The following is a 55889-nucleotide window of genomic DNA, read 5'->3' as shown; positions in this document are numbered from 1 at the left end:
GGATGTTTCTAATGTCATGGCGAATCCTCCTGTATTGATTCAGATGAATTTAGTAGCGATCCAGTGGATGATATAACTCGATAATATCCCCGTGGTATTCCCCGATGGGCCGGATTACAGTTACTTCGTGTTTTCATTGTCTGACCAGCGTGATCCTAGTGATGACGTACCCCCCGGCGGTATCCTTTGCGAAGACGAAATTCACCACTTCACCGGTCTTGTGGCCGTTGAGCATAGCCGTGTTCTGGAGCAGGAAATTCATTGACATACTGGGCCAACCAAGAGCCTTGACGGGGCCCATGGCAATGTTGACCGTGTTCGCATCAGGACTGATGCTGTTGATTTTGCCCTGCCCCATGAAGGTTTGGGCCTTGGTCGCTTGGCCCGATACGGTGCGCATATTGTCCATACCTGGCATGTTGCCTGTGGCCGCATATGCCGGAAGCGTGGCCGCCGCCGAACACGCCAAGATGAGGGTGAGATAAAAACGTTTCATGTTCGTCTCCTTGCTGTTGTTGAACTGTTCGTTTATCAAAGTTTAAGCACTTAGTTATGGCAATAATTTCCGGTGTCCCTCCTTTCCGCCCACGGCGAAATTGCGCGTCCGTTCTGCTCGCTTATCCATCACTCATGCCTGGTTTTCGTGTCATCTCCTTTATTTGAAGTAATATCGTCCAGCCCTTCGGTCCCGCCGCTCGGGTCCGCCTGGACACTGAGCGCAGCGTCCCAATCGGCATGAAGGGCTTGGTGTTCCGACTCGGTGAACCCCTTGTGGCCGTGGATCATGGCCGATATCAAACCGTGGCGACCCGCGATCTCATGCGCTATCACGAGCGCCACATGGACAATGACGAAGGCAAGCAGCAGAAAGAAACCCCATTCATGCATCACCATCAACGGGGAGTTCATCGCTTCACTATCCGGCATAAGCGAGAGGCTGATTCCCAAGGCGATCTGCGCCACGGCAATCAGGAAAAAGGCGAGATAGGCGGGGCCAGCGAAAGCGTTATGCCCCCGATAGGGGGAAATCGGGCGGCGGAAGCCGCTCAGATAGCAGGCGAGGGTTTCCCGCCAGATCCGGCGCTGGGCTGGCGTCAGGGGCAGGAGGTCGCGCCAGCGCGCCGACGGCGGCCCGACAAAGAGCCAGAGGATGCGCAGCGCCAGCCCGGCGGCGAAGGCATAGCCGCCGACATAATGGATAATGTCGATCTTCCCCATCAGGGTGTCAGACATGTCGTTACCCAAGGCCAGGAGGGTAGCGCCTGAGCTGAATTGCGCCATCATGGCAAGCGCCATCCACCAATGCAGTGCCCGCAGCAGCGGGTCCCAGACAGGGTGCAGGATATAACGGTTGTCCGTTGTCGATTTCATACTTCCTCCAGGATCTGCGTATCATTGACCAGGCCACAAATATCCGTGGAACAGCCCTCACCATCACGCAGGGCCGACTCCGCCGCTTTGCATCCAGATGGTCCCGGGACCCTGTGCGCGGCATATGCCCCAGTTCGCTCCTGCGGCCATATCCGTAGAAAGCGATCCCAGTCCGATGGGTTCCCATTGGATCGAGGGATCACGAGCGATCCATGCCTTCGGATCCAGGTCCAAAGACTCCCCTTTTGCCAGCGTGAGCTCCCAGACATCACCGTGACCGTGCAACCAAACCAACCCCTTCGCGTCGCCCGCCACGGAAAAGCGATCAACGCTTGGCGTAGCGTCCCCTGTGACCCAAGGTCCGTCGCTTCCGCCGGAGAAGCTCTCGATGTGGACCGCGCCGCTCGCCGCCAGAAAGTGCGGGGCGGGTGCCAACAAGGTATTTCCGTCATGCAGGCTCACCCCGAATATCTTGCCGACACAATCCCGGCTGAGACTCAGTGACCCGGGTCCGGATGCCATCATCAGCCACGACGGACGGCCCCAGAAACTTCGAGCGATTTTCGGCGACGTGGCCGAAATGACGGTTTTCGGGTCTTTCCACAATAGGGTGTGATGCTCGAAGAGCACAAAACTCAAAGGGTCCAAGTCCAACGTCAATATCGGGGTTAATTCCCCCTCCAGACGGAAGCGGATCCCAGCATGCCCCCCACCTTCCACCTTCGCCGATGTCAATAATTTCGGTTCCATCATCGATCCTCCACGCCTACGCTTCGTTAGTGTTGCCACGAACTTCTCCTTCTGCACTTCGCGCGCCATCATCACCGCAGGCCCAATCGCCGTTTCTGCCACAGCGCATAAAGGGCGGGAATCACCAGCAGCGCCAGTAACGCGGCGCTGAACATGCCGCCCACCATGGGCGCGGCAATGCGCTTCATCACATCGGCGCCGGCGCCATGGCTGAACATGATGGGTAAGAGGCCGCCCACCACCAGGGTCAAGGTCATGGCCAGAGGCCGCAGGCGCAGCATGGTCCCCTCGATGACGGCAAGCTGAAGGTCATGCCAGCTCTGCAAGGCGTCACGGGCCTGCCGTCGGATGAGGGCCTGATCCAGGTAGAGGAGCATCACTACCCCGAATTCTGCCGCCACTCCCGCCAGGGCGATGAAGCCCACGGCCACCGCCACCGAGAGTTTGTAGCCGAGCCAGTAGGTGAGCCAGAAGCCTCCCACCAGGGACAGGGGCAGGGTGAGCAGGATGATGGCTACCTCCACCCAGTTTTTAAAGTTGAAGTAGAGGAGCAGGGCGATCAGCAGAATGACGGCAGGAATGACCAGCTCCAGGCGCTTGGCGGCCTGCTCCATGACCTGATACTGGCCTACCCAGGAGACGGTATAACCTCCTGGGAGACGGACGGCTTTCGCAATCGCCGCTTTGGCGCGGGGCACATAGGCACCGATGTTGGTGCCAGGCTTCGGGTCGATATAGATCCAACTGTTCAGGCGACTGTTGTCGCTGGTAAGCATGGCAGGCCCGCCCTCGATCCGGAGATCGGCTACCTGGGCCAGAGGGATCTGGGCGCCATCGGGAGCTGCGATGCGGCTTTCCATCAGGGTGGACAGGGACTGGCGCAGTTCCCGGGGGTAACGGAGATCCACTGGGAAGCGTTCCAGTCCTTGTACCGCGGTGGTCAGGACCTCGCCACCGATGGCCGTCTCCACGAGACGGTTCACATCCGCCACCGATAGGCCATAGCGGGCGGCCTTGGCGCGGTCGGTGTGAACGACGATGTAGCGGCCGCCGGTGACCTGTGCCGCATAGGCGCTCTGGGTGCCGGGTACCTTGCGCAGGACGGTCTGGAGTTCCTGCCCCAGGCGGTTCAGGGTATCGAGATCCGTTCCGCCGATTTTAATGCCTAGTGGTGTCTGTAGACCGGTAGTCAGCATGTCCACCCGTCCCTTGAGCGGCTGTGTCCAGATATTCGACAGGCCGGGAATACTCATGGCTTTGTTCATCTTGCTTTGCAGCTTCTGCATCGTCATCCCGGCTGGCCACTGGTCGGGATTCTTTAAATTCACCACCGTATCGAACATGGACAGGGGCGATTGGTCCGTCGCCGTCTGGGCCCGTCCCGCCTCGCCGAAGATCGTTTTCACTTCGGGGAAGGTCTTGAGGATGCGGTCCGTCTGCTGCAGGAGCGTGGCGGCCTCGCCGATGGAAACCGCCGGGTCCTGAGTGACCGGCATATAGAGCAGCGTCCCCTCGTTCAGCGGCGGCATAAATTCCGACCCCAGGCGGTTCCAGGGGTAGTAGAGGGTGGCCGTGAGCAGCAGGGCAAGGATCAAAATAATCCAGGGCGCGCGCAGGACACCGTGGATGACCGGACGGTAGAGGAAAGCCAGGACCCGATTCAGGGGGTTTTTGTTTTCGGGGCGGATGCGGCCGCGGATGAACCATGCCATGAGAATGGGCACCACGGTTATGGAAAGGATGGCGGCGGCGGCCACGGAAAAGGTCTTGGTGAAGGCGAGGGGCGCGAAGAGCTTGCCCTCCTCGCCGCCCAGGGCGAACACCGGCAGGAAGGAAACGGCGATGATGATCAGCGAGAAAAACAGTGCCGGACCGACCTCCTCTGCCGCCGCCATCGCCGCCGCCCAGGGATCGACACCGGGGGTTTGCTCCAGGTGCTTGTGCATGTTTTCGATCATGACCACGGGGGCGTCCATCATCACGCCGATGGCGATGGCGATACCGCCCAGGGACATGATGTTGGCGGGGACACCCATGCCCCACATGATAAGGATGGCGGCCAGTATTCCCAGCGGCAGGGCGACGAGGGCCACCAGCGCCGAACGCGCGCGCAGCAGGAAGAGCAGGGAAATGAGCGCCACCGCCAGGGATTCTTCCAGCAGCTTGCCGGTCAGGGTATGAATGCTGCGCTGGATGAGCGGGGCCTGGCTATAGGTCGTGACAACCTGCACGCCCTTGGGCAGGGAGGGCTGGATGTCCTTCAGCTTGCGCTCGATCTGGTGGATGAGGGCATAGGCGTTGCCGCCCTGGTTCATCATCACGATTCCGCCCACCACCTGGCCCTGGCCATTGAGATCGGCGATGCCATTGGGCAGCTGCGGGCCCAACTGCACCCGGGCCACCTGCCGCAGCGTAATGGGCACGTCGTCGCGCACCCCCAGCGACGCATCCTCCAGGTCTTTCAGGGAACGAATGTAGCCCGAGGTGCGGACGATATAACTCGCTCCTCCCATGTCCACCACCGAGCCGCTGGTCTCCCCGTTAGCCGCCCGGATGGCGGTCTCCACCTCCGGCAGAGTCAGGTGGTAGGCGAGGAGTTTCTGGGGGTCCACCACCACTTGGTACTCCTGCACCATGCCCCCTACCGTGGCCACCTCCGCGACGCCGGAGATGGCCTGTAGTTCGTACTTGAGAAACCAGTTCTGCAAGGTGGTGAGCTGGGCCAGATTCAAGGTCCCGCCGGGGTCGGTGAGGGCATACTCGAAGATCCAGTCCACCCCCGAACTGTTCGGCCCCAGAGCCGGCGTGATCCCCGGCGGCAGCTTGGACTGCACCTGGCTCAGGTATTGGAGTACCAGGTTGCGGGCCTGATAGATGCTGGTGCCCCCTTTGAAGAGGACGTAGACATAGGAGTCCCCGAACATCGAGTAGCCGCGCACGGCCTGGGCACCGGGTACCTCCTGCAGGGTGGTTTCCAGAGGGTAGGTCACCTGATCCTGAACGATTTGTGGCGCCTGACCCGGATAGGAGGTCTTGACGATGACCTGGGTGGGCGAAATGTCAGGGATGGCCTCCAGGGGGATGTTGATCACCGCCAGCGTACCGCCGACGATCAACACCAGGACGGCGATCATGACCAGCAAGCGGTTTGCCATACACCAACGCATGATCGCTCTAATCATGGGATTGCCCTCCCTGACCCATGTTCATCCCGGCCATGGCGCTCGGACCGGATGAGGCCGGTGGCGTTGGCGGGGCACCAGCATTCCCGGCGGGAGCGGCCAGTGCAGAGGATTTCCGGCCCTGAGTCATGTTCTGCGGCTGGGAAACCCCTACGCCCGGCGCGGCACTCGTGGTGGACGCCGTGTTGCCCCCTAACATACGGGCCTTGACCGACTGGAACTGAGACTCGGAATAAAGCAGGAACTGGGCACTTTCCACTACTCGGTCCCCCGTCTTGAGTCCCTTGTCGATGGCTACCCAGCCGTCGGCCTCCGGCCCCAGAGCAACCTGGACCGGCAGAAAATGTCCATTATCCTCACCCAGCATCACATAATCCCCCTGAGTGGTACGCAGTACGGCGCTGCTGGGGACTGCCAGGGTCTCCTCGGGGCTGGCCAGAACCGTGGCGTCGGCATAGGTGCCGGGGCGCAGGTTTCCCCCAGGATTGGGAAAGCTCAGCCGGGCCGTCACCGTCCGGCTTTTGGGGTCGAGGGTCGGATAGAGGAAGCTCAAACGTCCTTCCCAGGTCTTGCCGGGATAGGCCGGCAGATGCAGGCGCACGGGGTTGCCGATCCGTACCCAGGGCAACTGATGGGAGTAGAGCGCCACATTGACCCAAACCCGGTCGAGGTTGGCTATTTCATAGAGATTCGTCTGCGGCGAGACATAACCACCCTGGCGCGCATTGAGGGTCTCGATCACCCCGGAAGTGGGGGCTATGACCGCTACATTGCGTTCCGCTGTGCCGTGCCGGGCGAGAGCTGCGATCTGGTTTTCCGGCATGCCCAGCAGTCGCAATCTCGCCCGGGCTGCCGCCAGCAATGCCGGGCCTTCCGTCCCCCCACCCTGGCGGCGGGCAATGAGATATTCCTGCTGGGCACTATACAGTTCGGGAGAATATATCTCGGCGAGCACCTGGCCGCGCTGCACGGGGTCACCCACGGCGCGGACATTCAAGCGTGTCACCCAGCCGGAGAAACGCGGAGTGACGGAATAGACCCGGTTCTCGTCCACCGCCACGGTGCCCACGGTATGGATGGCATGCCCCATCTGCCGGTGCTGCACCGCCACAAGGCGCACCCCCAGGTTTTGCGCCAGGCGTGGATCTATGCTGAGACCGGACTCTTTTTTTGCGTTCGGGCTGGAGGCATAGACCGGGATATAGGCCATCCCCATACTGTCCTTCATCGGGTGATCCGAATGGATTTTGGGGTCCATGGGGGCAGCCCAGTAGAGGATATGCCGTCCCTTGGGGGTACTTTCCTGAGGATGGGCTGCGGCGACGTTGGCGCTCGGTGCCGCGGCAGGGGCCCGCAGCCACCACACTACTCCAGCCCCGAGGGCTACGCCAAGGACGAGCAGACCCATGCCGATGATCCAGTTGCGTGACTTCATGGTTGCATCTCTCCTTGGGTGGTGAGGAAATCCAGTTCTGCGGCGCTGATGGCCAGGTCGCGGCGGTATTGCAGGCGGGTCAGGGCGTAGTCCAGCACTTCCTTCTGGGTGCGCAACACCGCGTTCAGTCCGGCGCGCCCCGCCGAGTAGGCGGCGAGCGTTGCGGAAAAGGCATTCCGTGCGGTGGGCAGCAGGCGTTGATCGGTCCGATCCAACTGGGTCTTGAGGGCTATGTAACGGGCGAAGGTGGCGCGCGTCTTCTGGGTCAATGCAAGATGTTGATCGTCGTAGCGGTATTGCGCCTGCAGGGCCTTGGCCTGGGCGGTGGCAACATCCTGGTCCTGGCGATCTCCCGGGAATATCGGCAGGCTCAGGTTAACCCCCGCTGACAGCCAGTTGGGGCTGCCGGGGTAGAAATCCTGGCCATAACCGACGCTGACGGTGACGTTCGGCCAATAGCCGGTTTTGGCTACCTGCACGCCCATTTGCGCGGCCCGGGTTTGCGCCTGGGCGGCGCGCAGGAGGGGCTGGCCGGAAAGTCGGGCTTCCATTTCGGCAAGAGTGGGTGGTGGCGGCAGATTCGGCCATTGCTTTTCTATGGACGGCGGTTCCGGCAGGTTCAGAATCTGGGCGATTTGCGCCAGATCGCTTGCCTGCTCTGCCTGCAATCTGGTGATGTCATTGGCCAAACTGTCGCGCGCCAGTTGGGCACGGAGTACCTCGGCCTGCGACCCTTGAGCGGAGCGGTAGAGCGCCAGCGCCGCTTGCACACTCGCGGCCTCCAACTGTTCCTGATGCCGGACCGTTGCCACGGCATCTTCGGCATAGAGGGCTTGCAGCCAGGCGCGGCGCAGCAATAGCACCAACTCGGCAGCCTGGCCGCGCAGGGTGAAGTTCGCCATCTGCGCTTCCATTCCCGCCTGTTGTCCTTCCAGCCCTAATTTGCCAAAGGAGGGAAAAGTCTGACTCAGGCCCACGCTCAGCATGCTCATCTGCTGCCGGTTCATGGAGAAGCTGTTGATGGGCAGGTTCACGGCACCGAGACCAAGATGCGGATCGGGCAGTTGGGCTACCGCCACGGCTTTATGCCGTAATTCCGCGATCTTCTGGGTTAGGGCGCCGAGACCGGGGTTTTGCCGCAGGGCAATAGCCTCAGCACCCTGCAGGCTCAATGGGGCGGCACTGGCATAAGGGCTGAACACCATCATCAGCATGGCGGGAAGGGAGAGTGGCCCCGCGCCCCTGCAAATAGCCGCAACCCACTTTAGAAAATATTTATTTCCAGAACTTCTTTGCACATCGCTCATATAGCCTCCACATACGGCCCGAGTTAGGGCCGAAGACGCGAATTTCCTGTCCGGCGCGACTATGTGCGCGGGACTGCGGATTCAGGCGGGAGGCTAAATGAGAAAACGAACTGCGGAGAGTGGGGGAAGACCAGTGTGGGCCGCAACGCGGAGAAAGTGTGGAACGGGCTTAGGAGAAGAGAGAGTAATCCAGGATGCAACGGAAACGGCGAGAGCCGACATGGCGGGGGTGATGTTGTGGGCACTCTCCGCTACCGGCGCCATCATATCGTGGTGGCAGCAAGCAGTCAGGCAAGAGCCTTGCTGCGGGGCCGGAGCACCAAGGGCCTGTTCGCAACGCGGCATTTGTGTGCCGTGTGCGGCTACCCCTGTCATCGACAGGGCGCACAGCGCCGGAGCCGCGTCTGCCACCATCCAAGGCAGCAGTAGAAGCAGGGCCATAAAGGCTATCCGGCGAACGAACGGGCGAAAAACGCGCACAGTACCCCAATCTCGAGACGTTAGTCCGGCCATTACAACTCAACGATCATCAAATGTCAATGCTGCTGCGACTGAGTGCCGCGCTTCCCGCCCTTACTTGCACGTCCCCTATCCACGGCTTTTTCTACCGCCTCAAACGTCGGTGTTTGTAAGTCTTTCCCGACGGCGAGATTCCCCATCTCTGGCGGGTGGTCCACGAAATGGCCGGCCAGCACCTTGAAGTCCTGGACGTGAAAAACCTCTGTCCCCCACTACGCCCAAACCCTCACCCACTGGGTCCGCCGCTTGGAGGAGCACAAGGAAGAGGCTGTTGCCATGATCGGCGAGAAACGCTATCGTATCTGGGCAATCTATGTGTGGCGCCGTTACCAACATGTGGACCGAAGTTACCGCGAGGCAGGGGTGAGCTGAGGAGATATCTAACGGTCAACCGGGGGAAGGCCATTGGCAGCAAAGGTACGGGTGGCCGAAGATCTTGCCGCAGACCATATCCTCAGTCGCCAGGACGCCGATGGCTGGCCCCATCCATTGGATAGCCTGAAAGAAGATGGAATAAGTGGACACTGCCTACTACACTGAAGCCTTAAGTGAGCTGGTCATCGGCGAGAGTTAGTTCTGCGTCCATGGTGTAGCGAGCACGATGAGGAACAGAAAATGTGGCCTTATATGATGGGTGGTTTTTCAATGGTTACGGCTGGGTCGGGTCGGCATTCATGATCCTGTTTTGGGGTTTGCTTTGCCTCTTGCTGATTTTTGGCATTGTTGCCGGGATCGTGTCGCTGGTGCGGGCCTTCCCAGGTCGCGGGAGTCGGAGTGGCGAGAAAACCACCGCGCTGGATGTACTCCACGAGCGCTATGCTCGTGGGGAAATTGGAAGGGATGAGTACCTGGAAAGGCGCCGCGACCTGGAACGATAGCGCTTCCCCATCCGCCGAAGCTGGTCCGGATGCGCTACCAACAGGTGGGGCAGCGGTGGAAAGCTTATCTCGTTGGTTAAGGATCCAGTCTGCGGCATGGATGTGGATCCCCAGATGCCGAGGCGTAGCCGTGTATAGGGTGTGACATTCTATTTTTGCTCCGCCGCTCATCGGACGTTTGTCCCATTACCATACCTAACCTACGGAATTAGGCTCAACGCACTAAGGTCGGAAATCGGCAACCGGCGTTGTAAGCTCCTGCGGCGGTAAAAGGAGAGGGCTCTATGGACCATTCGGGACATCAGAAACAAGGGATGGGTACCGCTCATTCCAGTGCGCACGGCGGTCGCAACCATGCCGCCATGATCGCCGATTTCCGGCGGCGGTTTTGGGTGTCACTGGCACTGACGATCCCTATCCTTTTTTTGTCGCCGCTTATCCAGCATCTGCTGGGACTGGAGGCTACTCTTGCCTTTACGGGGTCGTCCTATGTGCTTTTCGCACTATCGAGCGGGGTTTATTTCTATGGCGGCTGGCCCTTCCTGAAGGGGCTGTTTGCCGAACTCAAAACCCGCAAGCCAGCCATGATGACGCTGATCGCCCTGGCCATCAGCGTGGCCTATTTTTACTCGAGTGCCGTCGTGTTCGGGGTTCAGGGCGAAGTGTTCTTCTGGGAACTCGCCACGCTGATCGATGTGATGCTGCTCGGCCACTGGATCGAGATGAAATCGGTCATGGGGGCATCCGGCGCACTGGAAAAACTGGTGCAAATGATGCCTTCCGAGGCCCATCTCGTGGCCCCGGACGGTATGAAAGACGTGCCGGTCGCCAATCTGCAGCGCGGTGACCGGGTGCTGGTGAAGCCCGGCGAAAAAATCCCTACAGATGGTCTGATCGTCGAGGGGCGAACCACCGTCAACCAGGCCATGCTCACCGGCGAAAGCCAGCCCGTGGAGAAGGGGGGCGGCGACGAAGTGATCGGTGGTTCGGTCAACGGAGAGTCGAGTATCACCGTCGAGGTCCACAAGACCGGCAGTGAAACCTATCTTTCACAGGTCATCGAGATGGTGCGCCGGGCACAGGAGTCCCGCTCCCGGACCCAGGACCTGGCCGACCGCGCGGCCCTGGTGCTGACCCTTACCGCGTTGAGTGTCGGGGGGCTTACCCTTGCCACTTGGCTGATCCTTGGCCAGCACTTCGAGTTTGCCCTGGCCCGCATGGTGACCGTTATGGTGATTGCCTGTCCCCATGCCCTGGGCCTGGCGATTCCGCTGGTCGTCGCCGTGTCCACCGCCATGGCGGCGCAGCATGGGCTGCTTATCCGGGACCGGTCTGCTTTTGAGCGGGCGCGCCAACTGCAGGCGGTGGTATTCGACAAGACCGGGACCTTGACGGAGGGGCGGTTCGGCGTCACGGATGTGGTCGTGCTGGGCGGATACGCCGAAGACGATGTGGTGCGGCTCGCCGCGGCCCTCGAAAGTCAGTCGGAGCACCCCATCGCCGCCGGCATCGTAACAGATGCCAAAGAGAGGGGTATCAGCTTCGAGTCTCCCAAGGAATTCAGGGCCATCCCCGGGAAGGGCGCGCAAGCCATCGTGGAAGGACGCAACGTGAAAGTCGTAAGTCCCGGCTATCTCAAGGAGCACGGCCTCGATGTCAGCGATGGGCGGATCGGGGCCTTGGCATCCCAGGGCAAAACGGTGGTATACCTGCTCGTCGACGAGAAAGTGGCAGGGGCGGTCGCGCTGGCCGATATCATTCGAGCGGAATCGCGGGAAGCCCTCGCGCGGCTGAAGGGGATGGGCGTACAGGTGATGATGCTGACCGGGGACTCGGAAGCTGTGGCCCGCTGGGTGGCCCAGGAAATGGGGCTTGACGATTATTTCGCCGAAGTGCTGCCGGATCAAAAGGCGGAGAAGATCAAGGCAGTGCAGGCGCGGGGGTTGCGCGTGGCCATGGTTGGCGACGGTGTCAACGATGCGCCCGCCCTGGTGGAGGCCGACGTCGGGATCGCCATCGGGGCGGGTACGGACGTCGCCATCGAGTCGGCGGACATCGTGCTGGTCCGTTCCGATCCTCGGGATGTGGCGGCCATCCTCGAACTTTCCCGGGCGACCTATCGCAAGATGATTCAGAACCTGTGGTGGGGTGCCGGCTACAATATCGTAGCGATCCCGCTTGCGGCCGGGGTGGCCTACAGCATCGGCATAGTCTTGTCCCCAGCCGTGGGGGCGGCCCTGATGTCCGTTTCCACCGTGATCGTCGCCGTCAACGCCAAGCTCCTTCAGAGGGTTCGGCTCACCGCCTAGTGTAGTGTTGCATTCTTGTGGGAACTTTCGTTCTTTGTCGCAACTCCATCGGCAGTCTGGCCACGCTGCTGTGGTTGCATGTGCTGACCCCTCTCTGGCTGGAAGGCGGCCAGACAGGCAGCGCGCATGCCGGAATCCTGATCAAGGAAGAACCGGATCTTCCCGATGCCGCCGAACAGGCGCTTGAGGTAGAAGTGGCCGTACAGGGTGTACTCGGCGTGAATCCGCATGCTCCGTGTCGGCAGTCTGCGACCGACATCCTGAATTTCCGAGACTTCGACATCCTCGCGCCGGGTTGCCTCGTCGTAGGCCGCCTCGATATCGCCGTCCAGATCTTGTCCGGAAGGCTGCCGGCACGAAGAGCGGCTGGACTTCAGTGCGGCATCGTAATCTCTCTTGAGCCAGCACCGGGTGAAGCGGCGGAATGGGGCCTTGGCCTGGTAGTCGCCAGCAGTGACAGCCCGTTGCTCGACTTCTTCGGCATCCAGCGTCGGGTCATAGTTGAGGTGCATCTCGAAGACGTAGCCGGTGGTACCGACGGCGTGGAGAACGACATTGCGGCGATCTTTGTGGCGGTTCTAGTTCACCACGTAGTCCTGACGGTCGGTGGCCAGGTAGAGGCGAGGCAACATCATGCCGGCCAGCATGCGCGCCTTCCGGTGGCCAGCGAAGGCGAGGCTCTGGCGGTAGAGGAGCTCGATCTTGCCGTAGAGCCCTTTGGGGCCGATGTCGGCGACCTCGTAGATGCGTCGCAATGGCGACTTGTTCATCAGCAGGGAGAAGATCAGCCGGTTCTTGTGCGGCTGCTGGTGACCGGTGTTGATTCGCCAACAGAGAAGGTCTTGCGGCAAGACTTGCAGCGGTACCGCCGCGAGCCGGATTGGGTCAGGCCGAAGGATTGGTAGGCATTGATGCGGCTGATCGGCACCGCATGATTCTGGTAAGCCGTATTTGGGCAAGTGGATCCGGGCGCTCCGCGAGATCGGCCAGCAGGCGGGATCGTTCCTCGTCGATGACGGAATTGCTCTTGATCGGCGGAGATTCGCCGCATCGGCGGGATATCGGCTCGAACCGCCTTCGGAAGAATTTACCTCGGAAATGACAATCCCTCTACGGCTTGGCACTGGAGGGGGATTGTGGGTGATCCGCTTCAGGTATTCAACACCTTTACGGAACGGCTAGCCTGTCGTTGCGGATATTGTGGGCGGGTACTACCCTCTGTGGCATGGCTGGCGACGCGACCATCGCTGGCTGGTCTACAATTGCAGAGTCAGGCTTGTTGCTTTCTGTAAATCCGCGACGGTCCGTCTTCATGGAAGATATATGGTGATTATGGGAGGTGTTTCATGCATGCCATGGTCCTGAAAGAGGTGGGCAAGCCTTTGGTGCCCGCTGAATTGCCGCGACCACAGCCACAGCTGGGCCAGGTCCTGGTAAAAATACTGGCATGCGGAGTGTGCCGTACCGATCTGCATGTAGTGGACGGTGAATTGCCGAACCCCAAACTACCACTCGTTCCCGGCCATGAAGTAGTCGGCCAGATAGAATCGGTGGGAAGCCCCGATATTTCCTTACAGAATGGACAGATGGTGGGGATTCCCTGGCTCGCATGGACTTGCGGTGCCTGCGAATATTGTCGCGCAGGACAGGAGAATCTTTGTGAGCAGGTGCGTTTTCATGGCTACACCGTGGATGGCGGTTACGCCGAGTATATGGTCGCTGATGCGCGTTACTGCTTCCCTCTTCCAGACATTTACGCCAATCCGGAAGGTGCGCCGCTGTTGTGTGCGGGGCTCATCGGCGTTCGGGCCTTACGTTTTGCGGAGGGGGGACGACGCCTGGGTCTTTATGGATTCGGCGCTGCCGCGCATTTACTGATTCAGGTAGCGCGTTACCAGGGTATGGAGGTCTATGCATTTACTCGCCCAGGCGATAGCGAGGCACAGGATTTAGCGATTAAATTGGGGGCTGTGTGGGTAGGTGGATCGGATATTCTACCGCCACAACCACTTGATGCGGCAATTTTGTTTGCGCCGGTTGGAGCCCTGATACCTATTGCTCTTCAGGCGGTTAGGAAAGGGGGCATTGTTATCAGTGCGGGAATTCACATGTCGGATATCCCAGCTTTCCCCTATTCCTTACTCTGGGAGGAGCGACAGGTGCGATCTATTGCCAATCTGACGCGCAAAGATGCCGAGGACTATTTCCCACTGGCACGGCGTGTTCCGGTGCAAAGCCATATCACGACGTATCCCTTGGCCATGGCGAATGTGGCATTGGCGGACTTAAGACGTGGCGCGGTCCACGGTGCGGCGGTTCTGGTTATGGGGGCATGGCAGGAACTCGAGACGTGAAAAGGATATGGATTTTGATGGTCTTGCTGTGGCTTGCTTCTGCTACTGATGGCGCACCAGCGGCAACAGCGCTGGTACCGACTTGGTTGCGCGCTGCCCGCGCGCTCGCGCAAATGCACTATTTACCGGGTCAAGTGGGCTGGACCGGGCTACGGGGGACGAATCCACAAATTTGGTGGTTATGGCCGTTAGGTATGGGCCCAGACCATGAATCGGCGAGGGCCGCCACCTTGGGCCGGTCATGGAAGGCCCGGGCCTTGGAATCATGGGCGCGGCCAGTGGCACCGCTGATAGAGATGGATAACCCGTAAGCGGGGCATTGCAACTCGGGATAATGCCAAAAGTCTCAAGCATCGCGTTACCTAACAGTCACGAAACCGTTATCAATTCCCGTAACGAATCAATGAGCGGACAGGAGAAATTTCCCTGCTGAGATTTGCATGCCTCCAATTGCTTCTGTAGGGCATGCTCTATCCGATGTAGTTCCCTCAGGCGGGCCTGCACACTAGCCAAATGCCTGGAAGCTAATTCTGCCGCCTCACGGCAATGCGTGCCATCAGCCAGCTTCAGTAGCTGACCGATTTCATCCAGGCTGAAACCCAGTCCTTTCGCCGATTTCACGAAGCGCAGTCGCTCCAGATCGGATTGCCCATAGCGCCGGATACTGCCAGGCAGCCGGTCCGGTTCCGGGAGTAGACCCTTCCGCTGATAGAAGCGGACGGTTTCGACGTGCACACCGGCAGATGCGGCCAGGGCACCTATGGTCAGAAGCTTCATGTGATAACCCTCCTTGACTCCGTACCAGACTACGGTAATACGCTGGGTAATGCCAAGTATTGCACGTCCACATCCGGCCATTTCTGCCAAGGAGGGAAAAGTGAACAACATCCTGATGTCCCGCATTCTCGACAAGACCGGGGTGCTCGGTACGGTCGTTTCCGGTTTGAGCTGTGCCATGTGTTTTCCGGCTCTCGCCAGCATCGGTGCAGCCGTTGGCCTGGGATTTCTCAGTCGCTGGGAAGGCCTTTTCGTACATACACTCATCCCCGCATTTCTGGTGATTGCGCTTCTTGCAAATGGCCTGGGATGGTTTGCCCACCACCAGTGGCAACGCTCAGCGCTGGGATGTGTGGGACCAGTCGTCGCTCTATTCGGGGATCAGGGAATGACGCAACACTTTCTGCCCGTGGAGATGGCGCGAATTCTGTTCTACACTGGTCTAGTCATCATGGTCATCGTCGCCATTTGGGATATGTTCCGTCCTGTCCATAAACACTGCCCAGTTCCCTCTGGGGATCACCAGTCGCACCGCTGACCAGGAGCATGCCATGTCTCAGAAAATCTTTTTACGCGTCACCGGGATGACCTGTGCGCATTGCGCCCACAGTGTAGAAAAGGCGCTTCTTGGTATCCATGGTATCGACAGCGCCCAGGTTTCTTTGGCCACGAATCAGGCAGAAGTTTTCCTGCAGTCTTCCATACCGACAGAAGCATTGCTGGCGGCCGTAACGCAGGCGGGCTATGGTGCCAAAGTAGAGCAGGATTCCTGGCAAGTTCAGGCTCGATCTTTGCCGGAACCAGGACAGCCACACATCGCCATCATTGGCAGCGGCGGAGCGGCGATGGCTGCGGCGCTTAAAGCCGTTGAACGCGGCGCGCGGGTGACCTTGATCGAACGGGGTACCATCGGTGGCACCTGCGTCAACGTCGGTTGCGTACCCTCCAAAATACTGATCCGGGCCGCGCACATCGCCCATCTGCGGCGCGCAAGTCCCTTTGATGCCGGGATTGCCGCGCAAGAGCCGGTTATTCGCCGCGACAGATTGCTGGCCCAGCAGCAAGGCCGTGTAGAGGAGTTGCGCTATGCCAAGTACGAAGGCATCCTGGCGCAAACTCCGGCCATCAGCGTGCTGCGCGGCGAAGCCACGTTCCAGAACGCGCAGACGTTGTCCGTAGTGCTCGCCGACGGCGGTGTTCACGAACTGCGGTTTGACCGCTGCCTGATTGCCACCGGGGCGATCCCGGCAATTCCACCGCTCCCCGGTCTTGCGAATACCCCCTACTGGACCTCCACCGAGGCGCTGGCGAGTGAAGCCATCCCCGAACGGTTGGTCGTGATCGGCGCGTCAGTAGTAGCAGTAGAACTCGCCCAGGCATTCGCCCGGCTCGGTAGCAAGGTGACGATCCTGGCGCGCAGCGTCCTGCTCAGTCATGAGGATCCTGCCATTGGTGAGGCGATTACCAGCGCCTTTCGCGCCGAAGGGATTGATGTGCTGGAACATACCCAGCCTAACCAGGCCGACTACAACGATGGTCAATTCCTGCTCACGACGGGAAACGGCCATCTGCGCGCCGATCGGCTATTGATCGCCACTGGCCGTGCGCCGAATACGCATAGCCTGAACCTTGCGGCGGTGGGCGTTGAGGTCAACGCACACGGAGCCATCGTCATCGACAAAATGATGCGCACCAGCACACCGTGTATCTTCGCCGCAGGCGACTGCACCGACCAGCCGCAGTTCGTTTATGTCGCGGCGGCGGCGGGAACCCGGGCAGCGATCAATATGACCGGCGGCGAGGCGGAACTGGATCTTTCAGCCATGCCGGCGGTGGTCTTCACGGATCCGCAGGTGGCCACGGCAGGCTACAGCGAAGCGAAAGCCCAGCAACAAGGAATCGAGACGGAGAGCCGTACTCTCACCCTCGACAACGTGCCCAGAGCCCTGGCCAACTTCGATACCCGTGGCTTCATCAAGCTGGTGGCCGAAGCCGGTACGGGACGGCTGCTTGGCGTGCAGGCGGTCGCTCCGGAGGCGGGCGAACTGATACAGTCGGCTGCGCTAGCGATCCGCAACCATATGACCGTGCAGGAACTGGCCGATCAGTTGTTCCCGTACCTAACGATGGTCGAGGGGCTGAAACTCGCGGCACAGACTTTCAATAAAGATGTGAAGCAGTTGTCTTGCTGCGCTGGTTAGATACACGAACCCAAGGTTTTCTGAACACTTCGTTTGTGGACACTTTGGGGGCCGATTCAGCGCGTCAAAGTGTTCATCAACCCGTCTACCTTTCAGCGTTCGCAAAACCCCACTGCATCACGCCTTGCGCCGGACATACTCCCGCAGCACGGCATCCATACGAACCTGCCATCCTTCACCCGTCTGCCGAAAGTAAGCAATGACCTCCGGGCTGTAGCGCACCGAGAGCAGTATCTTACGATTGGCCAGTTTCGGACGCCCCCTGCCGCGCCGGATCAGTTGGTCCCCTTGATATAGATCCGCTTCCCGAAAAAACTCCGCACCCAGCTCAGGGGCGTCGTCCGGATCAACCCAGGTGCTGGGCGTATTGGGCTTGTTCTCGCTCATTGGCTTTCCTCATGCTGATAATGTGCCGCGCCTCTTCGTTGCGTGGCGTCCATACCATGACCACCATGCGCTCCCGCAGGATGCCTGCCGTAATGAACCGCACTTCCCCGTAGTCCTTGCGGTCGTCCTCCCGGGTAAAATGCTTTCCTGCAAACACCAGCGCTGCGTCCTCAAAATCCAGTCCGCGCTCTTCGAGGGTCTTCTGGCGTTTGGTGGGATCGCAAGTGATCTTCATCGGATTATTATAGCTACATATATTTCAAATCACTAATCGGGCCAAAATCGCTTTCAGCCTACGTATGGTATGATTGCAAGAAAAAGGCATGGGGTGCCCCTCAATGCTGTCGGACAGCATCCCGTTTGGACTAATTCCAGAAACTGCACCTCTGGTGCGTCAGGTGTGGTGAAAAAAGAGGCGTCGGACAGAGTGTCCGACATGGTGTCGGACGCCTGGTCTGACACTTTCCCCGCCCCGTCGGACAGGCTGTCTGACACATTTCCCCCTCTGGTCCGACATTCCTGGGAGGCAGTCGGACGCAGTTTTGCTTTCCTGTATGACGGTCATGAAAAGCTGACAGACATCCCCCTCTCGGCAGAATGTGGATGAAGTCGGCATTGTTGTCCGCATGATTCTGGTCGTGGTAGAGCCACTTGCCATCGGGCAGTTGGGAAATGTTGAGACGTTCGGTATGGTCAGGGCTTTCCGCCGCAAAGCGGCTGGGGCCAGTTTGCTGAATGCCATAGCCGGTAATCAGCCGGAATGACCGGCAAGGGGGATGCGGGTGAGTGTTTCGAGGGTATGTGCTTCGATATCGAGGGGCACACCCGGTCTCCAGGTAGCGGGTTTCTATCTGTTACCGCTTCTTTCCGACCTCTTTTTCATAGGGCTTGATAGGCCCCATGCTGTAGGGCATAGTAGATTTCATGGGCGCAAAGTTGCTGTACCGGTTCAAAGAGGCTTATGGGCAGGGCGTGATTGAGGGCGTCATCTGGGATGTGCCCGTTCCGGTGCCGCCGTCGGAACACCGCGTCAAATACCGCCTGGTTTTTATCGTGAATGGCCATCGGCTGGTGGGATACGACAACGAGCGCGGCAAAGGGGACCACAAGCATATTCGGGAGGAGGAAATCCCTTATTTCTTCCAGGATGTGGCAACGTTGGTTCGGGATTTCATGCGGGATGTGGGGGAAATATCATGAGCGTGCTTGAGGTGACGGTGGGCGTGCCTGTCGAAAAAAAGATGGAACACTTTAGCGCGGCCTTACAAGCGGCTATGGAAGGCCGCGCAACCGCACCGCATTTTGGCGTCGGCTTCGCCAACATGGCTCAATTCGGCGATGTCTTCACGCCGAAGCGCTGGGAACTGGTAGAGGCTCTGAAAGCCTCCGGGCCACTGTCGATCTATGCCTTGGCAAAACGTCTTGGCCGCCATTATCGCAACGTCCACAAAGATGTGGGCGCTCTTATGGAATGGATGGTCATTGAGAAAGATGCAGATGGGCACGTATTCGTTCCATGGGATGAAATCGACGTGAGACTGCCCCTCAAGCGGAATGCGGCATAAAATCCAGTCTATTCCCCCAAATCAAAGGGCAAGATGAGCAAGACCGCAGTGGCAGAGCTGCCTGCACCGGTCGGGTCCGGGGAGAGGGATGCCGCTTTTTGCGGCCTGGCGCCTTCCATATCCCGGTCATGGCCTTGTCCGCATTGCCCACAGGGTGCTCCACAAATTGGGGATAATGCTGCGTCAATACAGGACGAACATGGCTATCGCTGTGCTTCAGCGCGGCGCTTCTACCCCTTCAACGCCTTTAGCTCCCTGCCCGGCATCGCAAGTGACGTCATCGCGTCCACCTACGCCGAGCTTTATGCCGCCGAATCACACTCCACTATATCTAGTGGGTGTCTGTGACAACCGGATAAGCACGGGTCAATCATCAAGTTTTGGCCGGGTAGCTGTAACGGCTTGCAATCAACCGGCTTTTTCGGCTCAGATTAACTGCAAGTCAACGCCGGGCCCGTGCGCAAAGTGACCATTCAGTCCATCCCTGTCTTGGGCCGGGATCGCTGGTATGTGATCCTGAAACTCGGCATGGACGAGGCCACGGTGAAGTCGGCCCGCACCGAAGTCCGTACCTGGGCGAGTCTGGACAGTCTGGCGTGCTGGTTGAAGGCCCAGGGCTGTGGGGTGGCCGAACTGCGGGTCGTATAAACAATATATGGGTATAGATTTGTCTTGTGATTTTGCGCTAAGGTATCCATCGGATAACGATCCGGCAGCAAGGGATTACATTTCCCCCTCGGTCCTTCATCCTGCCCGGATCGTTTTCCGATAGTGATAACCCGCTCCATATTGCCAGGAGGGCGTTCCTGCGCTCACCTGGTTTTTTGTATAGCGATTGATGCAGACCCATGCTGGGCTGCTAGTCCTCCCGAAAGACGACGAAGGCGGCGGGGGCCTAAGTTGCGGTTCGACTGGCGGCAGGCAAAGAACATGGTATACGCGGAAACGGAAAGGGGGTGTGTGATGATGGCGAACATAGACAGGGGTTTTGTGGAGTTGTTGAACAAGCGCACGGGGTTGAACCTGACCTGGGATGAGTTCAAGGCAATTTATCAGGAGCGGAAGGCCGAGCGTGATGCTGACCCGGTTATTCAAAGTCGGAAGGAGCGGCATCGTGTTGAGATAGATGATATGGATGCCTTTTTTAGGTGATGCAAAGCATCAAACATGCCAATAAAAAGGCAAGTGATACAGTTGCACCCGCCGATCTCCATGACTAGCATCGTCGCTATGCACGAGACCCACCACAAAGACAAAGAACGTATCCTGCGCTGCCTCCGCAACGGTCCCAGAACCTGCAAGGAAGTCGCAGACGCCCTCAAGCTATCCTACCTGCGCACCAATCACCTTATAGTGGACCTGGCAAAGCAGGGGCTGGTCTACGCACACCACTGCACCCTCAATGCCACGGGATCACCCATCAATGTTTGGGCGTTACCATCATCGAAAACAACCCCACCATTACACTCAACTATCGCATGAGGTGGACAATTTTCTAGGGCTTCACCGAAACTAAGCGTCATGCATAAACCATCGAAAGAACCTCAGAAAACCACCGAAGAACTGGTCCCTATTATCGTTGCTGCATTAGCCGGCGCCATGGATTCACGGGAACTCGCCACAGCTACGGGATTTCCACCGGCGGCGGTTGGCAACGCTTTAAGATTGGCGAGCAATTACGGGTTGGTCAGAAAGGTGCCGCCTTTCGACAAGCACGTGATGACCTGGGAACGCACCAAAGAAAAGGCGTACACGACCGCGCTAAATGTCTGGGAAACACGTCATAAAAAGCCTCACAAGTCATCGCAAAAGCCCGAAAAGCCCATAAATACGCTTTCACCAGCCAGCATCAACGAGGAGTTCTGGAGCCGCTGGCTACGCAACGATCCAGCCGCCAGACCCAAACTGGAGGACTGAAGAGGATGGAGTTTCGCAAGGCGATGGTTGGATGGACTGAGCGGACCTTCGTTTTTTGCGTGCCTGCCAGGCAGCCTGTGCGTCGGCATAGGCATCGCCTTCGGCGCGTATCCAGATCGTCAGTTTTTCGTTGGAAGGCGGCGCTTTACTGGCCAAGCCGTAACTACTCGCTACCCTCAAGACGTTGCCTGTGGTCGCTGGTGAAAGTCCCATGGACGCGGCGATTTCCCGTGAGGTTATGGGGCATACCAAGGCGGAAATGACGCTCGGAACGAGTTCTTCAATGGTTTTCTGGGGTTCTTCCGATTCTTCGTGCATGCAGTTATTTTCGACAAATCGATGTAAATATCCACCTGATGTTTTTCGGTAGGTTTTGACGATGGATTCAGGGCCGCCTCTGTCTGAGTCCAGTGGATTAGGTAGGTATCGGGGAGCCACTCGATATTTTCCTGCCGACTATTGCAAGGTGGTAGCGCCATCGCCGGTACCATCATCCGCGTGCGTAACGATCTCGAAGTAAAAGTGACGCAGTTGCATCAGCCATGCCTTGAACGCTTCGGCGGGCCTGGTCGGGAAACGTGCCATGATCTCATAGACGGCGATTTCGTTGATCAACGGCAGCTCATCCGGCTCACTTTCATCATCCGGTGCATCCGTTCCCAGGGAGAGGGTGGCCTGATCCTCCGCCGCAACGGACTCCAGAGCATAGGCGGGATCCGGAATCTGCAATGCCTCTATCACGTCACCCCGTGCAATCCAGACATGAATGCCGTCCGATGATGTGGTCCGCATCTCCATATCCTGAAACGCGATGCGCCAGATGTGTACGGCCGGTCCATGTTGTGCAATACGCATGTGCATTTCCACCTATCAGAGTGTGCATTGTATCCTATCCTATAGAACTGGGGCTGGTCACCGGGCAACAGTTACAACTCGGACTGAAGCAACTGGAAGCCCTCAAGGGGCAGACGGAAAACAGTCTGATGCAACTGGAAGAAATGCGTACGGTAACACTGCCGTCTTTGAGGTTTTAGGAGCCATTCGATGATTGACCTCTGCACAACGGACTCACACCCGCGCCGCAACATTGATCGCCTCATTGGCGTCGTCACGGTCAGAAACCGGGCAACTTACGGCACCTCTCGCAATGATCGACAAGGAGAAGATACCTTGGAAATGCTGGCGGAGCACGCTGCTGAATTGGGTGCAAGCGGCGTTGTCGGTATCCGGATGCTGGTCGTCGGAGAAGAGATGGTGGCTTACGGCACGGCGGTTATTTTCTGGTGAACCGCCACACCCGCACCGTCTGGTCGATCCTTTTCCTCGCGTTGACAGCCATCGCCGCATGGTTCGTCCACCAGTTCCTGCTGGGCGCTGTTTGGGGCGCCATTCTTGCCATCATGATCTTCCCACTCTTTGCCACAGTGGCCGATCACCACCGATTGCGGCTGGCCTTCGGCGCGTCAGCCGGATTCCTGCTGCTGGTCCTGACCTTCATGGGGGTGGCCGCGCATGAACTCATCGAGGCGGCCAAGGTCTTGGTGCCTCTATGGCGAAAAGAAGCTTCCGGACACTGGCCGGTACCGGATTTCCTCGAACAGATCCCCTGGTTTCGCAGTCAGGTCATAACGGGGTGGGACCGTATCACGGAGAGCATGAGTCACCCCCTCAACAACTGGCCCGCCAAGGTGCCTTACTTCCTGAATCTGCTGCGCGGTGCCGGGGGGATACTGGCGGATATCCTGGTGGCAACTATCGTCTTTTTCTTCCTCCTGAAAGACGGCCGGGAGGCCGAAGTATTGCTAAAGGGTAGCCGCCAGTTGCACCCCCTCATTGAAAGTACCCTGCGCTCCGGAGTCAACACCTTGCGCGCCATTACCTGGAGCGTGTTGATGGCAGTCATCGGGGAGATACTGACCTTCTGGGTGTTGTTCGCCATCGGAGGATTGCCGCACCCCTTCATCATCGGCATGTTTTGCGCCCTGATCTCAATCATCCCCATCGCCGGCACCATTGCCATGATCAGTATCGGGGGTTATCTGATTCTGATTGTGCACCAGTGGGTGGCTGCTGTTTTGGTCACCATCATAGGCCTCGTCATTCTGGGCTTTGCCGACAATTTCGGAAAGCCAGTGCTGGCGCGCCTGGTAGACCCTGCCGGGGATACCCCATCCATTTTCTGGATCATCGTTGGGATGATCACGGGTGTGTCCACCATCGGGGTAATCGGCGTGTTCCTTGGGCCCGCGCTGTTTGCCATGCTCATGCATGTCCTCAACCAACTCAAGCTAGCAGAAACCTTTGTCAGCATTGAGGCGGAAAATCATGAGAACCTATAAGATCTACCGCAAAGACGCGGAGGTGGTCGCCGTCAAGGACGGGTTCTCATATCCCGGGTTTTTTACCTGGATTTGGGCGCTTGTTAAACGGTTGTGGACCGTTGGCCTGTTTTTCTTCCTGCTGAATGCTTTTGCCTTTTCGATATTTGAATGGATATCCCACAAAAACTTCCATGCCGCCGATCATCTCTCTGCTGGATGGGTGGCGCTGAACTTGTCCACCTGGGTGGTAAAGGCTTTTTTGGGATACTACGGGAATACGCTCGTGAGCAAAAAACTGCTGCGACTGGGGTATGTACAAGTGCCGGGAACCGTTCGCGCAGCCAACATTCATTTCGCGCAGCCAACATTCATATGGCGACAGTTATCGGGTTATCCCCGCCAGCGGAGCTGCAAAACAATCCGCTTGCCCACCGCTGGTTGCAATCCGATCACCGCTGGATCCGATGGATCGGCGGGACCGTTCTGGTTTTGTTGGCGCTCAGCATATACCTGTTCCCTCTGCCCTACTCGTCCACACCACCAGCTATACACCGTGGGGCCTTACAGCAACACAGTAACCCGTTTAGTGCGGGCCATTTTGTCCGCGTTTTGAGTTAGACGCATCCAACAATAGGACCCGCGCATGGTGCAACCGGATCGTGGTGCGGGTTGCCCCCATGCCGTACTGATGAACCATGCGGCCAATCTCCTGAAGTTGTGCGATTTCCATGTTTGGGTTGCCTGCGTAGTTTATTGAGTCGATCTCGATGGGTCTATGCCAATATCTCCGATTACCGCCGTGGCCGGGAAGACTGGTGTTGTGACGGGCTGGAGTTTCTGGCCAGCGCGGGATGCTCCGGGCTTTGCGGTTCCCGAGGCCTCGGTGTCACCCGCACGGGCAGGTCGGGGGCCGCGCTCAGCCCCTGTTCCCGCCGCCGTTCGGCGATGCGCTCGGGATATTTGGCCGCCGCGATTTCCAGTACTTCCGCCCAGTCATTCCCCGTACTGGGCAGGCGGATATCCGTTTCGAGGTCCTTGCGGCTGAGCTGCATCCGTTCCGAGAGGTACTGTGCGGCGCGGGTGCCGGCAGGATCGTTGTCGGCGAAGATCAGGAGCTTTTTGCAGGTCTGGGGTGGCGTGTAACCGCCAATGACGCGCTCACCGACGGTGCGACCACCCATGTTGCCGCTATTCACCGTCGCATGCACTGCCAGGCCGTGATGCGCAAAAGAGGCCCCCAGTGCGGTTTCCATGCCCTCGCCCACCCCCAGTCGGCCATCCGCCTGCATGGGCCGCAATTCGATGTGCAGGGGCACCCGGCGCACGATGGGACTGGTTAACTTACGCGCGTCGAGGAGATTGGGGGAGCCATCTTCCCGGACAGGATGATCCGGATTGGGAAGGACCAGCTTGCCGGACCCATCGGGTGCCAGCCAGGTGCGATGCACCGCCAGAACCTGTTTGCTCGGTCCCCGGCACAGGGCGATGAGGGCCGGGAAACGGCCCAGTTCTTCCCATCGGCCGTCGTCATGACAGTACCAGTAGGGCAGATCGGGAAAACCGCGCACGTCCCGGGCATCGGCGATGAGATCGAAGGGAATCCGGCGGTTCTCGAAGTAGGCCATGGCCTCCGGCATCTGGCGCAAGGGGACGCTGCCGCGCCAGTGCTTGTCGATGGCCTGCCGGGCCTTGGCGATGCGTTCTTTTTCGGATGGTTCGGCCTTGCGGGCACTGGGTTTGGGCGGAGCGGCGGATGGTGCCTTGGCTGTTTGCTGCTTCGGCGTTTTGGGTAGATCGTGATTCTGCGGCAGGGTGCCCAGTATCCTGGCCACCTGCTCGATGGACTGCATGAAGTTCCAGCCATGGACATGGTGCAGCAGGGAAAAGCCGTCGCCCGAAAGGGGTTCTCCGCCGCCCTGGGAACAGATGAAGGTACCCCGGCCCTTTTGATTATCGAAGCGGAACCTGTCCTCTCCACCGCAGCCGGGACAGGGGCCGTGCCGGTCCACCAGGGCCTGGGCAGGGATGCCCAGTTGCACCAGAATCTCCGGCCAGCGGTCCGTTGCCGCCCACTTGGTCTCGCGCATCCATTGTGCATTGCGTTCCGCCATGATGATCCGCCTCTCTTCCGGTGTTCAATCGGTCGTTTCTGATTCTGAAGCATCCGCCTCGTGATCTGCGCTATCCGTCTCTGATTCTGAAGCGTCTGTCTCATGATCTGCCGTATCCGTCTCTGATACTGACAACGATCCGCCATGAGAAGTGGCCTTTTCATACAAAGAGGCTAGCATCACATCCTGCGCATTCAGCCGGTTATCCACACTAGCCAGACTCTTCATGATTTTTGTCTGAACCGTCCCGACGCCGGCAATTTCCTTGTGAAGGGTCTGCAGATGGTTCATCAAGATATTCCGGAGAGCCTCTGGTTTTGTATCGAAAAGCATACCTTGTCCAGAGACTGGAGTGCCGCCGATCGCCTCGGAAACGGCGGCTTCATGCTCCGGGGTGGTTTGCTTTGCAGCTGCCGTCCTGGTCTGGTCGAGCAGTTCGTCGATCCGTTTCGACAGGTTCTGGATGGCTTCTCCCTGGCGTTTATCCAGCTTGGCCAGGGTGGCTACCAGTCCCTGATGAATGATTTGAGTGGTCTCCAGAATCACCCGCATATAGGGTTCCTGGCCTGTCCAGAAATCCTTGTGCTGCTGAAAGTCTTTTTCCAGCGCCTGCAGGCGTCCCAGGGAAATCTGGATGGGTGACGCGGAGTCGCTTTGGGCGGATTCTGGCATGGCGTTATCTCGCTTACTTTTGCATCAGATGCAGGAATAGAAAAATCAGGAGCGCCGCGGCGGCGCCGCCCAGTGCGCCGCCCAGGAGCGCCCGGGTGGCGACGCCGGCGACTTCGCGGGTGTTCTGCTCGACGCTCTGGGTCAGTGACTGCAAGACGCCCTGCAGCTTCTGGGCGTGGACCTGGTACTCGCGGATCGGCTCTGTGCTCTTGCGGATATCGTCAGCCAACTGAGCAACCTTCCCTTGTGTACCCGTGATCTGCGTGTCGATCTGAACAAGAACGCTCTTCCAGTGTTTCTCGATAGTTTCCGACTGCCCCTGCAAGGTCTGCATTTGTTCACCGATGGCCTTCCCCTGCTTCTGGATCCGGGACAGCAGCTGCTCGCGGATCGCCATGTCCAGTTGCTCCCGCTCTTCGCGCTCGCGCTGCAAGATGAAGCGGATGTGATCATGGAACTCGGCTTCGATGGAGTCCGCTGTGTTCACAGCAGGCTCTGCCGGACTTTTTATGCTGGATTCCGGGACGGTCATACCTGCTCCAGAGTCTCCAGCCAGGCCATGGCGTTGGCGTGGACGGCGTTCGCATGCAACTGGGCATGAGGCCAGTCGAATTGTCCCTCCAGCAGGAGAGCGCCGCCGCCGATGAGGACGATGTGGTCGCAGTCATCCAGAGTGCGTGCATGTTGCTCCACGCCGCGCTGGATACGACCAGCAATTTCCCGCAGGGCTTCATCCCGGGCGCCTTGCTGATCGCTCTCGGGGATGTCGCTCCCCTTGATCCGGATCCTTTTGTTCTGGATCAACGCCATCTGCAGAATTTTCCGGTTGGGCAATCGCTGACCACAGCGTTTCTCGACCCCAGCCTGGAAGCGGTCAACGGCAGCTGCCACCCCCAGGTCAGGCAAGGTGCCGCAGCGGCTGAAATCGACCTTGCCATTCTGTACGACGGTGATGTCCGTGGTGCGCGAACCGATATCCACCACGGCGATGGGCAGGTCCGGATCCTCGGCCGGCGACTGCATGGCGACCACCAGGGATTGGGGCAGGACATGGACTTTTGCCGGTACCGGCAAAGCCCTGTCCCCCTCCAGGGTGCGCAGTTGCACCGGAATCCGATGGGTGTCGCGTTTGGCGGCGATGAGATCCTGATTGGGGTTGCCATTGTCCCAATAGAAATCATGCAAGGGCAGACCGACCACCAGCTCGAAATCCTCCGGCACGCCGACCTGACGCAGGGCGTGGGCCACCAGCACCCGGTTGAGACTGGACAGGGCGAAACCGGCGAAGCGCGTGTCTTCGGTCTGCAGCGTATCGACGACGGTATAGGCTTCCCCCTTGGTGACATAGGCCGTACTGTCCGCTGGCGCACCGCCACCGATCTCGATCTGCTGGTAATCACCGCTCTGCGCGCGGGAGGGCGTACTGAACGTTTTCAGGGTGCCGCCGGCGCGATGAATGATTTTGATCTCGCCGTAGCCGTCATCACAGGAATAGATGGGTTTCATGGAATACCTCATTCAGTGGGGGAAGATTTATTGGCACGGGGGTTTGCGCCGGGTTTGAGGGCCGCCAGTCTGGCACGCTCTTCTGGAGGCATGGCGTTGACGATCTCGGAAAGGGATTTTGGCGGGCCCCTGTCGATGCCTGCGCCTATGGTATTCAGCAGGTTTTGGCTCAGGCCACGGCGTGGAGCAACAGGGGTTTTCGGGGACTGGAGCGGTTCCGTGGAACGGGTTTGCTGTTCGGCGTCAACCGTCTGAGTCGGTGTGGAGAGCAGCGTCTGGACATCCTGCCGTACGGGTTGTTCCTCCCGGTCGAAGCCTGCGCCGAAGGTGTTCCGCATCTCCGCGGAGATCTGCACGGATTGAGATACGGGCTGTACCAGAGGCACCTGAATGCGTAAAGGATCCGGAGCCGGCAGGGCGCGGGCGGTTTCGGCGGAACCGAACGCCAGAGTAAAGGACCACCGGGCCTGCGGGGTTGCTTCCGCGACCTCCTCCGCGCCATAGGAAAGGCGGCAAACCGCTTCGATGGGATCGAAGAGCGTCACCCCGCTTTTATGGGCGATCAGCGGCACCGGGTGCGATGTCCTGCCCAGCAGATCGATGGCGTAGCGGGTCGTGCCCGAATAGTCATCCACCGATTCCAATAGGCGGCGAGAGAAAGGCGTTACCTCTGTTGTGCGGAAACTCAGACGGTCTTTCATACGCGGCCCCGCAAGCGGGTATTGCCAAAGACGAAGCGCCACAGGCGGCGCCAGGCGACCGCGGGTGTGTAGCCCCGGCGCAGCAGCCAGGCGAACAGACCCATGCTGAGCACGGCGAGAATCAGGGTGATCACGCTGAAATGGAAAAACAGGATCAGCAACGGCCAGAAGGCCGTGCCGTCCAGCTTCCAGAGCTTGGGGTCCTGGCTGGAGAAACGCCAGGCGTTCTCGATCTCAAGGTCCTCATCAGACAGGAACATCAAAAATCCCCTTGGTGGAGGTCACAAAGGGGTTATAGGGACTTGTCGGACTGTTGGTACGCGGTCGGACAGATTTTGAGGGAGCGCCTACGGCTGCGGGCGGGTCGGCAGCACTCGGCCATCGCCATAATCCAGTCCTTTTGGCTTGTTCGTGTTAGCGACCTCAGTGAATATAACTTCAGCAAAGTAACATGATTTCCCGGTATACTGCGGTGTTATGGAGTACACCATTTCAGAGAGGTGCGCCATGTACGGACGTTATGTCATGGCGACCATGGCAACCGCTATGCTGGCCAGCTGCGCGACCGGCCTGCCGCCTTCGGTCGCGACCAAGCCGGTCTTGCCGCCGCCACCGCACTTTCTTACAAACAGCACGGAAATATCCATCGGAGTGCTGGACGAAGGCTGGCACACCGAGCTGGTCCTGCCTGTCAGGGCTCTCAGTCCGTCCTTGGCCGACTTGCACCATTGGTTCCCGGAAGCGAAGTATCTTGCATACGGATGGGGCAACCGGAACTTTTACATGGCAACCCATCCGGGACCGGGAATGGCGATCGCCGCCCTGTTTCCCTCTTCGAGTGTCGTTTTCGTCGAAGGCCTATCAGAGCACCCGAAAAATACGCTTCCGCCTGATGCTCATCTGCGCTGGATATGCGTGTCCCGCACCGGCGTCTGGAGGCTCGACGCCTATCTTGGAGACTACCTGCGAATGGGGCCAAGTGAGGATCCGGTCAGTCTGGCCCCCGGCCTATTTCCTGGAGGCCGGTTCTTTGCCTCTACAGGCACTTACGATGCTTTCCATACTTGCAATACTTGGACGGCAGCAGCCCTGAAGTTCGCCGGCCTGCCTGTCAGTGACGAGGGAGTCTTGTTTGCCGGACAAGTCATGTCGGAAATCCGGTCCCTGCGTTCCTGCCCAGAATGAACGGCAAAATGCATCACGTCATCCGGTGTGATGCTGATCCAGGGACTACCCAAGAATCCTATGATTTTCAGCGGTTACAGCCATGGTGTCTCCTTCGTCATCCGGGAGTGAATCCTCCCGCGACTAAGCCAGGGCTGTAGTCTGGGCTTCATGCTCTGTTGCCATGGCCTGCGCGTGTTGCCATAGCGTGGAGAGCCTCAATTATCCGGGGTACAGGCATATCCCGCCGGGCAAGGCGGTGGCGGCGGCTGATTGGGAGTGCAGACCTCGCCGGGCGGACACTGCGGATTATTGGCCGGGGGCGCATAGTAGCCAGGCTGTGGCTGCTGGTATTGCCGCTGCTGGCTCCCGCTATGCCCCACGGCATACCCGGCTAGGCCACCCACGCCAGCGCCAATAGCCGCACCCGCCAGTGGCGCCCCGGTCTGATTGCCGATCACCGCCCCGGTCAACGCGCCCAGGAGAGCGCCACCACCGGTATCCGCCGTTGTGCCGTTGGATGCGTAGGGATTATTGGCGCAGCCCGCCAAAGGCAGGGCCAGGGCCCCAATCAGCAGCAGGTGGCGGGCCTTCATGATGTTTTCTCCGGCTGGGCATCTTCTCCGCCCTCATCGGTATCCCCCATGCTCTCGTCCCATGGGTCAAAGCCCATATCCGTTATCTCCTCCAAAGGGTGCTCCGTCCAGCCCTGCTGTTCCGGGGAGGGTTCGGTGGCGGGGTTTTCTGCGGTCACTGCATTTGTGCTCATGATGAGACTCCTTTATTGGGCGCGCTGTCCGCGCATGGTCTGAGGTTATCCTGCAATCCTTGGGTAAAATCACCAGCCGCCGCCGTCTTTGCGCCGGACAACTCGCGCTGGAAAGCTGCCCATGGTATCCCCGTTGGCGAGATCCCAATGGTACTTTCTGGCATCCCGCAGCCAGCCCACGTTGGCCATTACACAGGTCTTGCGCACCCATTTCAATTCCTGACGATCCGGGGAAAGGCCGTTGCACCACCGATTTTCCAGCTCGGCTCTTTTGACATGGCGGGCATACCAGCCGACGCTGTGGCCGCCATAGGGGCCGAGATGGTGATGGTGGGTGGCGCAGCCGGACAGGGCGAGGCCTCCGATCAGGACGAGGCCGCCGGCAAGGCGATAAAGCATGTGCTGTTTCATGAACATCTCCTTTGTGTGGGGGCAAAAAATATCAGTCGAATCCGCGGAGGATGTAGGCATGCCGCTGTGACGTGATGCGCCCGGCGGCGAGTAGCTGATCCGCATCCGTCCGGTAACTGTGTCCTTTGCTGTCCACCTGTTCCTGAATGGCCGTGGCCAGTTCCACCGGCGGCACGTGCATCAGGGCTCTGCGCATCGCACGATCGAAAAACAGCCACTCCCGCACGGCTACCCGGCGGCCATCGGCGCCGATCACCAGACGCTGGGCGATGACGACCCGCAGGGCTTCCAAAATGTCCGCCGCCATGGCGGGGGCCTCCTCAGGTCCGAAGGCCTTGACCAGTCGACTCACGGCATCACTGACATAGGTCACATGCACGGTGGTCATCACCAGATGCCCGGTCATGGAGGCTTCTATGGCGGTGCGGATACTCTCCCGATCGCGTACCTCGCCGATCAGGATGATGTCGGGATTGCGGCGCATGGCCTCGACGTTGCTGAGATACCATTCCCGCAGATGGCTCGGCACCTGGGACTGGCTGATCCGGGGATGGTTGTAGAGAAACTCGATGGGCGACTCGGCGGTGATGACCTTGTGATCGACCAACTCCTCATTCTCTTCCAGGGCATGGCGGATCATGGCCGCCAGGGTCGTGGTCTTGCCCGAGCCGGTGGGGCCGGTGACGAGGACGATGCCGTCCGGATACCAGACCCCGCGAATGAGTTCTTCCGGGATCCCCAGTTGCCGCCAGTCCGGCAGCACGGAGGGGATGTAGCGCAGGCTGATCTGCACCCCGCTCGCGTCATTGCGACCCGTGCCCGGCAACTGGCAGAGCACGGCGTTGAAGCGAAAGCGCAGCCAGTCGTTGCCGCCCAGGGGAATGGCCAGAATGGTATTGATGCCGAGCCGTTCGTTGTGCATATCCCCTTTCCCGGTCTGATGCGTGAAGCAGCTGTTGATCAGGGTGAGGATGTCGGATTCGTCGGTCTCCCCGCGCAAGGCGTAGCGTTTGCCATGGATCTGCACCATGGGCGGATGGCGGGTCTGGAAATCGATGTCCGAGAGATCGGGATGGGCGGCCATCAAGGCACGGAAGAACTGATGCGCATGCTCTTTGGAGCGGAGCTTGGGGAAGGGAAAATCGATCTCGCGGAATCTCATGCGGATCGGCCGTTACCGGCATCCTGCAGATACAAAAGCAGCACGGGGGAGAACGTAGCATCCAGCAGGATACGCACATAACCGCCGGGATGGGCCTCAAGCCAGATCCATGCTACGGCTTGGGCGGATGCATCCCAGGGGCGGATGTGATGGGTTTTCTCCGGATCAATGATTTGTTGTGAATGTTTCGTGGTAAATATCTTTGCCATCAACGCATAGGGAGGCAGGCGATGGTTGCGACGGTCCGCGCGTATTGTTCCAAAAAGGTGTCCCCAGAAGCCGACGTGTGTCCCCACTGTCGGCACCCAGGTCCGGCGAGCTTGCGTGATGCCGCGCGACGTGCGCGCAATCGCCGACAGACCCGCATTCTGCTGGTGTTCTTTTTCCTGGCGTTCATGGTATTCGTCGGTACGGTGATTGCCGGACATCAGCCCTAATACCAGTGTGCCGATGGCCCGGAAGTCGCTGGCGAGCCAGCGGGATTTCAACGCCAGACAATCCCGAATATCGCTCTGGGTCCACCAGATGCGCAGGTCGAAGCTGTGCCGTTCCGGGCCTTCGATAATGCCCATGATCGCCCACTCGTGGTGCAGCAATCCGAAGGCAAAGGCATCCCGTAAGCATTGTTCGATGTATTGCACCTGGGACAGGGTGGCGTGAAAGGCAACGTAGGGAGAAAACGCCCCTCCATGGCCGGAGCAGGATGCGAACGTCTCCATGCCCGCCTCGTTGAACGCCAATACCAGCGGAAGAATCTCGGTGTCTATCCGGCCAATGATGGGTGGTAGCCCCAGGTTGGAAGGGTCGAGACGTGCCCTGTTCACCGGGGCAGTACCCGCCAATGCCGGGGCCCCTGAAACCCCGCTGGCCGAGTGATCCTCCGCTCAGCCACACCAATCGCCATGCGCTGGGCCTCGTCGTCGAGACGTTCTCCACGCTCAATGCCGAGATGGGCCACGGCCATGACCGGAGTACTGACCTTGCCTTCGATCAACAGCCGCTGAAACTGGATCATGCCGGTAATATCCGTGGTCAGCCGGGCGAGATCCTGGCGATAAATGCTGTGCGCTTCTTCCACACCGGCACTCCAACCCAAGGCTGCCGCCCGTTCCCAGATTTGCCGCTGCTTGCCATTGTGGGGCAACAGTGCCGGCGGAATGCTCGCCAGGCTGGGCACCTGGAAGTGGCGGAGGAGGTAACTGCGCCAGCTTGGGGTGACAGAATGGAAAGTCGCCGGCTGGACGATACGATAGACGGCTCGGGCCGTGCGGATGAGATCAGGGCCGTAATGTGCCTGGCGATGCCCCTTGATGAGCACTGGTGGTAAAAGCCCGCCCTTATCCATCAGAGGCGCGAAATTGAAAATCTTGTCCAGGTGGGCTGATTGAGATTGCAGCACCCGGTTAATCTGACGGGTCTCCCAGGCGAGCCCTCCTTGTGCACCGATGGTCTCGGCTTCCTGTACCAGGGCCTTGCGCTCCAGATGCAGAGGAGAAGTATGCGCCTGTACCACCTGGGCTGGCTGTAACTGCTCCAGTTGTGGCAATGTCCAGAGCATCACAGTGCCCCCGTATAGCGCAGGACGATCTTGCGGGTTCGGGCGTTTACCGTGAGATCAGCCCGTTTGCCTGCCTGAACGGCGATCTCCCGCAGATCCCGGAACAGGGAATGGGTGCCGGACAGATGCACGATGATGGGTGCCGCCGGCCTCTTGCCCTGAGGAATGTACTGATAGCCGGCGAGCCGACTCAGCTTGGCAACCGCCGGGGCTACGGGTCCGGTCCAGGTGAGGGGCACTGTTTTTGCCAGAGCCTGGGGCAGAATCGGCGAACCTCCCTTGGGGGGATGGATGGCGGCATTCTCAGTGGCCAGCAGGGTCCAGGCATTCGACACCTTGTCGGCGGCGCGATCGAGTGGGCCATTGATGGACGGGGCGGGATTGGCGGGCACCGGGGATGTGTGCATGCGAGCGCAACCTGTGAGCAGGGCAGGGGAGAGGCATGCCAGCAGCCCGGCGGTTCGCAGAAAAGAGATGTTGGCAGTGGTCACGTGGGCTTCCTTACATGAGGTTCCTGACTGGGTTATAGGCTGAATGTAGGTGTATAGTTCGCAGACATCCGGCCGTCGGGGCTGTGACGGATTTGTACCATGGCCAAAATGTAACTCCCTGAAAGTGAAGTTGACTGTGGTTGATTATGGCTTTGGCAAGCGACGCAACTGATTGATAAATAAGGTTCTGTGTGGTATCCAGAGGACTGTTAATCACTAGGTCGGCAGTTCGAGCCTGTCCCGGGGAGCCAAAAGCAAACAAGGGCCCAAGCGAAATGCTTGGGCCCTTGTTTGCTTTTTATGCGCGCTGATGTCCGTTCGGTGCTCGTTTGCCTAGTGCACGTGCATCTGTTGCCGAACATCTGCCTTTGCGATGATAATGCGCTTTTATAAGCGCGGTGCCCCGCGCCATTGGCAAGGCCTTAGGAGCACGGACCGTAGAGGCATGACGAAAGGTCGTTTTTGGGCCTGATGCTCATAATTGTAGAACATTACGCCGCTGGAGGTGGGAACATGCGCAGGCGATATTTGATGTTGGTGGTATTGATGGTGGCGACTATGACTTTGTCTGGATGCGCCGAGAAGAATACGGGTCGGGTACTCACAGTGGGAAAGACCTATACGGCTGCATTATCAATGGCCATGCTTAAATTCAAGGTGCTATCCTATCAGGGGAGTGGATGGTATTCTGTGCAGCTTATAGGCCAACATATGTCTCCCTTTAGCACTACCATACCGGCTCTGATAAATTCTCGAAACCTTTCTATTCTGCAACAACCGAGCGGTAATTAGGGCGATTTTTAGCGCTGGTCGCGAGTCGAATGTCATGTTCCCAGTGGAGAAATGCATGATGTCGCAGGTGGGTAAATTATTCCTTGCGCTTGGCGCAGCGAATGCGGGAGCTGCCGTAGCATTGGGGGCCATCGGTGCCCACGCCTTGAAGGATCGCTTGTCACCCAAAATGATGAGCGTTTATCACACCGGTAGTCAGTACCATCTTTACCACGCCCTGGGGCTGATGCTGGTAGGATTGTTGGCACTGCAACTGCCGGAATCCAGTCTCATGCAGTGGTCAGGCGGGCTTATGTTGGCAGGGACGGTGTTGTTTTCGGGTAGTCTGTATCTCCTGGCAATTACCGGCAAGGGTTGGCTCGGAGCCATTACACCAATTGGCGGGCTGGCACTCATTGCTGCATGGATCTTACTGGCTGTAGGAGTTTTGCAGATTGGGTGATGTAAATGCATTCAGCTCAGAGAGCCTCCTCTTAATCAGGCTGCTTAGGTGGTCCATATGACAAAGTCGGTAATACACCTCGCAGCACGGGACGCCTTCAATTTTCTGCAAGAACATTCACAGGCCGTGCTTGTTGACGTTAGGAGCGAAATGGAGTTCCTTTTCGTCGGGCACCCAAAAGAAGCGTTATCGATTCCTTGGCGAGATGCGCCGGACTGGGAAATCAACCCTGATTTTTTGGCGCGCGTGCGGCGAGCCACATCGCTTAATCGCCCTACCTTATTGATTTGCCGAAGTGGCCAACGCTCACTGGAGGCTGGACTATTTTTGCGGGCGAGTGGTTTTAGTGCCGTTTACAATGTAACGCATGGTTTTGAAGGGGATCTGAATGATCAGCATTGCCGAAGCAGCTTGAATGGTTGGCGCTTCGATGGGTTGCCCTGGGAGCAGTGTTAAAGCTGGGATTGGCTGGCTGATGAATCGGGAAATATAAAGAATAGCAGGTGTTAATATCCTTTTTATCCAGCCATGTTCCGATGCGCTGTCCTGACATACGCATTTGCCATCGACTCCTGCACGTCAGTTTTTATACGAGGCTCCTCTTAACGGTCGCGCCTCAATACCTGAGCTTATAAGTTTTAACGTATAGATGATAAAAATATCTTTGGTTTGTTATATTCAACCGGGAATATCCACGAGATCCAGATTACCGCATTGACCTGCTTAAAAGTAGATTTTTCATGACCTTTTAATATTAGAATAATTGAATCTACCGAATTATCAAGATGAAATGCTTTTGGCGGGAGTTTGATGCTATGTTCCTCATTTGAAACATGGAGACCGGAACCATTATTAAGTGAACGCGCGAGAATGCAGTATAGTGATTCACTACATAATATTTTTCTTATATATCTTATGGTTATGCTTGTCTTTTTGCCGCCATCGATTGCAACAGTAGTGTATACCAGATTGATATTATTTGCATTTTCATGGTGGCTGATGGTGGATTGCTTTGGGTAAGTCATCGGGACGAGCAGAGCGTGTATTTTATGGTGAACAGAAAAAGAGGTTGCAAAGTGTTACGGTTTGTACTAAATAGTGCGTGAGGGTGTTGATAGTACGGCACCCCGCTGATTAAGTATTAAGACAGTGGCCGACGGAGAAGGTTCCATGAGTTTATGTCATGTCTCCGCGTCCGCTGCAGTTTTTTATTTTAAAGTGTGGAGGTTGTGAAGCTGTTTGTGTTACCAGCCTGGCACGAAAGACCTGGTGTATGAACGTATGTTGTTTATCTAATATGTCTGAAGGCGCATACCGCTATGGAGGGGTTTATGGTTTCAAGGTCCATGTATTTTAAGAAGAAAAAATTAATCGTAGCATTGGCAGCAGTGGGTGGAATGGCTTTGTCCTCAAGTGCTTGGGCACTGCCTTCGTTTGCGCGACAGACGGGTTGGTCATGCGCCGCCTGTCACACCTCCTACCCGCAATTAACGCCAATGGGCAGAATGTTTAAATTGCTCGGCTTCACCACCACGAACCTCCAAAGGCAACAGAAGCTTCAAGCGAAGTTCGGGAACAGCGTTGGGGTGCTCCTCTCCCGTGTGTCACAATTTTCTATCTTTTTACAGGCCTCGGCGACCAATGTCGCGGGTGGGCAGGCAGCACTTGGTGGCGGCAATCCGGGTGCTTCGCCAAATAATAATGTTCAGTTTCCACAACAGGTTAGCTTGTTTTATGCCGGTGAGGTCACCCCGCATATCGGCTCCTTTCTACACTTGACATATTCTGGTGGGGGTAGTAGCACCGGTGGCGGTGGATTCAGTTTTGATGATTCCAGCATCGTTTGGACCCATCCGTGGAAGTTCGGCACGAATAATCTTTTGGTCACGGGTGTGGACGTAAACAATACGCCCACGGCTATGGACCTGTGGAATACCACCCCGGACTGGCAGGCACCATTTTTTATGTCAGACTATTCGTCCTCGGGTGCGGTGCCCATGCCATTCATCGAAAACTCAGCGGGTGCGGGATACCCGTTGGTTGGCGTGGGCACTTATGCTGCCGATATTTTTGGACCCAATAAGGCAAACTGGTTGTACGCGGATGCCGATGTCTATACGAACGGTCAGGGAACCCAAACTAACCCTGTCGGCGGATTTGCGGGTGCCTTCGGAAACGGGCCTACCGGCAGACTGTCCGGTGCGGCACCTTATGTCCGTCTCGCCTACCAGCATGATTGGGGCAACTGGAACTGGGAAGTCGGCGCCTATGGTATGTGGTCCAGCGTGTATGATGGATCGGTAGAGACCGCCCCCAACTCCGGAATTTACGCTAACTATAGCGGTGGCCCGATTGATACATTCGATGATTACGACCTGGATACCCAACTCCAGTGGCTCAACATCAACGACAACAATAACCTGACGGTTCGTGCGTCATGGGTAAACGAGCAGCAGCAATTTGGAGCGGGAAGCATTATTTCTCCGAATAACTCATCTGGTAACTTGAATTACTTCAACCTCAATGCGACCTACTGGTATCACGATCACTACGGTATCCAGGGCGGATATCGGAACGTGTGGGGGTCCGCTAATCCTGGTCTTTATGGTGCCGGCTTCTACTCGAGAAGCGGTTCTCCAGACACCAGCAATGAATGGATAGAAGCCTCCTATCTGCCGTGGTGGAATACCCGCTTGTCCCTGCGATATGTCGTATACAACAAGTTCAGGGGTGTTGGTGCGCCGTCGTCATCCGTATCGGGATATGGGGCGTCTGCGTATAACACCCTTGAACTACTCGCCTGGATAGCGTACTAGGAGACGAAGACATGACGACACATGTGAACAACCCCAGGTTCTCAAATAAAGGGCACAATGGTATGAGCAAACAAAAAAGAACGGTGAATAAATCAGCAGCGCTGCTTATATCGGGCGCACTTCTGGCGGTGGCCGGACAGGCGAGCGCTGCTGGCGGAGCAGGAGGGCCAGCCCCGTACCGTATTTCCAGCGATTGCATGGTTTGCCATGGCATGACCGGAAATAACACGATCTATCCCATTGTGCCCAAGCTGGCCGGACAGCATAAGGGATATTTGGAAACACAGTTGAAGGCGTTTAAAGACCGGTCGCGTGCAGATCAGAATGGCGAGATTTACATGTGGCCGGTGGCGCAGTCTCTGGATGCCGCCGATATAAAAGAATTGGCCAGTTACTTTGCTTCCCAGAAACCACCGATGCACAGCAGCGGGATCAAGCATGCCGGTATGAAGGAAGGAAAGGCTATATTTAACCAGGGCGTTACTAACGAACAAATTCCGGCTTGTATGGAATGCCACGGGTCAGATGGGCAAGGGGCGGGCGCGTTTCCTCGCTTGGCTGGTCAGCGGTACGGTTATATAGTCCAGCAGTTAACCTACTTCCATAATGGTACACGGGTAAATAGTTTGATGAATCAGATTGCAAAAAACATAACCGTAGCACAGATGAAGGATGTGGCGGCTTATCTATCATCGTTGTAACGGCTCAAAGAGCGTTTTGCGTGGCAGACCGAAATTTATAAGAACCTTGGTCTGCCACGTGTGTGCATAATCGAGCAGTGTGTGCTTCTTAAAGGAGGTATAGAGGTATGGCAGCAAGAAAAGGTGCGGCTACGGTGCTTATCTCCACCGTAATATGCGCAGCAGTAATTATAGGCGCCATGGAGTGGGAAAAAACGGTGGCACTGCCTAGTCCATTTGGACAAGTCATTAATGGGGTGCATCACTACACAATTGATGAGTTCAACTATTATTACAAGCCAGATTATATGACATGGCATGTCGGGGAAAAAGTATCTTTAACGATTGATAATCGGTCACAGTCGGCACCAGCGATTGCGCATCAGTTTTCAATAGGTAGAACGTTGGTTTCCCGGAATAATGGTTTTCCAAAATCACAGGCCATAGCCGTCGGATGGAAAGACAACTTCTTTGACGGCGTGCCCATTACGAGCGGGGGGCAGACGGCGCCGATACCAGCGTTTTCCGTTAGTCTCAACGGCGGTCAGAAGTACACTTTCAGCTTTGTGGTGCCCAATAAACCCGGCAAATGGGAATGGGGTTGTTTCCTGCAAACGGGGCAGCACTTCATGAATGGGATGCACGGTAATATTGACATACTACCGGCTCAGGGAAGCTAATATAGGGAGGGCATATGAACGCAGCAAAAGAAAACTTATGGAAAGCTTTCCGTGGTCTTGTGGTGGTATGGATTATTGGCTTGGCGATTGGCGAGACGTTAATAGCCTGGGGCGTTGATAACTGGCCGATTTTGGGTAGTATCCAGGCACACATCACGGCGGATGCGACTACATATCTTTTGTGGCAGGCGGTAGCCATCTATGTGCTGGTAGGCGGTACCATCGTCTACAGCGCGGTGCGCTTTCGCGCCTCGTCCATGTCAGATACCGCGGCGCCGACCTATCAGAAACGGACTTGGGCCCCTTTCGTGGTGACGTGGCTGGCCTTGGCTATAGGCATTAACCTGGCCAACACGATTTATCCAGGCATGGTGGGCTTGGAGCAACTCTGGGGCATACAACTGGATGCGAAGAAGCCGTTGGTTATCGATGTTACCGCACAACAATGGAAGTGGACGTTTTCTTACCCCAAGCAGGGCGTGACGGATGTTTCAAAACTGGTGGTTCCCGAGGGTCGCACCATAGACTTCGTCCTGCGGACCAAAGACGTGGTGCACGATTTCTGGGTACCCGCCTGGGGCGAGAAAAAAGACGTGATCCCCAATGAAGTGCGGCATCTGTTTATCACCCCTACCGCGTTGGGAACAACCGCTACGAACCCGATGATACGTGTACAATGCACCATGATTTGTGGTAACGGACATCCTTTGATGCGGGCACCGGTTAAGGTGGTAACAGCAGCAGACTTCAAAAAATGGGTAGCGAACAACAGCTTCTAAATCCGTTGAAGACTTGCCATCTAATATGTTGAATTGGAATGAGGAGTAAATAATGGCATCTAATGAAATGCAAGCACAACCGCTGGAAGATATGGGGGGTAACAAAGATCCGTTCGCGATCGGCATGCTGTTTCCACTATTTCGAGCGGCGCTTTGGGGTCTAACCGGATATTTTGCCGCGGCATGGATTACTGCGGCACTATTAGGCAGCGTAATAGTCGATCCGTTACCTGCGACAGTGGGTTATGTGGCCGGTCTGATTTGTTGGTTATTGGGTAGCGGTTTATGGGAGGGATGGATACGGCGAGCATTTGGTGGGGAAGAAGCCCCATCATTCACCGGCGTTGAACGTTATTTTCGTTTTGGTCCGGATTCGAAGTCTACAGCCGTACGTTATGTTATTTTCAATGTAGTGGCGTTCTTTTTTGCCGGCATGGCTGCCATGGCCATTCGTGTTCAATTACTGACGCCGGATTCCACAAGTTGGTGGATGTCAGAGGTCCAGTACAATGAAACATTTGGTATTCATGGTTTGATGATGTTGTTGGCCGTCGCGGCATCTGTCATCGTTGGTGGTGTTGGTTACTATCTTATACCTTTGATGCTGGGTACGAGAAATGTGGTATTTCCGAAGCTTCTTGGACTGAGTTGGTGGCTTTTACCCCCGGCGGCTTTTGCCGTATTCATGAGTCCCACGATCGGTGGGTTTCAGACTGGCTGGTGGGGCTATCCGCCATTGGCACAAAACAGTGGTAGCGGTATTGTGTTCTATGTGCTGGGCGCGGCGACCCTCCTTATGGCATCGCTACTTGGCGCCATCAATATTGCCGGAACCATGGTGTATATGCGCGCCAAAGGGATGACCTTGGGCCGCGTCCCGATTTTTGTCTGGGGCTTGTTTGCTGCCGCCACGATTCTTATCGTCGAGTCGCCCGCCACCTATACGGGTGCGCTGATGGACTTGTCCGATATGATAGCCGGCAGTCATTTTTACACCGGACCTACCGGGCATCCCTTAGCCTACATGGATCAGTTCTGGTTTTTGTTCCATCCGGAAGTTTATGTTTTTGCATTGCCCGCTTTTGCCATATGGCTGGAGATTCTTCCCGCCGCGGCCAAGCGTCCGTTATTTGCCAGGGGTTGGGCTATCGCCGGACTTGTTGGCGTTTCCATGCTGGGCGCGATGCTGGGCGTTCATCACTATTTCACTGCGGTGAGTGATGCGCGTATGCCCATATTCATGACAATAACAGAAACCGTATCTATCCCTACGGGGTTTATTTATCTGTCCGCCATTGGAACAATATGGGGGGGCCGCTTAAGGATTAATGCCGCTGTACTGATGGTGCTTATGGCCATGATGAACTTCCTGGTCGGTGGTTTGACGGGGATATTCAATGCCGATGTCCCAGCGGATTTACAGCTTCATAACACCTACTGGGTAATTGCACATTTCCACTATACCATACTCGGTGCCGTCATCTTTACCTGGATTGGTGCATTGTATTGGTGGTTCCCCAAGGTTACTGGTCGGAAGATCAACGAGTTTTGGGGGAAATTTCACGCCTGGTGGTTCTTCGTGTTCTTCAATTGTACGTTTTTCCCCATGTTCATAGCGGGTATTGATGGGATGAACAGGCGCATTGCCATATATCTGCCCTACCTGCATCAAATCAACATGTTTATATCCATTTCAGCCTTCCTTCTGGGCGCCGGTTTTCTCATTCCGCTGGCCAACCTGGTTTATAGTTGGCGCTATGGACCGAAGGCCGATGCAAACCCATGGGGTAGTAAGGGCTTGGAATGGCAGGTGAAGTCGCCTACGCCGTATGTGCCATACCCTGCGACGATTGAGCCGGAGGTTGTTGGTCCAAATGACAACTACGCGCCGGGAGCGAAAGAGCCCTTTGTCTGGGTGTCCACGCCAAGCAAATAAATGAGGAGGAAATAGATTATGGCAGATAATAGTTATGCTAGCTTAATGGATCCGGCTTCGGAGCGCGCGAAGAGGGGGGCATTCTTTTTCTTGATGCTTTTTGCCGGGATCATTTTTGCGATGTGGGACCTCGCGCGCTTCCTTTGGGGGGGCACCGCGGTGCCTAGTACCCTGAGTATGGGGGCGGGTGTTGGTCTCAGCGTCCTGATGCTCGCCAGCCTGGTGCCGGTGGTGGTTGCGCGCAAGAAGCTGGATCAGGGCGATGATGGCGGTATTATTGGTAATTTGGCCACCCTGATTGTCATCTCTTTGGTAATGATTGGTGGAATAGTCTACAACTGGACCACGTTAAGCATCGGTAGTGGTTATGGCGGGATTTACGATATTACCAGCTTATGGTTTCTGGTGCACTTCGTGGCGGGGATCCTGGCGTTACTGGCAAGCATGATGAAAATATCCCGTACGCCCGATCGAGCCAAGGCAGAGCGTTGGGTATCGTATAATGTTCTCACCTACTGGAGGGGGATAGTTATCCTCTGGGTAGCCTTTTTTATCGTCTTCTATATCGCGTAATTTGCTTATAGATTATCAAATTATACCGAGGGCAAGATAATGGATATGTCGCATTTGTCGTTTGTTATTCCAGCTGGAGCGGATAATCCGACGTTCTTCTGGTTGACGGGATACATCGTGTTTCCGGTGGTGTTTTTAAGCATGTACTTCTGGTGGGTATTAAAAGAGGTGGCCAATGAAGATCGGCTCCGTGTTTTAAAGAAGACAGAAAATAGTCCATCTGGCGATATTTAAATTGTCGCAATGTGGATCGCCAGGTGCCGCCGCCGTTGTTGGGAAAAGGTTGTTGCCGTGTCGCGGTCAGGACGCAGTATTTCTCCTCATCAACAACTTGGCGAGGCCAGGGCGTCTGTTTACACCTCTGGAGTTGTTCGTGCTTCTCTGTGGCGCTCTCTTTGGCATATGTTGTGAAGGAGAATTAAATCATGAGCAAAGAAAGCTATTTAACGGCCAACAATGATCGCGATGATGAGTCATGGAATGGAAACATTGTATTGATCATCGCATTATTGTGGGCTATTATCGCTCTGGGTGGCTATTATATTACTCTTCGAGTGATGTTTTAATGTGTTGCCTTGGTTGAGTGGTGAAGCTAGTTAGGGTAGCGTGTAAAACATGGTGGGTAGGTTAATGCTTTGTGTCACCATGCCGTTTGGTTCGATTGATGTAATCATAAGGAGAGACCATAAGTTATGAATACGCAGACAAAAATGCAAAAGAACTGGTATGTATCTGTTGGTGTTGCTGCTGTTTTGGCGGCCACCATGGGTATGGGCACCGCGATGGCTGGCGCTTTGGATAGCAGCTGGAAAGAAGCTACGCTTCCCCAGGTAAAGGCCATGTTGCAAAAAGATACGGGAAAGGCCAGTGGTGACACGGTCACCTACAGCGGCAAGACGGTGCATGTGGTCGCTGCAGCCGTTCTTCCGGGTTTTCCATTTCCGAGCTTTGAAGTCCATGACAAAAAGAATCCTACCCTGGATATTCCCGCAGGGGCCACTGTGGATGTGACCTTCATCAACACCAACAAGGGATTTGGTCACAGTTTTGACATTACCCAGAAGGCACCGCCTTATGCGGTTATGCCAAACATTAAACCCATTGTTGCCGGCACTGGATTTAGTCCGGTTCCCAAGGATGGAAAATTCGGATATTCGGAGTTCACCTGGCATCCGGCAGCCGGTACTTACTACTACGTGTGTCAGATCCCTGGCCATGCGGCGACGGGAATGTTTGGTAAAATTGTTGTAAAGTAGTTTGTTAGTGTAGATTCTTGTGGCTGGAGCGGGGTGCTTGCCCATGCTCTGGCCATGATGTATTTTTTATAAAACAGAAATAAGTGTTTGGTGCCGTGCTTATATTGTAGTATAAGATATTTTTGATTGTTTTTATTTTAAGGTCGGCAGAGTAGGAAGGAACTTTTTAGCCTCAGTAAACTTTAAATTAACTTTGGTTAAGTGCTATTGAAATTCTTTCACTTGAGGTGGGATAAATATGGGGAGCAACATTAATCATGGGGTAACGGATGAGGCCGCGTATCAAGGCCTAAACGCGCTCCCCCACGCGGTAGAAGGGGAAATGACGTCGGCAGTGCGGGTGATTGGCTGGTTAATCACCGGGATGTTGCTGCTGGCGGTTGCGGCCGGGTTGTGGCAGGGCATCGCGGGCCATCAGGGTTTGCTGACGGATGTGGTCAACGGCCTCAAGGTCAGTGAGGTAGGTTTTGCCATTGTATTGATCCTCCTGGGCAGCATTGTTGAAGGCTTCGGCTACGGCCTGTCCCTAGGCACCCGCTGGCCCTACACGCGCAACATCGTGGTGTTGATGGTGCGTGGTGACCCCGAGGCCGCGCACCGTATGGTAGCCACCTTAGTAGGTCTGATCGCTTTGGCCCTGGTGATTCTGTCCCCCAGTGTCAGCACCATCAGCGGCCTGTCCCTGATTGTGGTGACCGCCCTGTTTGGCATGGGCACCTTATACGTCCTCGCCGGCCGAGCCCCGGCCATTGTACATGGCACCCACGGGTTACTGGCTTATGGCGTATTCCTTATCTACCTGACCGGTCTCGTCTATCCGGGCCTCAACTTCTGGGCCTACCTTGGTGCCGTTGGCGCTTTACACGCTTTACTGCTTGCCGTCTTCCTCGGTGGAATGACCACCGGACAGCGCGGTTTCGGCACCGCCATCGGCCCCTTCGTCAAACCGCAGAAGGCCGCGCAGTGGACGATCGCCGCCCACGTCAGTGCCGCCCTGTTACTGGTTGCCACGCTCGGCTGGATGATGCCCGCCTATCCCATCGCCTTTTATCTTGCTGTGGCCCAGGTCGCAGTGGGTTTTTTGCTTTTCCATGCCGTCAATCTCAAGCCGAAGGATCCTGGAGTCATGGTTGCCTTTCACCAGTCCATGGTTCTGCTCATGTGTCTCGCCATTGTTCTGCAATGGCGCTAAATGAGGTCGTTAGCATCATGTTAAAAGAAGGATTAAACACGAACAATCTCGACGATCTTTCCGGGCAGCGGTTGCGGCCGTCGCTCCTCAGCGATCTCTGGGTTCTGGCCAAAGCGCGGGTGGTTTCTCTGCTGGTCTTCACTGCCGCGGTGGGCGAGATTCTCGCCCCCAACGCCCTTATCCACTGGGAGTCAGCGCTCGCTGGTCTGGTTGGCATCGCGCTGGCCGGCGGGGCAGGGGGCGTCCTCAACCAGATCGTCGAACCCGCCCTCGACCAGCACATGCACCGCACCCTCCACCGGCCGCTGGCCGAAGGGCGCGTCAGCCGCACTGGCGCCATCCTGTATGCCGCCGTCCTGATGGGTGCCGCCATCGCCATCCTCGCCTGGGGCAGCAACCCTCTGACCCTGGTGCTGACCCTGGTGGGTACCGTCGGCTACGGCGTTGTCTATACCCTCTACCTCAAGCCCAGCACCCCCTGGAACATCGTTTGGGGTGGTCTCGCCGGTGCCTTACCGCCGCTGATTGGCTGGAGCGCCATCACCGGCAGTCTCGCCGCGCTGCCCCTGGTTCTCGTCCTGCTGGTTTTCGTCTGGACCCCCGCGCACTTCTGGCCACTGGCCATTTGCTGTCGGCAAGACTATGCCAAGGCCTGCATCCCCATGCTCCCGGTAACCCACGGCGTGGATCGCACCCGCAAGGAGGTCCTGAACTATGCCGTCCTCACCTGGATCGTCAGTCTGGTTCCCGCCTATCTTACCGGTGACTGGGTGTATGGCGCTATTGCCGCGCTCTCTGGTGCCTGGTTTGTAAGGATGGCCCTGCACCTCAAAGCCCTGCCGGAAGGCCAGGAGATGGACCGCTACGCCCGGCGGATGTTCGCCTACTCCATCTCCTACCTCTTCCTGCTCTTTACGGCCCTGATTCTGGGTAAACTGGTGATGGGTTATGGCTTCTTCTGAGACCCGCCCTCGCGGCAAAGGCCGCGCCAAAGGCGCGCCCATGAGCCCGCTCGAAAAGCGGGCCGTGAGTGGTTTGAGTTTCATCTACGTGGCGCGCATGCTCGGTCTTTTTATGCTGATGCCCGTACTGGCGCTGGATAATGAGCAGCTCCGCCACAGCACACCACTCCTGCTTGGCCTGGCCATCGGCATCTACGGACTGGCCCAGGCCGCCCTCCAGTTTCCCTTCGGAGTTGCCTCCGACCGTTTCGGGCGCAAACGCGTGCTGGTTTTCGGGATCCTGATTTTTGTGCTGGGTTCCTTCTTGGGAGCGGTTACCCACAATATCTGGGGCATCATTCTCGCTCGTCTGCTGCAAGGTGCCGGAGCCGTATCCTCGGTACTGCTGGCCAGCGCCGGTGATCTGACCGGCGAGCAGCATCGCACCAAAGCCATGGCCGCCATCGGCGGTAGCATCGCCATAGCTTATGTGCTGGGTATGGCCTTAGGCCCGGTATTTTATGGTGTATGGGGTCTGACGGGCGTTTTTTTGGTCGCCGCTGCACTCGGTGTTCTCGCGCTCTTTCCGCTGTGGAAAGTCATTCCCCCCATACCGCACGACCATCAGCAGCGTATGGGCAGTTGGCGGGATGCGCTAAGGACGTTCAAACATCCATCGGTACTCACCGCCAGTATCGGCATTTTCATTCTACAGATGGTGCTTGGCGCCAGCTTTGTGGTGCTCTCCCCGGAACTGGTCAACGCCATGCACATTCCCGATGCCGCCGTTTGGGAGGTCTATCTGCCGGTGATGTTGCTCTCGGTGGCGGCCATGGTCTACCCGGTCATTTATGCTGAAAGGAACAAACAGCACGGACAGATGCTGGTCTTCAGCGGCCTCGCCATTGCGGCGGGTGCTCTGATCATGGGATTGCTGGCCGGGCGGTTCTGGCCGGTGGCTATTGGTGCGGTCATCTTCTTTGTGGGCTACAACATCGCCTCTGCCATTCTGCCCTCCATGATGAGCCGCAGCACCAAGCCGGAACAGCGGGGGGCGGCCAGTGGGGTCTACTCGCTGATGCAGTTCCTGGGGATCTTCGTAGGTGGGGTGGTCGGTGGCTGGGGCTTGGGAATAGCGGGCGAGAAAGGCGTCTTTTATATCCTCGCCACCGTTGGATTGCTCCTCGCCCTGCAAAGCTGGAATGGTAAACGGGTGGCATTATTGCTGAAGCCGGATTATTTCCAGAAGTTATAATGAGCCGGCCCCATGCTATCGAGGAAGGCTTTGGCGTGTGAAATTTCGCGCTATATATTTTGGCATGCATGATAAGATGATAGTGGCTGTGCATTGTTAGGCGCTTTAATGTATGCACTCAGTCTGATTTTGCGTCCTTCGAGGTGCCTTCCGGTGCTGTGGTAATAACTGCGGCGGTAATAAAGAATGCTGCCGTAGTATTGCTATATGGGCGTATGACAGATTTCATAATTGTGTATTTCTCTGGATTATGATTTGGCAATCATATGAAGAACAGGAGTTGTTATGACGAAAAGGTTTCGATTGGTAATGCTTACGTTGGCACTGGCTGTGCCAGGAATGGCACAAGGTGCGGCCGTCACCCAGATGGAATCGTTTTATGACTGTATTTTACCCCCGACTCTGGCGGTTTATCATGATGCGATCGTTGCCTCTGGTCATGTCGCCAGAGATGTGAGCTTTTATCAAAATAAGAAGCCGGGGGCATCCTTTAATGAAAGTAGTTGGCTGTATGCTCTGTATGCCAAAAAAAACCTGTTGCGGTGCAAGCTCCCAACAGACCCGGAGGATGCAAAGAAGTCCTTATCTATTGCTAAGGCGGCTGGGGCGATAATAGATGGATACATATCATTTACATGGTCCCCAACACGGTTTAGGTTGGCCAAGGAGTGGCCCAACATAAAGTCAGGATATGACAAAATAAGAAGCGCAATAGGTAATGAATACTATAAGGTTAGCGTTCCTAAAGGAGTTATAAATACGGATGGCAAGTATGACGCGATGATCCACATGCGGATGGCTCAGATGCAATGAAAAAAGCGCCATCCTACGTTTATGATCTATAAAGGGCATCGCCAACGCGTGCCTGCCAGTAATGTGAGCGCCGGTTGTATTGTGTTCTCTCCTATGGATTGGGCATGTTACTAGCAGCAAAAATACCGCCGGGTGCTCACGGCAGTGTTCCCGAATTGATCCCAGACATGTTTTTAAGTAGGGAAATGATATGGCAGTAAAGATACTTTCCGTGAACGATACTATTGGATTGGTGCACTTCAGCGGACTTTTAAGCCCTGAAGAATGCACAGAGTTGATTGCTGCTGGTGGATCATCCAATGCGAAACCTTCGGAAGTGATATATGGTGTTTCTGATGCGTCATATGAAACATCGGGGCGCCGCAGTACAGTGGCATCGCCATCGGTTGATAGGTATCCAATAATTAAAGCGGTGCGGCGCCGTATTTCATTATTTATTGGAGTTGCAGAGGAAAACCAAGAGCCGCTACAAGTCCTGCATTATACTCGTGGCGGGAAATATGATATACATTACGATTCCTTTTTAGAAGGGTCCCCACAATTGGAGAACGGCGGGAATCGGATGTTAACGGTTCTGCTATACTTGAACGATGTGGAACAGGGTGGGTGGACTCAATTTCCACATATTATGGCCAATATAGTGCCCAGCGTGGGTACTGGTATTTTATTTAGGAATATAGATGCGCAGAACCTCCAGTTAAGAGAGTCGTTGCACGCGGGGTTACCAGTTATCGATGGAGAAAAATGGATTGCCAGTATTTGGATAAGAGAAAAAGCATATGTAGCAGCGTTACCTGCTGGTCGGAAGGATGAGATTTCCCGTAGAACATTATGATGTCCAGTGTTGTCCCGCGCGCTCAGTGCCGTACGGGGCGTTTATTCAGCTTGCGTTGTAAAGATCGCCGATGTATCCCCAAGCAGCGGGCTGCGGCAGATATATTGCCATTGCACGTCATCAGTACTTTGCTGATATGTTCCCATTCCAACCTGCGTGCCGACAATAAATCGTTTTTAACCGGTGCGGCAGGGTTGCCATTATGCTCGTTTAGTCTGGCTATTATCTCATCCGCATCTGCTGGCTTCGTCAGATAATAGACCGCTCCGAGTTTTATGGCCTCAATCGCCGTTGCGATGCTGGCGTAGCCGGTTAGAACAAGGATCCTGATATCCGGGATAATATTCCTTAGCGGTGTTATCAACTCTAATCCAGAAATTCCGGGCATTCGAAGGTCCAGAACCACAGCGTCCGGCAGGTGTTTTTCTGCAACAGTAATTGTATCTGCGGTATCATGCACCGTGCATACCCTGAAACCACGCCGGGAAAAGGCGGTTGATAAAACTCGACAAAATGTTATGTCGTCGTCTACCACCATAATGTTAGAGACCGAAGGGGTACCTATATCTGCGCTGTTTTCTGTGTTTTCGTCTGACATTAGTTGTTGATACTACTTATGAGTAATGAGGTTAATGGAAGTATGACGCGAGTGCATGAACCACCGCCCTGCCGATTGAACAATGATACACTTCCACCTAGGCGAGTTATAACAGTAGTGGCCAGGAAGAGTCCCAACCCAAGGCCACCCTCTTTTTTAGAGAAAACAGGTTGCCCGGCATTCTTGACTATCTCTGGGCTTACTCCGTGTCCAAGATCGCAAACGTCAATAACGATATTGTGATCGCTACAGTGTATATCTACCTCGACATGGTCTGGTGACTCATCGGCAGCATTATTGAAAATATTGGTTAGCGCCTGAGTTAGCGTATGTTCCGCAACGATTTTTGCAGCGCCTCCAGGCCCATCGGAGTGCAGTGTGACATTGATACCAGGGCGGGTAGCTCCCCACTTGCTAACAACCTCGCTCAGATATTCTTCAAGATGCACTTGGCAGCCACTGGATGCTTGCAGTTGACCAGTAGATGCTGACATGGTGCTTAGGATACGTTTACACCGCTGTAGTTGATCATACAATATGCCCAAACCTTCAGATAGATCATGAGTTTCTTTATAGTCTTGCTGCAGGTCTTTAGTTATTACCGTCATGGTGGCAAGCGGTGTTCCTAATTCATGGGCAACGCCAGCGGCCAGCGCACCTAAGTCAACAACACGATCCATCGCCATTTTTTCTTCACGAGCACGCGCAATCGCTTGATCCCGTTCATGCAGGCTGTCGCCCATCCTTTTGACGAAATAGCTGATAATGCCAGCAATCATAACAAATTCAAACCACATCCCCCATATATGCAGTTTCATTTCATAGGTCGCAAGAGCATGTAATGGTAATGGTATATAAAAAGCCATCAATCCTGAATAACAAGTTACTGTAATCACGGCCATGGACCAGCAATATATCTCCGGGAGGGTGGTTACTGCAATCACTAAGGGCAACAGTAGTAAGGCGACAAATGGATTCGTGGGACCACCTGAGAGGTATAGAAATGCCACTAGAATGGCGACATCGGCCAATAACTGCACAAAGAATTCTTTATTAGTTATTGGCCATTGCAGAGTAAGGCGTACAATGCTTGCAATTGTTATTGCAAACTCTATGATGATCACTGTAGCTAATTGCCATATGGGCATATGCCATTTAAGGATGATTGCAATTATGGCTATAATCATGCATTGGCCGATGATGGCCAGCCCGCGTAATAGGAGAACACGCCGCATATTAAAGGCGTGCGGCGACATCGGCTGTTTAGCTGGATACGTGTTCAACAAGACACCTCGGGCAACAGGGCAACGAACTTCATAAAAATGTCCTATTATTCACAAAAGATACCAAAAATATCCTGATGGGTCGGGTTGAAAAGCCGATAATTCTAACGGATGGTGATGAAGCGCATTATGCTGCGCAGCATAGCGCTCCACCGCGGTGAAAAGCAAGACAGTCAGTTCGCGTGGCCTTCTTGTCAGGTAGCAGGGCACCTCCATATCAGACGGTGTGCGTCATAACGAAGCAGGAGGCAATGAGTGCGAGATAGGGGGGAGGGAAGAGAAGCTCCCTGGTGCGCGATCCGAGAATGGTTCTGAGATGTTGCAGAGATAGCTCTGGCGCCGGCGAAGCCAAATGCAAACTCAAGGAGGCGCTTGTTCTAGCTGTTGCCGTCCTTTTCGGCAGGTGCTCTCATCTAGAGTCAGGGGAGTTGTACAGGCAGCCTTAGCATTGCTGGATTCCCCGCCTTTTGTGGTGGACTCCCCGGCAGAGGTGGATCACATTTATGTGGCGACGAAGACATTTCCATTGCCCAATGGTAAGCAGGATATTACGATCTAACATGGCGGATTCCCTACAGTTGCAGGGGGTGAGGGGGTGGTGAATCTTTGAATGCGCCTAATTGATGTCATCAATGGGAGAAAATTAACTTTTCACAAGGCACAAGGAGGACTCATATGACATCCCAGGCAGAAAACGCGAAAATACGACGTCTCGCGGCTCTGGAATCTGCGAGAAGAGCCAAAGAGACTCTCATGAGTATCCGCAAAAAACAGGATCGTAAAAAGAAACTTGTCGAATGCAAGAATCGCAATCGCAAACGATTCATGCTCGGTAGCCTGGTAGAGATGGCAGGAATCCTGGAAGTCGATGAAGATACACTTTTGGGTGGCCTTATGGCACTGGCTAAGACCTTGAATGATCCCGCTAAAAGCGCTACTACCGCGCTCTGGAAACAGCATGGGGCTGCTATGTTGGTGCAGCATGAAGCCACACGTCTCAAAAAATAAAGTAACCGAATGCAACAAGCAAGCCGATATGTGGTCCCCCTGGACGACAAGACGTTGCGTATGGATGCAACTTCACGCGCTTAACGTACTTAAATTTTGAATACTGAGGGGGAGCTATCCGACCCTACAGCCGCAAGCAGCTTGTCGTGCGGCTTCTGGCCTTGCAGGCACGGCTCGTCCAGCTCTTTTGGTGGGCTGTATTGCCGGACTCTGACAACGACACACCCACCATGGCGGCGGCAGCGTTGCCCCGCTGCATGATGGGCCGCCCCGTGTCACGCTGGTCGGGGATGCCGCCGCCAGCCCAGGTCGGCGTTATGCTGACCTGCAGGGTGGTTGGGCGATTTTCAGGGCTTGGACCCGACCGGCAGAATCAGCACCTCCAGGATCTTTTCCGTTTTTGCATCGATAGAAACAGTGTACATCAGACCTTCGCGACTAACGTCTACAACATAGCGCAGACCGCTACCGCCGGAGGCTTTTGCCAACTTCATGCCAGTGACCTTGGCAGTGTTCGGGGGGCAGGTCTGCTTGGCGATGGTGGGTGCCTGTAGGGGGTGGAAAAAACCCTTGCTCAAGCGGAATCCACAGGGCCTACTGGCGTTCATGGCGATGGCCTCTGCTTTGTTTGGACTGATGCGTGCCTGCTTGGCGTACTGCTGACCCTCATAGGCCCAAGAGGCGGTGCTGCTTCCCAGCCCGACGGTACCGACGAGTAAAGCGATAACGAGACGGCGTGACGTGGATTTCATAATACCTCCTTAGTTTATCTATTTAGATTGGTATATAACGTCATCCTTTTCATTGGTTGGTAAATGCGGGATCAGCCTACCACCCAAAGTTAGTATAGTAGGAAAGTTTCCAACGTAAAGGGGGATTTGCAGATTTCCGCACGCCGCAAAAGCCTTTCGCGGCGTGCGGAATTGCGGTGGAGCCTGGATGGATGCAAGCTTTGCCCAGGACGGGGTAGCTGACGATCTCCGGTTTGTGTGAAGACGGTGCGTGTGCTATAAAAAGGAGCTATGCGGTGCATGGCCGCCGCCCATGGCAGCTTAGATGCTGCCAGGGTATCGCCCCTCCGTTCGGAGGGCGTTCACATGGTGTATATGCGCAAGGCGAAGCAGGGCGATAGGTCCAAACCTGGGTGACATGGGCGCGGTCTGTGGGAGGCGGGTATGCCAATGAGTAGAGGAGGGGTAGGCGGTTGATCATGAATCGTTTCATTGTGGCCGTGTCGCTATGGGTATGGGCCGGGAGTGCGCTGGCTGTGCCGCTCACGCTCTTTGGTGTTCCCTTGCAGAATGCAACACGCGCCAGCTTGACGCCCGCTTTACAGAAAGCGGGCCTTCCCTGCACCCTGAACGGCCCCCAGCAATGGTTCGATACCTACCGGATAAACGGGCAGATGCCCCGCTTGCAAGGCGCAAGTAAATTTTCGGTGGAGTATGACAAAGATAACCGATTTGCTTTTGCCGAGTATAAATTCCCCAGCTTCAACGACACTGGGCAGGTCCAGAATATTATCACCATGGTTGGGTACAAGTATGGACAGCCCAGCAGCATCATCGGTGACATCAAGCACGGGCCGATCATGGCACGCTGGAAAGAGGGCGGCGGCATGGAGGTCAAGGTCTGGCGGGGCTGGCCGATAACCACTACCTACATGGATTTGGAGAATGTCGCTATTGTTCATGCGATGCGTGCAGCAGCATTCACTGACGTGCGCGATTCATTGCCTGCCCGAATCAATAATGCCGACCCTATCAATGAAAACAAAGTATGGCAGCCTCCGTCACCGGTGGAGGAAATCGCGCAGACGAACAACCAAACCTTTCCAGCGCTATTGGAATGGGGGGTAATCGCATTTTTTGCTGTGCCTGCTCTGGGGATGGTTATCTTTGGTCACTTCCTTTCCAGGGTGACTCGTATCCCTCGTTTTAGCGTGGCTGCGCGCGTTTTCTTTGCTAGGGTAAGTCAGTTTATTCGCCAGCCAGGATGGTTTTTGAAGGGAGGAAATGGGCGCTAATCGTGACATCTGGGCTTCTTAATCTTGGGTGTTGGCCCGAAAAGAGGGGTCGCAGTATATATCTTCCGTGTACCCGCGCAGCCATCGCAACAGATTTGGTGTGATTTATGCCGAGGCAACCATTGATCCGCATATTATCAACATCATGTCGCTGTCCACAGCCGTTGTTTATCCCCATAAACGGTATATTGGATAGACTTAAAGTAAGGATGGTAATTTATTTTTGTGTAACAATAAAAAAGATAATAATATTCGTAGGACCGTTTTGTAACGACTTTTTGCCTCTTCCCCTCGGGAAGCGCAGTTAGTCGCTCCATATGAACATGCACGGCCTGGTACTGGGCCTTTGCGCTGCGTCCTTCTCCTTCTGTTACGAGCATGATATGGGTGTCGAGGGGCGATAAGCATAACGTTAAATTAAGCTGCTCTGATATTGCCAAAGGTGTGAGATGTTTGACACCGTGATAGCGCTGAGCCACCATCCACAGCTAACAAAACCCTCGTCCTTCTCGGGACAGCGATCACCTTAGCATTGACGGCAGACTTGATTGCCATAGGCGCATATGGTATTAAACTGGTTTGAAAGTCGATGTTAAGGATATGGCGATAATGCGTGGTCTGAATCCCGTAAATATGCTTATACAGTCATCCATGATGAATGACCCACTGCGGTTGCGTGATTTAAACGCTTTTATCAGAGGGGACCGGTTTGACTAAGCAGAGCTCCGTCGGTGTCATAAATTACTCGAGAGCCCGCTTAGTAGTAAACTTTCTTGGTTCGATGCGGTTGGCTGTTAGTCTGCTGGTTTTATTGGCGATTGCCTCTGTTATTGGGACGATTTTGAATCAGCAACAACCCTACGAGGACTATGCGTTAAAGTTTGGCCCGTTCTGGTTTGATGTTTTTCGCGATCTTGGTTTATACAATGTTTACCGGACGAATTGGTATCTGGCTATTGTGGGTTTTCTCGTCTTGTCCACCAGCACCTGCCTGATCCGAAATACACCGCGCATGATCAGGGAAATGCGCGAGCCGGATACGGCCATGGCATCGGCATATGACCCGCAGGGTATGGCCAATAAAACGGAAATCATTTCGTCGTTGCCTATGGACTCTGCGACACAAATGGTGGTAGCCGTTCTGCGTGGACGCGGCTATCGGCCGAAGTTGCACGACCGTGGTGACGGCGGTATGGTCATTCTTGGCCGCAAGGGTCGCTATAGCCGCATTGGCTATATCTTAACGCATGCGGCGATTATCGTGTTTTGTGCGGCAGCCCTTTATAACGCGGATATTCCCGTGAAACTGGCCATGCTGACAGGTTCCACGCAACCGGAAAACAACTTTCACATTCCGCTGTCGAAAGTTTCCAAGAATGCATGGCTGCCCGTTGGCAATCCAGCATACCGCGGCACGGTTACCGTTCCGGAAGGGCAGTCGACGCAGGTGGCCTACGAACTGGTGGGGAACGGTTACCTCGTCCAGCCCCTCCCCTTTCGAATCAAGCTGAGGCGATTTCACGTCTCTTACTACTCCACCGGCATGCCCAAGGACTTTATTTCTAATATCGTCCTTTACAATGACCAAGGGAAAGTGCTGAAAGAAGCGAATGTCCGCGTTAATCACCCCCTCAGCTATGAAGGTGTCCAGATCTTTCAAGCCAGTTTTGTCGATGGCGGCTCGCTTCTGAAGATGAAGCGCTACATGCTGAATAATCCCAGTGCGGGCGCCATCCATCAAGAAGGCCGCGTCGGGCAATCAGTGGATCTTTCTGGCACCACATACAAACTGAAACTCAAAAACTTCTCATTGGATAACGTGGTGCCCGCCGCCGCCATTGAATCCGTACCGGCGGGGGACCAGCAACACATCAACCTGGGCCCGAGCTTTACATCTATCGCGCAAAGCGGATCCGGATCCGGTGCTGAATTTAAAACCTACATGCAGCCCATATCGAGAGGTGGGCAATCTTATTTTGTGCAGGGCGTAAGAACGGCATTTGGCACCCCCTACCAATACCTCTTCATTCCAACCGGGCCCAATGGAAGCATCGGACTGTTCATGAAATATTTATCGGCCCTGCAAAAACAGGCGATGGTAAATAAGAGTGAAAATAACAAGAGTTACGTGCTGAACACCTTCAGACAAGTAATCGCCAGGGACGC

Annotated in this window: 64 protein-coding genes and 1 pseudogene (2 of these 65 running past the window's edge); 37 read left to right on the top strand and 28 right to left on the bottom strand. The window is 56.1% G+C overall.

Going from position 1 to position 55889, the window contains the following annotated elements; translation table 11 throughout:
• The 8 genes from PJU76_RS07765 to PJU76_RS07730 all read right to left on the bottom strand — a co-directional run.
• Positions 1-18, bottom strand: partial view of a hypothetical protein gene (locus tag PJU76_RS07765; RefSeq protein WP_271779060.1) — the start only. It extends 291 nt beyond the left edge of the window; only the first 18 of its 309 coding nucleotides appear in the window; it begins with the start codon at positions 16-18; its stop codon lies beyond the left edge, outside the window.
• Positions 19-133: 115 nt separating this feature from the next.
• Positions 134-496: a copper-binding protein gene (locus tag PJU76_RS07760; RefSeq protein ID WP_271779059.1), complete on the bottom strand. Its 363-nt coding sequence runs from the start codon at positions 494-496 to the stop codon at positions 134-136.
• 128 nt (positions 497-624) lie between these two features.
• Complete coding sequence (locus PJU76_RS07755) at positions 625-1371, bottom strand: cytochrome b/b6 domain-containing protein (RefSeq protein WP_271779058.1); 747 nt, start codon at positions 1369-1371, stop codon at positions 625-627.
• Between the two features lie 63 nt (positions 1372-1434).
• Positions 1435-2124, bottom strand: coding sequence for an AIM24 family protein (locus PJU76_RS07750; RefSeq protein WP_271779057.1), 690 nt, complete (start codon positions 2122-2124; stop codon positions 1435-1437).
• Between the two features lie 68 nt (positions 2125-2192).
• Positions 2193-5303: an efflux RND transporter permease subunit gene (locus PJU76_RS07745; protein WP_271779056.1), complete on the bottom strand. Its 3111-nt coding sequence runs from the start codon at positions 5301-5303 to the stop codon at positions 2193-2195.
• Complete coding sequence (locus PJU76_RS07740; RefSeq protein WP_271779055.1) at positions 5296-6738, bottom strand: efflux RND transporter periplasmic adaptor subunit; 1443 nt, start codon at positions 6736-6738, stop codon at positions 5296-5298. The genes PJU76_RS07745 and PJU76_RS07740 overlap by 8 nt, the downstream gene beginning before the upstream one ends.
• A complete protein-coding gene (locus PJU76_RS07735; RefSeq protein WP_271779054.1) occupies positions 6735-8045 on the bottom strand; it encodes a TolC family protein in 1311 nt (436 codons plus the stop codon). The genes PJU76_RS07740 and PJU76_RS07735 overlap by 4 nt, the downstream gene beginning before the upstream one ends.
• Before the next feature lie 93 nt (positions 8046-8138).
• Positions 8139-8486: a hypothetical protein gene (locus PJU76_RS07730; RefSeq protein WP_271779053.1), complete on the bottom strand. Its 348-nt coding sequence runs from the start codon at positions 8484-8486 to the stop codon at positions 8139-8141.
• A gap of 324 nt (positions 8487-8810) precedes the next feature.
• On the opposite strand from PJU76_RS07730, the gene PJU76_RS13730 reads away from it, so the two are divergent.
• The 6 genes from PJU76_RS13730 (at position 8811) to PJU76_RS07705 (ending at position 14105) form a co-directional block, all read left to right on the top strand.
• Positions 8811-8936, top strand: a complete 126-nt coding sequence (locus PJU76_RS13730; protein ID WP_231104451.1) for a hypothetical protein — start codon at positions 8811-8813, stop codon at positions 8934-8936.
• Positions 8937-9181: 245 nt separating this feature from the next.
• Entirely contained in the window at positions 9182-9442 is a 261-nt protein-coding gene (locus PJU76_RS07725; RefSeq protein WP_257481506.1) for an SHOCT domain-containing protein, read from the top strand.
• A 284-nt stretch (positions 9443-9726) separates the two neighbouring features.
• A complete protein-coding gene (locus tag PJU76_RS07720; RefSeq protein ID WP_271779052.1) occupies positions 9727-11751 on the top strand; it encodes a heavy metal translocating P-type ATPase in 2025 nt (674 codons plus the stop codon).
• A gap of 17 nt (positions 11752-11768) precedes the next feature.
• Positions 11769-12656: a hypothetical protein gene (locus PJU76_RS07715; protein WP_271779051.1), complete on the top strand. Its 888-nt coding sequence runs from the start codon at positions 11769-11771 to the stop codon at positions 12654-12656.
• Between the two features lie 231 nt (positions 12657-12887).
• On the top strand, positions 12888-13043 hold the full coding sequence (locus tag PJU76_RS07710; RefSeq protein ID WP_271779050.1) for a hypothetical protein: 156 nt from the start codon (positions 12888-12890) through the stop codon (positions 13041-13043).
• Between the two features lie 54 nt (positions 13044-13097).
• Positions 13098-14105 (top strand): zinc-dependent alcohol dehydrogenase family protein, encoded by a 1008-nt coding sequence (locus PJU76_RS07705; protein WP_271779049.1) that lies wholly within the window; start codon positions 13098-13100, stop codon positions 14103-14105.
• Between the two features lie 369 nt (positions 14106-14474).
• Here PJU76_RS07705 and merR read toward each other — a convergent pair whose 3' ends face one another.
• Positions 14475-14882 carry an Hg(II)-responsive transcriptional regulator gene (gene merR, locus PJU76_RS07700; protein ID WP_271779048.1) on the bottom strand — a complete coding sequence of 136 codons (408 nt, stop codon included), beginning with the start codon at positions 14880-14882 and terminating at the stop codon, positions 14475-14477.
• Between the two features lie 115 nt (positions 14883-14997).
• Between merR and merC the strand changes: the two genes are divergently transcribed.
• Both merC and merA read left to right on the top strand, forming a co-directional pair.
• A complete protein-coding gene (gene merC, locus PJU76_RS07695) occupies positions 14998-15420 on the top strand; it encodes an organomercurial transporter MerC (protein WP_215889234.1) in 423 nt (140 codons plus the stop codon).
• A gap of 13 nt (positions 15421-15433) precedes the next feature.
• A complete protein-coding gene (gene merA, locus PJU76_RS07690) occupies positions 15434-17083 on the top strand; it encodes a mercury(II) reductase (RefSeq protein WP_271779047.1) in 1650 nt (549 codons plus the stop codon).
• Positions 17084-17200: 117 nt separating this feature from the next.
• On the opposite strand, the gene PJU76_RS07685 is transcribed toward merA, so the two are convergent.
• Entirely contained in the window at positions 17201-17470 is a 270-nt protein-coding gene (locus tag PJU76_RS07685) for a BrnA antitoxin family protein (RefSeq protein WP_064218393.1), read from the bottom strand.
• Positions 17430-17705, bottom strand: a complete 276-nt coding sequence (locus PJU76_RS07680) for a BrnT family toxin (protein WP_064218394.1) — start codon at positions 17703-17705, stop codon at positions 17430-17432. The genes PJU76_RS07685 and PJU76_RS07680 overlap by 41 nt, the downstream gene beginning before the upstream one ends.
• A gap of 689 nt (positions 17706-18394) precedes the next feature.
• Here PJU76_RS07680 and PJU76_RS07675 point away from each other — a divergent pair.
• The 6 genes and pseudogenes from PJU76_RS07675 (at position 18395) to PJU76_RS07650 (ending at position 20952) form a co-directional block, all read left to right on the top strand.
• On the top strand, positions 18395-18670 hold the full coding sequence (locus tag PJU76_RS07675; RefSeq protein WP_271779046.1) for a toxin-antitoxin system TumE family protein: 276 nt from the start codon (positions 18395-18397) through the stop codon (positions 18668-18670).
• Entirely contained in the window at positions 18667-19035 is a 369-nt protein-coding gene (locus tag PJU76_RS07670) for an HVO_A0114 family putative DNA-binding protein (protein ID WP_215869549.1), read from the top strand. Before PJU76_RS07675 ends, PJU76_RS07670 begins: the two co-directional genes overlap by 4 nt.
• Before the next feature lie 222 nt (positions 19036-19257).
• Positions 19258-19383 (top strand): annotated as a pseudogene (locus PJU76_RS07665) (IS1595 family transposase); the annotation flags it as partial.
• Positions 19384-19500: 117 nt separating this feature from the next.
• Positions 19501-19683 (top strand): hypothetical protein, encoded by a 183-nt coding sequence (locus PJU76_RS07660; RefSeq protein ID WP_271779045.1) that lies wholly within the window; start codon positions 19501-19503, stop codon positions 19681-19683.
• A 315-nt stretch (positions 19684-19998) separates the two neighbouring features.
• Complete coding sequence (locus PJU76_RS07655; protein WP_271779044.1) at positions 19999-20187, top strand: hypothetical protein; 189 nt, start codon at positions 19999-20001, stop codon at positions 20185-20187.
• A 369-nt stretch (positions 20188-20556) separates the two neighbouring features.
• Positions 20557-20952 (top strand): hypothetical protein, encoded by a 396-nt coding sequence (locus PJU76_RS07650; protein ID WP_271779043.1) that lies wholly within the window; start codon positions 20557-20559, stop codon positions 20950-20952.
• A gap of 456 nt (positions 20953-21408) precedes the next feature.
• Here the strand turns inward: PJU76_RS07650 and PJU76_RS07645 are convergent, their stop codons facing one another.
• On the bottom strand, positions 21409-21807 hold the full coding sequence (locus tag PJU76_RS07645; RefSeq protein WP_271779042.1) for a BRO-N domain-containing protein: 399 nt from the start codon (positions 21805-21807) through the stop codon (positions 21409-21411).
• A gap of 189 nt (positions 21808-21996) precedes the next feature.
• Here PJU76_RS07645 and PJU76_RS07640 point away from each other — a divergent pair, with 189 nt between their 5' ends.
• The 3 genes from PJU76_RS07640 to PJU76_RS07630 are packed head-to-tail and all read left to right on the top strand — an operon-like array spanning position 21997 to position 23886.
• Complete coding sequence (locus tag PJU76_RS07640; RefSeq protein ID WP_271779041.1) at positions 21997-22239, top strand: YbjQ family protein; 243 nt, start codon at positions 21997-21999, stop codon at positions 22237-22239.
• Positions 22236-23291, top strand: a complete 1056-nt coding sequence (locus tag PJU76_RS07635) for an AI-2E family transporter (RefSeq protein WP_271779040.1) — start codon at positions 22236-22238, stop codon at positions 23289-23291. The genes PJU76_RS07640 and PJU76_RS07635 overlap by 4 nt, the downstream gene beginning before the upstream one ends.
• A complete protein-coding gene (locus tag PJU76_RS07630) occupies positions 23278-23886 on the top strand; it encodes a hypothetical protein (protein WP_271779039.1) in 609 nt (202 codons plus the stop codon). Before PJU76_RS07635 ends, PJU76_RS07630 begins: the two co-directional genes overlap by 14 nt.
• Before the next feature lie 178 nt (positions 23887-24064).
• Here the strand turns inward: PJU76_RS07630 and PJU76_RS07625 are convergent, their stop codons facing one another.
• From PJU76_RS07625 to icmT, 6 genes are read right to left on the bottom strand one after another with little or no spacing between them, the layout of a single operon-like run.
• Complete coding sequence (locus PJU76_RS07625) at positions 24065-25384, bottom strand: DUF7146 domain-containing protein (RefSeq protein WP_271779038.1); 1320 nt, start codon at positions 25382-25384, stop codon at positions 24065-24067.
• Between the two features lie 24 nt (positions 25385-25408).
• On the bottom strand, positions 25409-26056 hold the full coding sequence (locus PJU76_RS07620; protein ID WP_271779037.1) for a hypothetical protein: 648 nt from the start codon (positions 26054-26056) through the stop codon (positions 25409-25411).
• A 13-nt stretch (positions 26057-26069) separates the two neighbouring features.
• Complete coding sequence (locus PJU76_RS07615; RefSeq protein WP_064220326.1) at positions 26070-26588, bottom strand: hypothetical protein; 519 nt, start codon at positions 26586-26588, stop codon at positions 26070-26072.
• Positions 26585-27562 carry a ParM/StbA family protein gene (gene parM / locus PJU76_RS07610; RefSeq protein WP_271779036.1) on the bottom strand — a complete coding sequence of 326 codons (978 nt, stop codon included), beginning with the start codon at positions 27560-27562 and terminating at the stop codon, positions 26585-26587. Before parM ends, PJU76_RS07615 begins: the two co-directional genes overlap by 4 nt.
• A gap of 8 nt (positions 27563-27570) precedes the next feature.
• Positions 27571-28263: a hypothetical protein gene (locus PJU76_RS07605; protein ID WP_271779035.1), complete on the bottom strand. Its 693-nt coding sequence runs from the start codon at positions 28261-28263 to the stop codon at positions 27571-27573.
• The gene (icmT, locus tag PJU76_RS07600) at positions 28260-28523 is read right to left on the bottom strand and encodes an IcmT/TraK family protein (protein ID WP_064220329.1); all 264 of its coding nucleotides are present in this window, start codon (positions 28521-28523) and stop codon (positions 28260-28262) included. The genes PJU76_RS07605 and icmT overlap by 4 nt, the downstream gene beginning before the upstream one ends.
• 247 nt (positions 28524-28770) lie before the next feature.
• On the opposite strand from icmT, the gene PJU76_RS07595 reads away from it, so the two are divergent.
• Positions 28771-29448 (top strand): DUF2459 domain-containing protein, encoded by a 678-nt coding sequence (locus PJU76_RS07595; RefSeq protein ID WP_271779034.1) that lies wholly within the window; start codon positions 28771-28773, stop codon positions 29446-29448.
• A gap of 197 nt (positions 29449-29645) precedes the next feature.
• Here PJU76_RS07595 and PJU76_RS07590 read toward each other — a convergent pair whose 3' ends face one another.
• From PJU76_RS07590 to PJU76_RS07560, 7 genes are all read right to left on the bottom strand, one after another.
• Complete coding sequence (locus PJU76_RS07590) at positions 29646-30023, bottom strand: glycine zipper domain-containing protein (protein WP_271779033.1); 378 nt, start codon at positions 30021-30023, stop codon at positions 29646-29648.
• Complete coding sequence (locus PJU76_RS07585) at positions 30020-30196, bottom strand: hypothetical protein (protein WP_271779032.1); 177 nt, start codon at positions 30194-30196, stop codon at positions 30020-30022. The genes PJU76_RS07590 and PJU76_RS07585 overlap by 4 nt, the downstream gene beginning before the upstream one ends.
• Positions 30197-30265: 69 nt before the next feature.
• Positions 30266-30607 carry a hypothetical protein gene (locus PJU76_RS07580; RefSeq protein ID WP_271779031.1) on the bottom strand — a complete coding sequence of 114 codons (342 nt, stop codon included), beginning with the start codon at positions 30605-30607 and terminating at the stop codon, positions 30266-30268.
• 31 nt (positions 30608-30638) lie between these two features.
• A complete protein-coding gene (locus PJU76_RS07575) occupies positions 30639-31769 on the bottom strand; it encodes a type IV pilus twitching motility protein PilT (RefSeq protein ID WP_271779030.1) in 1131 nt (376 codons plus the stop codon).
• Complete coding sequence (locus tag PJU76_RS07570) at positions 31766-32611, bottom strand: hypothetical protein (protein WP_271779029.1); 846 nt, start codon at positions 32609-32611, stop codon at positions 31766-31768. The genes PJU76_RS07575 and PJU76_RS07570 overlap by 4 nt, the downstream gene beginning before the upstream one ends.
• Positions 32590-33327: a type IV secretory system conjugative DNA transfer family protein gene (locus PJU76_RS07565; protein WP_271779028.1), complete on the bottom strand. Its 738-nt coding sequence runs from the start codon at positions 33325-33327 to the stop codon at positions 32590-32592. The genes PJU76_RS07570 and PJU76_RS07565 overlap by 22 nt, the downstream gene beginning before the upstream one ends.
• Positions 33327-33818 (bottom strand): DotD/TraH family lipoprotein, encoded by a 492-nt coding sequence (locus tag PJU76_RS07560; protein ID WP_271779027.1) that lies wholly within the window; start codon positions 33816-33818, stop codon positions 33327-33329. The genes PJU76_RS07565 and PJU76_RS07560 overlap by 1 nt, the downstream gene beginning before the upstream one ends.
• A gap of 847 nt (positions 33819-34665) precedes the next feature.
• Here PJU76_RS07560 and PJU76_RS07555 point away from each other — a divergent pair.
• The 16 genes from PJU76_RS07555 to PJU76_RS07480 all read left to right on the top strand — a co-directional run bounded on the left by PJU76_RS07555 (position 34666) and on the right by PJU76_RS07480 (position 48808).
• Positions 34666-35052, top strand: coding sequence for a DUF423 domain-containing protein (locus PJU76_RS07555; RefSeq protein WP_271779026.1), 387 nt, complete (start codon positions 34666-34668; stop codon positions 35050-35052).
• A 57-nt stretch (positions 35053-35109) separates the two neighbouring features.
• Positions 35110-35508 (top strand): rhodanese-like domain-containing protein, encoded by a 399-nt coding sequence (locus tag PJU76_RS07550; protein ID WP_271779025.1) that lies wholly within the window; start codon positions 35110-35112, stop codon positions 35506-35508.
• An 875-nt stretch (positions 35509-36383) separates the two neighbouring features.
• Positions 36384-37868 carry a cytochrome C gene (locus PJU76_RS07545; protein ID WP_271779024.1) on the top strand — a complete coding sequence of 495 codons (1485 nt, stop codon included), beginning with the start codon at positions 36384-36386 and terminating at the stop codon, positions 37866-37868.
• An 11-nt stretch (positions 37869-37879) separates the two neighbouring features.
• Positions 37880-38569 carry a c-type cytochrome gene (locus PJU76_RS07540; RefSeq protein ID WP_271779023.1) on the top strand — a complete coding sequence of 230 codons (690 nt, stop codon included), beginning with the start codon at positions 37880-37882 and terminating at the stop codon, positions 38567-38569.
• Positions 38570-38676: 107 nt separating this feature from the next.
• A complete protein-coding gene (locus PJU76_RS07535; protein WP_271779022.1) occupies positions 38677-39228 on the top strand; it encodes a hypothetical protein in 552 nt (183 codons plus the stop codon).
• 14 nt (positions 39229-39242) lie between these two features.
• Entirely contained in the window at positions 39243-40007 is a 765-nt protein-coding gene (locus PJU76_RS07530) for a cytochrome c oxidase subunit II (protein WP_271779021.1), read from the top strand.
• A gap of 52 nt (positions 40008-40059) precedes the next feature.
• A complete protein-coding gene (locus tag PJU76_RS07525) occupies positions 40060-41943 on the top strand; it encodes a cytochrome c oxidase subunit I (RefSeq protein WP_271779020.1) in 1884 nt (627 codons plus the stop codon).
• Positions 41944-41961: 18 nt separating this feature from the next.
• A complete protein-coding gene (locus tag PJU76_RS07520; protein WP_271779019.1) occupies positions 41962-42516 on the top strand; it encodes a cytochrome C oxidase subunit III in 555 nt (184 codons plus the stop codon).
• A 39-nt stretch (positions 42517-42555) separates the two neighbouring features.
• Entirely contained in the window at positions 42556-42750 is a 195-nt protein-coding gene (locus PJU76_RS07515) for a hypothetical protein (RefSeq protein WP_064218471.1), read from the top strand.
• A 191-nt stretch (positions 42751-42941) separates the two neighbouring features.
• Entirely contained in the window at positions 42942-43082 is a 141-nt protein-coding gene (locus tag PJU76_RS07510) for a hypothetical protein (protein WP_215859696.1), read from the top strand.
• Positions 43083-43208: 126 nt separating this feature from the next.
• Positions 43209-43772 (top strand): rusticyanin, encoded by a 564-nt coding sequence (locus tag PJU76_RS07505; RefSeq protein WP_271779018.1) that lies wholly within the window; start codon positions 43209-43211, stop codon positions 43770-43772.
• 238 nt (positions 43773-44010) lie between these two features.
• Positions 44011-44964, top strand: a complete 954-nt coding sequence (locus PJU76_RS07500; RefSeq protein ID WP_271779017.1) for a cytochrome C oxidase assembly protein — start codon at positions 44011-44013, stop codon at positions 44962-44964.
• 17 nt (positions 44965-44981) lie between these two features.
• A complete protein-coding gene (locus tag PJU76_RS07495) occupies positions 44982-45926 on the top strand; it encodes a heme o synthase (RefSeq protein ID WP_271779016.1) in 945 nt (314 codons plus the stop codon).
• Between the two features lie 40 nt (positions 45927-45966).
• Entirely contained in the window at positions 45967-47160 is a 1194-nt protein-coding gene (locus tag PJU76_RS07490; protein WP_334212480.1) for an MFS transporter, read from the top strand.
• 285 nt (positions 47161-47445) lie between these two features.
• Positions 47446-47973, top strand: coding sequence for a hypothetical protein (locus PJU76_RS07485; protein ID WP_271779014.1), 528 nt, complete (start codon positions 47446-47448; stop codon positions 47971-47973).
• Between the two features lie 190 nt (positions 47974-48163).
• The gene (locus PJU76_RS07480) at positions 48164-48808 is read left to right on the top strand and encodes a prolyl hydroxylase family protein (RefSeq protein WP_271779013.1); all 645 of its coding nucleotides are present in this window, start codon (positions 48164-48166) and stop codon (positions 48806-48808) included.
• A gap of 22 nt (positions 48809-48830) precedes the next feature.
• Here PJU76_RS07480 and PJU76_RS07475 read toward each other — a convergent pair whose 3' ends face one another.
• Both PJU76_RS07475 and PJU76_RS07470 read right to left on the bottom strand, forming a co-directional pair.
• The gene (locus PJU76_RS07475; protein ID WP_271779012.1) at positions 48831-49406 is read right to left on the bottom strand and encodes a response regulator transcription factor; all 576 of its coding nucleotides are present in this window, start codon (positions 49404-49406) and stop codon (positions 48831-48833) included.
• On the bottom strand, positions 49406-50689 hold the full coding sequence (locus tag PJU76_RS07470) for an ATP-binding protein (protein WP_271779011.1): 1284 nt from the start codon (positions 50687-50689) through the stop codon (positions 49406-49408). Before PJU76_RS07470 ends, PJU76_RS07475 begins: the two co-directional genes overlap by 1 nt.
• A gap of 675 nt (positions 50690-51364) precedes the next feature.
• Here PJU76_RS07470 and traD point away from each other — a divergent pair.
• Positions 51365-51697: a conjugal transfer protein TraD gene (traD, locus tag PJU76_RS07465; protein WP_271779010.1), complete on the top strand. Its 333-nt coding sequence runs from the start codon at positions 51365-51367 to the stop codon at positions 51695-51697.
• A 347-nt stretch (positions 51698-52044) separates the two neighbouring features.
• Here the strand turns inward: traD and PJU76_RS07460 are convergent, their stop codons facing one another.
• Positions 52045-52449, bottom strand: coding sequence for a hypothetical protein (locus tag PJU76_RS07460; protein WP_215848809.1), 405 nt, complete (start codon positions 52447-52449; stop codon positions 52045-52047).
• Positions 52450-52907: 458 nt separating this feature from the next.
• Here PJU76_RS07460 and PJU76_RS07455 point away from each other — a divergent pair, with 458 nt between their 5' ends.
• On the top strand, positions 52908-53723 hold the full coding sequence (locus tag PJU76_RS07455; RefSeq protein WP_271781001.1) for a hypothetical protein: 816 nt from the start codon (positions 52908-52910) through the stop codon (positions 53721-53723).
• A gap of 709 nt (positions 53724-54432) precedes the next feature.
• Positions 54433-55889, top strand: the 5' portion of a protein-coding gene (locus PJU76_RS07450) for a cytochrome c biogenesis protein ResB (protein ID WP_271779009.1). The gene runs 394 nt beyond the window's last position; only the first 1457 of its 1851 coding nucleotides appear in the window; the start codon lies at positions 54433-54435; the stop codon falls past the right edge of the window.

The organism is Acidithiobacillus ferriphilus (assembly GCF_028215975.1).
GTDB classification, from domain to species: Bacteria; Pseudomonadota; Gammaproteobacteria; order Acidithiobacillales; family Acidithiobacillaceae; genus Acidithiobacillus; species Acidithiobacillus ferriphilus.
The sequence above is the reverse complement of the archived record's forward strand: the minus strand, read 5'-3'. Positions and strand labels throughout refer to the sequence as shown.

Bases quoted from the DNA above. Each gene is read 5' to 3' on its own strand.
- PJU76_RS07675 (WP_271779046.1), top strand. From the start codon at position 18,395: ATGGGCGCAAAGTTGCTGTACCGGTTCAAAGAGGCTTATGGGCAGGGC.
- PJU76_RS07730 (WP_271779053.1), bottom strand. From the start codon at position 8,486: ATGGCCCTGCTTCTACTGCTGCCTTGGATGGTGGCAGACGCGGCTCCG.
- icmT (WP_064220329.1), bottom strand. From the start codon at position 28,523: ATGTTCCTGTCTGATGAGGACCTTGAGATCGAGAACGCCTGGCGTTTC.
- PJU76_RS07720 (WP_271779052.1), top strand. From the start codon at position 9,727: ATGGACCATTCGGGACATCAGAAACAAGGGATGGGTACCGCTCATTCC.
- traD (WP_271779010.1), top strand. From the start codon at position 51,365: ATGACATCCCAGGCAGAAAACGCGAAAATACGACGTCTCGCGGCTCTG.
- PJU76_RS07605 (WP_271779035.1), bottom strand. From the start codon at position 28,263: ATGAAAGACCGTCTGAGTTTCCGCACAACAGAGGTAACGCCTTTCTCT.
- PJU76_RS07500 (WP_271779017.1), top strand. From the start codon at position 44,011: ATGGGGAGCAACATTAATCATGGGGTAACGGATGAGGCCGCGTATCAA.
- PJU76_RS07595 (WP_271779034.1), top strand. From the start codon at position 28,771: ATGTACGGACGTTATGTCATGGCGACCATGGCAACCGCTATGCTGGCC.
- PJU76_RS07755 (WP_271779058.1), bottom strand. From the start codon at position 1,371: ATGAAATCGACAACGGACAACCGTTATATCCTGCACCCTGTCTGGGAC.
- merC (WP_215889234.1), top strand. From the start codon at position 14,998: ATGTCCCGCATTCTCGACAAGACCGGGGTGCTCGGTACGGTCGTTTCC.
- PJU76_RS07760 (WP_271779059.1), bottom strand. From the start codon at position 496: ATGAAACGTTTTTATCTCACCCTCATCTTGGCGTGTTCGGCGGCGGCC.
- PJU76_RS07685 (WP_064218393.1), bottom strand. From the start codon at position 17,470: ATGAGCGAGAACAAGCCCAATACGCCCAGCACCTGGGTTGATCCGGAC.
- PJU76_RS07545 (WP_271779024.1), top strand. From the start codon at position 36,384: ATGGTTTCAAGGTCCATGTATTTTAAGAAGAAAAAATTAATCGTAGCA.
- PJU76_RS07485 (WP_271779014.1), top strand. From the start codon at position 47,446: ATGACGAAAAGGTTTCGATTGGTAATGCTTACGTTGGCACTGGCTGTG.
- PJU76_RS07575 (WP_271779030.1), bottom strand. From the start codon at position 31,769: ATGAGATTCCGCGAGATCGATTTTCCCTTCCCCAAGCTCCGCTCCAAA.
- parM (WP_271779036.1), bottom strand. From the start codon at position 27,562: ATGAAACCCATCTATTCCTGTGATGACGGCTACGGCGAGATCAAAATC.
- PJU76_RS07550 (WP_271779025.1), top strand. From the start codon at position 35,110: ATGACAAAGTCGGTAATACACCTCGCAGCACGGGACGCCTTCAATTTT.
- PJU76_RS07630 (WP_271779039.1), top strand. From the start codon at position 23,278: ATGAGAACCTATAAGATCTACCGCAAAGACGCGGAGGTGGTCGCCGTC.
- PJU76_RS07705 (WP_271779049.1), top strand. From the start codon at position 13,098: ATGCATGCCATGGTCCTGAAAGAGGTGGGCAAGCCTTTGGTGCCCGCT.
- PJU76_RS07495 (WP_271779016.1), top strand. From the start codon at position 44,982: ATGTTAAAAGAAGGATTAAACACGAACAATCTCGACGATCTTTCCGGG.
- PJU76_RS07515 (WP_064218471.1), top strand. From the start codon at position 42,556: ATGGATATGTCGCATTTGTCGTTTGTTATTCCAGCTGGAGCGGATAAT.
- PJU76_RS07750 (WP_271779057.1), bottom strand. From the start codon at position 2,124: ATGATGGAACCGAAATTATTGACATCGGCGAAGGTGGAAGGTGGGGGG.
- PJU76_RS07620 (WP_271779037.1), bottom strand. From the start codon at position 26,056: ATGCCAGAATCCGCCCAAAGCGACTCCGCGTCACCCATCCAGATTTCC.
- PJU76_RS07740 (WP_271779055.1), bottom strand. From the start codon at position 6,738: ATGAAGTCACGCAACTGGATCATCGGCATGGGTCTGCTCGTCCTTGGC.
- PJU76_RS07460 (WP_215848809.1), bottom strand. From the start codon at position 52,449: ATGAAATCCACGTCACGCCGTCTCGTTATCGCTTTACTCGTCGGTACC.
- PJU76_RS07670 (WP_215869549.1), top strand. From the start codon at position 18,667: ATGAGCGTGCTTGAGGTGACGGTGGGCGTGCCTGTCGAAAAAAAGATG.
- PJU76_RS07540 (WP_271779023.1), top strand. From the start codon at position 37,880: ATGACGACACATGTGAACAACCCCAGGTTCTCAAATAAAGGGCACAAT.
- PJU76_RS07580 (WP_271779031.1), bottom strand. From the start codon at position 30,607: ATGAAACAGCACATGCTTTATCGCCTTGCCGGCGGCCTCGTCCTGATC.
- PJU76_RS07590 (WP_271779033.1), bottom strand. From the start codon at position 30,023: ATGAAGGCCCGCCACCTGCTGCTGATTGGGGCCCTGGCCCTGCCTTTG.
- PJU76_RS07490 (WP_334212480.1), top strand. From the start codon at position 45,967: ATGAGCCCGCTCGAAAAGCGGGCCGTGAGTGGTTTGAGTTTCATCTAC.
- PJU76_RS07520 (WP_271779019.1), top strand. From the start codon at position 41,962: ATGGCAGATAATAGTTATGCTAGCTTAATGGATCCGGCTTCGGAGCGC.
- PJU76_RS07585 (WP_271779032.1), bottom strand. From the start codon at position 30,196: ATGAGCACAAATGCAGTGACCGCAGAAAACCCCGCCACCGAACCCTCC.
- PJU76_RS07645 (WP_271779042.1), bottom strand. From the start codon at position 21,807: ATGCGTATTGCACAACATGGACCGGCCGTACACATCTGGCGCATCGCG.
- PJU76_RS07475 (WP_271779012.1), bottom strand. From the start codon at position 49,406: ATGTCAGACGAAAACACAGAAAACAGCGCAGATATAGGTACCCCTTCG.
- PJU76_RS07745 (WP_271779056.1), bottom strand. From the start codon at position 5,303: ATGATTAGAGCGATCATGCGTTGGTGTATGGCAAACCGCTTGCTGGTC.
- PJU76_RS07480 (WP_271779013.1), top strand. From the start codon at position 48,164: ATGGCAGTAAAGATACTTTCCGTGAACGATACTATTGGATTGGTGCAC.
- PJU76_RS07535 (WP_271779022.1), top strand. From the start codon at position 38,677: ATGGCAGCAAGAAAAGGTGCGGCTACGGTGCTTATCTCCACCGTAATA.
- PJU76_RS07555 (WP_271779026.1), top strand. From the start codon at position 34,666: ATGATGTCGCAGGTGGGTAAATTATTCCTTGCGCTTGGCGCAGCGAAT.
- PJU76_RS07455 (WP_271781001.1), top strand. From the start codon at position 52,908: ATGAATCGTTTCATTGTGGCCGTGTCGCTATGGGTATGGGCCGGGAGT.
- PJU76_RS07565 (WP_271779028.1), bottom strand. From the start codon at position 33,327: ATGCTCTGGACATTGCCACAACTGGAGCAGTTACAGCCAGCCCAGGTG.
- PJU76_RS07530 (WP_271779021.1), top strand. From the start codon at position 39,243: ATGAACGCAGCAAAAGAAAACTTATGGAAAGCTTTCCGTGGTCTTGTG.
- PJU76_RS07735 (WP_271779054.1), bottom strand. From the start codon at position 8,045: ATGAGCGATGTGCAAAGAAGTTCTGGAAATAAATATTTTCTAAAGTGG.
- PJU76_RS07505 (WP_271779018.1), top strand. From the start codon at position 43,209: ATGAATACGCAGACAAAAATGCAAAAGAACTGGTATGTATCTGTTGGT.
- PJU76_RS07525 (WP_271779020.1), top strand. From the start codon at position 40,060: ATGGCATCTAATGAAATGCAAGCACAACCGCTGGAAGATATGGGGGGT.
- PJU76_RS07615 (WP_064220326.1), bottom strand. From the start codon at position 26,588: ATGACCGTCCCGGAATCCAGCATAAAAAGTCCGGCAGAGCCTGCTGTG.
- PJU76_RS07510 (WP_215859696.1), top strand. From the start codon at position 42,942: ATGAGCAAAGAAAGCTATTTAACGGCCAACAATGATCGCGATGATGAG.
- merA (WP_271779047.1), top strand. From the start codon at position 15,434: ATGTCTCAGAAAATCTTTTTACGCGTCACCGGGATGACCTGTGCGCAT.
- PJU76_RS07680 (WP_064218394.1), bottom strand. From the start codon at position 17,705: ATGAAGATCACTTGCGATCCCACCAAACGCCAGAAGACCCTCGAAGAG.
- merR (WP_271779048.1), bottom strand. From the start codon at position 14,882: ATGAAGCTTCTGACCATAGGTGCCCTGGCCGCATCTGCCGGTGTGCAC.
- PJU76_RS07625 (WP_271779038.1), bottom strand. From the start codon at position 25,384: ATGGCGGAACGCAATGCACAATGGATGCGCGAGACCAAGTGGGCGGCA.
- PJU76_RS07655 (WP_271779044.1), top strand. From the start codon at position 19,999: ATGATGGCGAACATAGACAGGGGTTTTGTGGAGTTGTTGAACAAGCGC.
- PJU76_RS07640 (WP_271779041.1), top strand. From the start codon at position 21,997: ATGATTGACCTCTGCACAACGGACTCACACCCGCGCCGCAACATTGAT.
- PJU76_RS07650 (WP_271779043.1), top strand. From the start codon at position 20,557: ATGCATAAACCATCGAAAGAACCTCAGAAAACCACCGAAGAACTGGTC.